The 57,057-nt window shown below is 67.7% G+C and carries 50 protein-coding genes (1 of these 50 only partly in view); 27 read left to right on the forward strand and 23 right to left on the reverse strand.

Features of this window, described 5'->3' with window-relative positions:
- The first annotated feature begins 90 nt into the window (after positions 1-90).
- Positions 91-717: a trimeric intracellular cation channel family protein gene (locus AC1DK4_RS28535; protein ID WP_441621095.1), complete on the forward strand. Its 627-nt coding sequence runs from the start codon at positions 91-93 to the stop codon at positions 715-717.
- 36 nt (positions 718-753) lie between these two features.
- On the opposite strand, the gene AC1DK4_RS28540 is transcribed toward AC1DK4_RS28535, so the two are convergent.
- Entirely contained in the window at positions 754-1,842 is a 1,089-nt protein-coding gene (locus AC1DK4_RS28540; RefSeq protein ID WP_441621096.1) for an MBL fold metallo-hydrolase, read from the reverse strand.
- Between the two features lie 371 nt (positions 1,843-2,213).
- Between AC1DK4_RS28540 and AC1DK4_RS28545 the strand changes: the two genes are divergently transcribed.
- The 3 genes from AC1DK4_RS28545 to AC1DK4_RS28555 all read left to right on the forward strand — a co-directional run bounded on the left by AC1DK4_RS28545 (position 2,214) and on the right by AC1DK4_RS28555 (position 4,811).
- On the forward strand, positions 2,214-2,504 hold the full coding sequence (locus tag AC1DK4_RS28545) for a cupin domain-containing protein (RefSeq protein WP_441621098.1): 291 nt from the start codon (positions 2,214-2,216) through the stop codon (positions 2,502-2,504).
- A 103-nt stretch (positions 2,505-2,607) separates the two neighbouring features.
- A complete protein-coding gene (locus AC1DK4_RS28550; RefSeq protein ID WP_441621100.1) occupies positions 2,608-4,329 on the forward strand; it encodes a dipeptidase in 1,722 nt (573 codons plus the stop codon).
- 59 nt (positions 4,330-4,388) lie between these two features.
- Entirely contained in the window at positions 4,389-4,811 is a 423-nt protein-coding gene (locus tag AC1DK4_RS28555; RefSeq protein ID WP_477131920.1) for a hypothetical protein, read from the forward strand.
- Between the two features lie 13 nt (positions 4,812-4,824).
- Here AC1DK4_RS28555 and AC1DK4_RS28560 read toward each other — a convergent pair whose 3' ends face one another.
- On the reverse strand, positions 4,825-5,166 hold the full coding sequence (locus AC1DK4_RS28560; RefSeq protein WP_441621104.1) for a helix-turn-helix domain-containing protein: 342 nt from the start codon (positions 5,164-5,166) through the stop codon (positions 4,825-4,827).
- 84 nt (positions 5,167-5,250) lie between these two features.
- Here AC1DK4_RS28560 and AC1DK4_RS28565 point away from each other — a divergent pair, with 84 nt between their 5' ends.
- Complete coding sequence (locus AC1DK4_RS28565) at positions 5,251-6,198, forward strand: DMT family transporter (RefSeq protein ID WP_441621106.1); 948 nt, start codon at positions 5,251-5,253, stop codon at positions 6,196-6,198.
- A gap of 25 nt (positions 6,199-6,223) precedes the next feature.
- Here AC1DK4_RS28565 and AC1DK4_RS28570 read toward each other — a convergent pair whose 3' ends face one another.
- The gene (locus tag AC1DK4_RS28570) at positions 6,224-7,093 is read right to left on the reverse strand and encodes a class I SAM-dependent methyltransferase (RefSeq protein ID WP_441621108.1); all 870 of its coding nucleotides are present in this window, start codon (positions 7,091-7,093) and stop codon (positions 6,224-6,226) included.
- A 417-nt stretch (positions 7,094-7,510) separates the two neighbouring features.
- Between AC1DK4_RS28570 and AC1DK4_RS28575 the strand changes: the two genes are divergently transcribed.
- Both AC1DK4_RS28575 and AC1DK4_RS28580 read left to right on the forward strand, forming a co-directional pair.
- Positions 7,511-8,554: an AraC family transcriptional regulator gene (locus AC1DK4_RS28575; protein ID WP_441621110.1), complete on the forward strand. Its 1,044-nt coding sequence runs from the start codon at positions 7,511-7,513 to the stop codon at positions 8,552-8,554.
- A gap of 394 nt (positions 8,555-8,948) precedes the next feature.
- Positions 8,949-9,341, forward strand: coding sequence for a hypothetical protein (locus AC1DK4_RS28580; protein WP_441621112.1), 393 nt, complete (start codon positions 8,949-8,951; stop codon positions 9,339-9,341).
- A gap of 282 nt (positions 9,342-9,623) precedes the next feature.
- Here the strand turns inward: AC1DK4_RS28580 and AC1DK4_RS28585 are convergent, their stop codons facing one another.
- From AC1DK4_RS28585 to AC1DK4_RS28605, 5 genes are all read right to left on the reverse strand, one after another.
- A complete protein-coding gene (locus tag AC1DK4_RS28585; protein WP_441621113.1) occupies positions 9,624-12,740 on the reverse strand; it encodes an efflux RND transporter permease subunit in 3,117 nt (1,038 codons plus the stop codon).
- A gap of 6 nt (positions 12,741-12,746) precedes the next feature.
- On the reverse strand, positions 12,747-13,907 hold the full coding sequence (locus AC1DK4_RS28590; protein WP_477131921.1) for an efflux RND transporter periplasmic adaptor subunit: 1,161 nt from the start codon (positions 13,905-13,907) through the stop codon (positions 12,747-12,749).
- A gap of 2 nt (positions 13,908-13,909) precedes the next feature.
- The gene (locus tag AC1DK4_RS28595) at positions 13,910-15,199 is read right to left on the reverse strand and encodes a TolC family protein (protein ID WP_441621195.1); all 1,290 of its coding nucleotides are present in this window, start codon (positions 15,197-15,199) and stop codon (positions 13,910-13,912) included.
- Positions 15,200-15,390: 191 nt separating this feature from the next.
- Positions 15,391-15,831 (reverse strand): cobalt-zinc-cadmium resistance protein, encoded by a 441-nt coding sequence (locus AC1DK4_RS28600; protein WP_441621117.1) that lies wholly within the window; start codon positions 15,829-15,831, stop codon positions 15,391-15,393.
- Between the two features lie 317 nt (positions 15,832-16,148).
- Positions 16,149-16,667 carry a hypothetical protein gene (locus AC1DK4_RS28605; RefSeq protein ID WP_441621119.1) on the reverse strand — a complete coding sequence of 173 codons (519 nt, stop codon included), beginning with the start codon at positions 16,665-16,667 and terminating at the stop codon, positions 16,149-16,151.
- A 551-nt stretch (positions 16,668-17,218) separates the two neighbouring features.
- On the opposite strand from AC1DK4_RS28605, the gene AC1DK4_RS28610 reads away from it, so the two are divergent.
- The gene (locus AC1DK4_RS28610) at positions 17,219-18,295 is read left to right on the forward strand and encodes a porin (protein ID WP_441621121.1); all 1,077 of its coding nucleotides are present in this window, start codon (positions 17,219-17,221) and stop codon (positions 18,293-18,295) included.
- 354 nt (positions 18,296-18,649) lie between these two features.
- On the opposite strand, the gene AC1DK4_RS28615 is transcribed toward AC1DK4_RS28610, so the two are convergent.
- Together AC1DK4_RS28615 and AC1DK4_RS28620 are read right to left on the reverse strand one after the other, a co-directional pair.
- The gene (locus AC1DK4_RS28615) at positions 18,650-19,375 is read right to left on the reverse strand and encodes a cysteine hydrolase family protein (protein WP_441621123.1); all 726 of its coding nucleotides are present in this window, start codon (positions 19,373-19,375) and stop codon (positions 18,650-18,652) included.
- Positions 19,376-19,458: 83 nt separating this feature from the next.
- Positions 19,459-20,049 carry a TetR/AcrR family transcriptional regulator gene (locus AC1DK4_RS28620; protein ID WP_441621125.1) on the reverse strand — a complete coding sequence of 197 codons (591 nt, stop codon included), beginning with the start codon at positions 20,047-20,049 and terminating at the stop codon, positions 19,459-19,461.
- 214 nt (positions 20,050-20,263) lie between these two features.
- On the opposite strand from AC1DK4_RS28620, the gene AC1DK4_RS28625 reads away from it, so the two are divergent.
- On the forward strand, positions 20,264-21,019 hold the full coding sequence (locus AC1DK4_RS28625) for an SDR family oxidoreductase (RefSeq protein WP_441621127.1): 756 nt from the start codon (positions 20,264-20,266) through the stop codon (positions 21,017-21,019).
- A gap of 169 nt (positions 21,020-21,188) precedes the next feature.
- On the opposite strand, the gene AC1DK4_RS28630 is transcribed toward AC1DK4_RS28625, so the two are convergent.
- Complete coding sequence (locus tag AC1DK4_RS28630; protein WP_441621129.1) at positions 21,189-22,124, reverse strand: LysR substrate-binding domain-containing protein; 936 nt, start codon at positions 22,122-22,124, stop codon at positions 21,189-21,191.
- A gap of 163 nt (positions 22,125-22,287) precedes the next feature.
- Between AC1DK4_RS28630 and AC1DK4_RS28635 the strand changes: the two genes are divergently transcribed.
- From AC1DK4_RS28635 to AC1DK4_RS28650, 4 genes are all read left to right on the forward strand, one after another.
- On the forward strand, positions 22,288-23,520 hold the full coding sequence (locus AC1DK4_RS28635; RefSeq protein ID WP_441621131.1) for a CaiB/BaiF CoA transferase family protein: 1,233 nt from the start codon (positions 22,288-22,290) through the stop codon (positions 23,518-23,520).
- Between the two features lie 19 nt (positions 23,521-23,539).
- Entirely contained in the window at positions 23,540-24,679 is a 1,140-nt protein-coding gene (locus tag AC1DK4_RS28640; RefSeq protein WP_477131922.1) for an acyl-CoA dehydrogenase family protein, read from the forward strand.
- An 83-nt stretch (positions 24,680-24,762) separates the two neighbouring features.
- Positions 24,763-26,220: a purine-cytosine permease family protein gene (locus AC1DK4_RS28645; RefSeq protein WP_441621134.1), complete on the forward strand. Its 1,458-nt coding sequence runs from the start codon at positions 24,763-24,765 to the stop codon at positions 26,218-26,220.
- Between the two features lie 110 nt (positions 26,221-26,330).
- A complete protein-coding gene (locus AC1DK4_RS28650) occupies positions 26,331-26,531 on the forward strand; it encodes a DUF3606 domain-containing protein (RefSeq protein ID WP_441621136.1) in 201 nt (66 codons plus the stop codon).
- A gap of 60 nt (positions 26,532-26,591) precedes the next feature.
- Here the strand turns inward: AC1DK4_RS28650 and AC1DK4_RS28655 are convergent, their stop codons facing one another.
- On the reverse strand, positions 26,592-28,577 hold the full coding sequence (locus AC1DK4_RS28655; RefSeq protein WP_441621197.1) for an alkyl/aryl-sulfatase: 1,986 nt from the start codon (positions 28,575-28,577) through the stop codon (positions 26,592-26,594).
- 107 nt (positions 28,578-28,684) lie between these two features.
- On the opposite strand from AC1DK4_RS28655, the gene AC1DK4_RS28660 reads away from it, so the two are divergent.
- Positions 28,685-29,575: a LysR family transcriptional regulator gene (locus tag AC1DK4_RS28660; protein ID WP_441621138.1), complete on the forward strand. Its 891-nt coding sequence runs from the start codon at positions 28,685-28,687 to the stop codon at positions 29,573-29,575.
- Positions 29,576-29,630: 55 nt separating this feature from the next.
- On the opposite strand, the gene AC1DK4_RS28665 is transcribed toward AC1DK4_RS28660, so the two are convergent.
- Positions 29,631-30,800: a catalase family peroxidase gene (locus tag AC1DK4_RS28665; RefSeq protein ID WP_441621140.1), complete on the reverse strand. Its 1,170-nt coding sequence runs from the start codon at positions 30,798-30,800 to the stop codon at positions 29,631-29,633.
- 261 nt (positions 30,801-31,061) lie between these two features.
- On the opposite strand from AC1DK4_RS28665, the gene AC1DK4_RS28670 reads away from it, so the two are divergent.
- Complete coding sequence (locus AC1DK4_RS28670) at positions 31,062-32,198, forward strand: GGDEF domain-containing protein (protein WP_441621142.1); 1,137 nt, start codon at positions 31,062-31,064, stop codon at positions 32,196-32,198.
- Positions 32,199-32,263: 65 nt separating this feature from the next.
- On the opposite strand, the gene AC1DK4_RS28675 is transcribed toward AC1DK4_RS28670, so the two are convergent.
- The 4 genes from AC1DK4_RS28675 to AC1DK4_RS28690 all read right to left on the reverse strand — a co-directional run bounded on the left by AC1DK4_RS28675 (position 32,264) and on the right by AC1DK4_RS28690 (position 37,923).
- Entirely contained in the window at positions 32,264-35,050 is a 2,787-nt protein-coding gene (locus AC1DK4_RS28675) for an EAL domain-containing protein (RefSeq protein WP_441649967.1), read from the reverse strand.
- 1,044 nt (positions 35,051-36,094) lie between these two features.
- Complete coding sequence (locus AC1DK4_RS28680) at positions 36,095-36,457, reverse strand: hypothetical protein (RefSeq protein ID WP_477131923.1); 363 nt, start codon at positions 36,455-36,457, stop codon at positions 36,095-36,097.
- A 356-nt stretch (positions 36,458-36,813) separates the two neighbouring features.
- Positions 36,814-37,107, reverse strand: coding sequence for a hypothetical protein (locus AC1DK4_RS28685; RefSeq protein WP_441621148.1), 294 nt, complete (start codon positions 37,105-37,107; stop codon positions 36,814-36,816).
- An 87-nt stretch (positions 37,108-37,194) separates the two neighbouring features.
- Positions 37,195-37,923 carry an oxygen-binding di-iron domain-containing protein gene (locus AC1DK4_RS28690; protein ID WP_441621150.1) on the reverse strand — a complete coding sequence of 243 codons (729 nt, stop codon included), beginning with the start codon at positions 37,921-37,923 and terminating at the stop codon, positions 37,195-37,197.
- 241 nt (positions 37,924-38,164) lie between these two features.
- On the opposite strand from AC1DK4_RS28690, the gene AC1DK4_RS28695 reads away from it, so the two are divergent.
- Positions 38,165-39,316, forward strand: coding sequence for a zinc-binding dehydrogenase (locus AC1DK4_RS28695; RefSeq protein ID WP_441621152.1), 1,152 nt, complete (start codon positions 38,165-38,167; stop codon positions 39,314-39,316).
- A gap of 129 nt (positions 39,317-39,445) precedes the next feature.
- On the opposite strand, the gene AC1DK4_RS28700 is transcribed toward AC1DK4_RS28695, so the two are convergent.
- Entirely contained in the window at positions 39,446-40,276 is an 831-nt protein-coding gene (locus AC1DK4_RS28700) for an oxidoreductase (RefSeq protein WP_477131924.1), read from the reverse strand.
- 144 nt (positions 40,277-40,420) lie between these two features.
- Here AC1DK4_RS28700 and AC1DK4_RS28705 point away from each other — a divergent pair, with 144 nt between their 5' ends.
- From AC1DK4_RS28705 to AC1DK4_RS28715, 3 genes are all read left to right on the forward strand, one after another.
- Positions 40,421-41,326 carry a LysR family transcriptional regulator gene (locus AC1DK4_RS28705; RefSeq protein ID WP_441621155.1) on the forward strand — a complete coding sequence of 302 codons (906 nt, stop codon included), beginning with the start codon at positions 40,421-40,423 and terminating at the stop codon, positions 41,324-41,326.
- 151 nt (positions 41,327-41,477) lie between these two features.
- Positions 41,478-41,864 carry a VOC family protein gene (locus AC1DK4_RS28710; protein ID WP_441621157.1) on the forward strand — a complete coding sequence of 129 codons (387 nt, stop codon included), beginning with the start codon at positions 41,478-41,480 and terminating at the stop codon, positions 41,862-41,864.
- Positions 41,865-41,948: 84 nt separating this feature from the next.
- Entirely contained in the window at positions 41,949-42,710 is a 762-nt protein-coding gene (locus AC1DK4_RS28715; RefSeq protein WP_441621158.1) for a 3-oxoacyl-ACP reductase, read from the forward strand.
- A 73-nt stretch (positions 42,711-42,783) separates the two neighbouring features.
- On the opposite strand, the gene AC1DK4_RS28720 is transcribed toward AC1DK4_RS28715, so the two are convergent.
- Both AC1DK4_RS28720 and AC1DK4_RS28725 read right to left on the reverse strand, forming a co-directional pair.
- Positions 42,784-43,602, reverse strand: coding sequence for an isocitrate lyase/PEP mutase family protein (locus AC1DK4_RS28720; RefSeq protein ID WP_441621160.1), 819 nt, complete (start codon positions 43,600-43,602; stop codon positions 42,784-42,786).
- Between the two features lie 123 nt (positions 43,603-43,725).
- Positions 43,726-44,604: a LysR family transcriptional regulator gene (locus AC1DK4_RS28725; RefSeq protein ID WP_477131925.1), complete on the reverse strand. Its 879-nt coding sequence runs from the start codon at positions 44,602-44,604 to the stop codon at positions 43,726-43,728.
- Between the two features lie 136 nt (positions 44,605-44,740).
- Between AC1DK4_RS28725 and AC1DK4_RS28730 the strand changes: the two genes are divergently transcribed.
- From AC1DK4_RS28730 to AC1DK4_RS28755, 6 genes are all read left to right on the forward strand, one after another.
- The gene (locus AC1DK4_RS28730; protein ID WP_441621164.1) at positions 44,741-45,724 is read left to right on the forward strand and encodes an NAD(P)H-quinone oxidoreductase; all 984 of its coding nucleotides are present in this window, start codon (positions 44,741-44,743) and stop codon (positions 45,722-45,724) included.
- A gap of 95 nt (positions 45,725-45,819) precedes the next feature.
- Positions 45,820-46,719 carry a LysR family transcriptional regulator gene (locus AC1DK4_RS28735; protein WP_441621166.1) on the forward strand — a complete coding sequence of 300 codons (900 nt, stop codon included), beginning with the start codon at positions 45,820-45,822 and terminating at the stop codon, positions 46,717-46,719.
- 250 nt (positions 46,720-46,969) lie between these two features.
- Complete coding sequence (locus AC1DK4_RS28740; RefSeq protein WP_441621168.1) at positions 46,970-47,581, forward strand: glutathione S-transferase family protein; 612 nt, start codon at positions 46,970-46,972, stop codon at positions 47,579-47,581.
- A 49-nt stretch (positions 47,582-47,630) separates the two neighbouring features.
- Positions 47,631-49,751, forward strand: a complete 2,121-nt coding sequence (locus AC1DK4_RS28745; protein WP_441621170.1) for a 2Fe-2S iron-sulfur cluster-binding protein — start codon at positions 47,631-47,633, stop codon at positions 49,749-49,751.
- A 273-nt stretch (positions 49,752-50,024) separates the two neighbouring features.
- Positions 50,025-50,897, forward strand: a complete 873-nt coding sequence (locus AC1DK4_RS28750; RefSeq protein ID WP_441621172.1) for a fumarylacetoacetate hydrolase family protein — start codon at positions 50,025-50,027, stop codon at positions 50,895-50,897.
- 21 nt (positions 50,898-50,918) lie between these two features.
- The gene (locus tag AC1DK4_RS28755) at positions 50,919-51,854 is read left to right on the forward strand and encodes a VOC family protein (RefSeq protein WP_477131926.1); all 936 of its coding nucleotides are present in this window, start codon (positions 50,919-50,921) and stop codon (positions 51,852-51,854) included.
- A gap of 60 nt (positions 51,855-51,914) precedes the next feature.
- On the opposite strand, the gene AC1DK4_RS28760 is transcribed toward AC1DK4_RS28755, so the two are convergent.
- The 3 genes from AC1DK4_RS28760 to AC1DK4_RS28770 form a co-directional block, all read right to left on the reverse strand.
- Positions 51,915-52,691: a GntR family transcriptional regulator gene (locus AC1DK4_RS28760; protein WP_477131930.1), complete on the reverse strand. Its 777-nt coding sequence runs from the start codon at positions 52,689-52,691 to the stop codon at positions 51,915-51,917.
- Positions 52,692-52,824: 133 nt separating this feature from the next.
- The gene (gene gdhA, locus AC1DK4_RS28765) at positions 52,825-54,168 is read right to left on the reverse strand and encodes an NADP-specific glutamate dehydrogenase (RefSeq protein ID WP_477131927.1); all 1,344 of its coding nucleotides are present in this window, start codon (positions 54,166-54,168) and stop codon (positions 52,825-52,827) included.
- A gap of 296 nt (positions 54,169-54,464) precedes the next feature.
- Complete coding sequence (locus AC1DK4_RS28770; protein ID WP_441621177.1) at positions 54,465-55,112, reverse strand: IclR family transcriptional regulator; 648 nt, start codon at positions 55,110-55,112, stop codon at positions 54,465-54,467.
- A 104-nt stretch (positions 55,113-55,216) separates the two neighbouring features.
- Between AC1DK4_RS28770 and AC1DK4_RS28775 the strand changes: the two genes are divergently transcribed.
- Positions 55,217-56,218 carry a Bug family tripartite tricarboxylate transporter substrate binding protein gene (locus AC1DK4_RS28775; RefSeq protein WP_441621179.1) on the forward strand — a complete coding sequence of 334 codons (1,002 nt, stop codon included), beginning with the start codon at positions 55,217-55,219 and terminating at the stop codon, positions 56,216-56,218.
- Positions 56,219-56,282: 64 nt separating this feature from the next.
- Positions 56,283-57,057, forward strand: partial view of a TauD/TfdA dioxygenase family protein gene (locus tag AC1DK4_RS28780; RefSeq protein WP_441621181.1) — the 5' portion only. Its footprint extends 101 nt past the window's final position; the window shows 775 of its 876 coding nt (coding positions 1-775); its start codon is at positions 56,283-56,285; the stop codon falls past the right edge of the window.

Below are 57,057 nucleotides of genomic sequence, written 5' to 3' on the forward strand. Positions count from 1 at the left end.
CCGCCGCCCGCCGCGCCGCCGCGCTCATACGCTGGCGCGCCGGCGCGGCGGCCAGTATGCTGCCTACGCTACCCACGTCATCCGCACACAATGAGAACAAAAGCCGAAGTCGTCGTGCTGGCAGCCGATCTTGCCGGCACCACCGTGTTTGCGCTGGAAGGCGCCATCAGCGGCATGCGGCACGGGCTGGACCTGCTCGGCGTGGTGGTGGTCTCGCTGGTGACGGCAGTGGGCGGCGGCATCCTCCGCGACCTGCTGATCGGCGCGGCCCCGCCCAACGCGATCCGGGACTGGCGCTATCCCGCGCTCGCCATGCTGACCGGCGCCGCGGCCTTCGTCTTCCACTCGGCCGCGCAGGATTTTGCCGGCCTGCTGCCTGTCCTGCTCGACGCGGCAGGCCTGTCGCTGTTTGCCGTGGCGGGCGCCGAGAAGGCCCGGCTCTATGGCGTGCGCCCCTTCGCCGCGACACTGATTGGCGCGGTCACCGGCGTGGGCGGCGGCGTGGTGCGCGACATGCTGCTGGCACAGGTACCCACCGTGCTGCACGCGGACATCTACGCCACCGCGGCCTGGCTTGGCGCGGCGGTGGCGATCGGCGCGCGCGCGCTGCGGCTGCCGCCCGTGGCGGCCGCCGTGGCCGGCGGCGGGGCCTGCTTCACGCTGCGCCTGCTGGCGGTGTGGAACGACTGGCACCTGCCCACGGTGGCGGCCTGGTAGCGCAGCCCGGGGCGGCCCGGGGCGCTCAGTCGCGGCTCACGCCGCGCGATACCACGCGACGCCGTCCTCGCCCGCCTGCATGACCGCCTCGCCCCGGTGCAGCAGGTAGTTCAGGTGCGCGATGCTCTCCCCGGTCGCCATGCCCAGCAGCCCCGGCTCCGCGCCGATCGGCCGCGAGAATAGCTGGCCGAATACGTCCACCGCCCGCTTGGGCTCTCCCAGCGCCTGRCGCAGCCGGTCCAGCGCCGCGTGCTGGCTGCGCTCCAGATGGTCGATGCGGGCGTGCAGGCCGCGGAACGGCTCGTTGTGGGCCGGCAGCACCAGCACATCGTCCGGCACCTCGCGCCGCAGCTTGGCGAGCGAGGCCAGCCAGTCGCCCATCGGGTCGGCATCCGGCTCGGTGGGAAAGACCGAGACGTTGGACGAGATGCGCGGCAGGATCTGGTCACCGCTGATCAGGACCTTCAAGGCCTCGCTGTAGAAGCAGGCATGCTCGGGCGAATGGCCGTTGCCCACCACCACCCGCCACGCGTGCTCGCCGATCTGCAGCGTCTCGCCATCGCGCAGGCGGCGGTAGCTGTCCGGCAGCGCATGGACGAACTTGCCGAAGCCGCCGAAGCGCGCACGGTAGCCCTCGATGGCGTTGTCGTCCCAGCCGGCGCGGCGGTAGAAGCGCACGCCGTCCTCCGGCGCCTCGCGCCCGGTGTCCGCCGCCAGCACGCGGCAGTTCAGGTATTCCAGGCGCGTCATCCACAGCCGGCAGGCGAACTTGCGGGTGAGCCAGCCGGCCATGCCGATATGGTCGGGGTGCATATGGGTGACGAACAGCCGGGTCAGCCCTTCGGCCAGCGCGCCGTCCTTCGCGAACAGATCGCGCCAGCCGGCGGCGGTCTCGCTGGTCTGCAGCCCGGCGTCGAACGCCGCCCAGCCGCTGCCGTCGCGCGCCGCCCACAGGTTGATATGGCTCAGCGCGAACGGCATCGGCATGCGGATCCACAGCAGGCCGGGCACGATCTCCTTCACGCTGCCGGGCGCCGGGGCGTCGCCACAGGGATATTCAAGGACCGGCTTGCCGTCCGCCGGGGCGGCGGCGGATGCGGAAGGGGAGGAATTCTCGTTGCTCATCTTGTCTCGTTCCTTTAGTGCCGCGGGCGTGCCTGCGGCGCACTGCCGCGCGGGTGGGTTGACCGATTCTACCGAGGTCTGGCGGTTCGCATTACCCCGATGCGGCCCGCGAGGCTGGCGTTGTGTGCGGTAGCCGCCTGGATCGAGGACCATGGCGCCGCGGCGGCAGGTGATGCATCTGCCGCACCGCGCGGCATGCCCATGACAGCAAGCGCGCCATGCCGGCCGGCGCGCCGGTCCCGGGCGCCGGGCAAATGCAGCAAAGGCGCGCGTTTGCGCCGGGATCGATAGCGCCTATATTCAAGGGCACCAGCCCCATTCCCCATTGCCTTGCCCCGATCGCAGCGCCGGTCCGCCAGGCCGGAGACATCATGGAACACGATGCATTCACCAGCGCCCTCGCCCGCGACGGCTTCCAGGAGGTCACGACGGTCACGCGCGAGCCCAACGGCTCCATGCCGGTCCACACGCATCCGTTCGAAGCCAGGGCACTGATCCTGGAGGGCGTGCTCTACCTGGCCATCGGGGGCGAGGAACGGGCCTACCGGGCAGGAGACACCTTCCAACTGCAGGCCAACGAGGCGCACGCCGAGCGCTACGGCCCGGATGGCGTGCGTTTCCTGATCGGCAGGAAGCCTGCACCCGGGCACCAGGCGGGCTGAGGGCGCGGAGGAACATCACTGCAGGGAAAACCGCATTTGCGCCGGCGCGCCGGCTCGTGCGAATATCGCGCGTTTTCCGCCACGCCCCAGACAGGCCCTGCCCATGAAACGCTCCTCCGTCCTCGCGCCCCTTCTCCTGCTATCGCTGGCGGCGGCCCCGCACGCCTTCGCCGACACGCTGAAGAAGCCCGCGCTCGATGCCCTGGTCGCGGCGCAGACCGGCAAGGCGCAGGCCAGCCTCGACGCCTTCCTCGACCAGGCGGTCAAGGCCGACCCGATGCTGGCGCGCAGCGTGGCGGCCTATCGCAAGCACCAGCCGCTGCGCGGCGACGACCTGACCAATATCGGCCGCCTGCTCGGCGTGTACAACCGCCTGCACAACCACGATGCCGTGCTCGGCGCCATCGAACGCATGGTGGCACTGCGTACCGTGCGCGACGACAAGATCCCCCAGCACGAGAACCCCGACATCATCGCCTTCGGCAAGCTGGTCGAAGACATGGCGAAGGACTTCGGCCTGCAGTTCCGCAACGTGGACAACCGCGTGTTCGAGGTGACGCTGCCGGGCCGCGGCAAGGAGACGTTCGGGCTGCTGACGCATGCCGACGTGGTGCCGGCGGTGGCAAGCGAATGGGTGCTCGACGACGGCACCAGGCTCGATCCGTTCAAGGTCACGCGCGTGGGCGACTACCTCTATGGCCGCGGCACCATCGACGACAAGGGCTCGATCGCCACCGTGCTGTACGCCATGAAGACCGTGAAGGACAGCGGCCTGAAGCTCGACCGCACCATCCGCCTGATGATCGAGACCACCGAGGAAACCGGCGGCGACGGCATGAAGTACTACCAGCAGCGCACCACGCTGCCCGCCTACAATATCGTGCTCGACAGCAAATACCCCGCCGTGGTGGCGGAGAAGGGTTCGGGCGCGCTGAAGGTGTTCTTTCCCGTGCAGCCCGCCGACGGCAAGACCACCGCCATCGTCGCCATGAGCGGCGCGGCGGCCGCCAATGCCGTGCCGCAGACCGCCAGCGCGCAGCTCAAGGGCGGCGACCTGACCGCCGCGCGGACCCGCCTCGAAGCGGCGCGCGCCCCCTTTATCGCAAAGTACGCGGCGCAAGGCAGGTTCAGCATCGACATCAGCCAGTCCGGCGACAGCCTCGAAGTCAAGGTCACCGGCAGCTCCGCGCATGGCTCGCGCCCCGAGGAAGGCGTCAACCCGCTGCCGCGCCTGGCGCTGTTCCTGCGCGAATCCGGCGTGCCGCTGGCCGACAACCACTACGCCCGCGCCGCCTGGTACCTGGAAGACCTGTATGGCCTGGACTACCTCGGCGAGAAGATGGGCGTGGCCTACAAGGACGATTTCATGGGCCCGCTGACCATCTCGCCCAACCTGGCGCGCGAAAAGGACGGGCAGCTCGAAGTCACCGCCAACGTACGCATGCCGCGCGGCAGCACGCCCGAGGCGCTGAGCGCGGCCGTGGCCGCGAAGATCAACGCCTGGGCCGCCGCCAGCCACACCACGCTGAGCATCAGCCATGACCAGGGCAACTGGATGGCGCGCGACCCCAAGGGCGCGTGGCTGTCCACGCTGCTCAACATCTTCGGCGACACCACCGGGCTGGAAGCGCGCCCCGTGCCCACGGCCGGCAGCACCACGGCCAAGCTGATGCCCAACGCGATCAACTTCGGCCCCGCCATGCCGGGCAAGAAATACACCGCCCACAACGCCAAGGAGTACAAGGAGGTGACCGACCTCGACCTGGACATGCAGATGTTCACCGAGATGCTGGTGCGCATCGGCGACCTGAAGGCCATGCAGTGAGCAGGGTCGTGAGCATGGCCCGGCGGCGCGCGGCGAGGCAGGTTAAAGTAGCGCCCATCATGAGATATCCGCYACTCGCCGCGCTGCTGGCAGCCGTGCCAGCACTCGGCAGCGCCGCCCCGCTCGACACCATGCTGGCGTGCGGCGACACCCCCCACAAGTTCGTCGCCACGCTGCAGCAGCAGCGCCTGATCGACGCCAGCCCCATGCGCGTGGAGGACAATTCGGTCAATGCCTTCTGGCCGACCAGCGACGCCGGCATGACGGTGCTTGGCCGCAGCGTGTTCGCGGTATTCGGCTACCAGCCGCGCGATTCGCTGTTCAAGGCCGGCAAGGGCACGCCGCTGGACAAGCCGCTCTACGGCGTGGCGGTGGTGGGCAATACGGACGCCATCGCCAAGGCATTGAGCGCGGCGGGCAGCAAGGCGCGCGCCGAGCATGCCGCACCGCTGATCACCGCCATCATCTGCGAAGGCGCCTGAGGGCCGTGCGGCCTCACTGCGCCCCGCGCGCCCTGGCGGCTGCGCCGCGGCGGAATTCGTCGGGCGTCACGCCCATCATCCGGCGGAACATCGAGATAAAGGCCGACGCGCTGCCGTAGCCCAGGTCCAGCGCGATGGCCTCGACCGTGCGGCCCGCCTCCAGCAACGACATTGCCTTGAGCACGCGCATGCGCTGGCGCCACTCGGCGAACGACATGCCCAGGTCGCGCCGGCAGCGCCGCGCCAGCGTGCGCTCCGTGGTATTGGCCGCGTGCGCCAGTTCGGGCAGCGCGCGGTTGTCGCCGGGGTCGGCCTCCAGCGCGCGCAGGCAGCGAACATGGCCGGATGGCGGCATGGATTGACTGGTTTTCACTATATCAAGAAAAACCGCCAGGCCCATAATCCAGCCTCACCTCACCAGAACACGGACGCGCGCATCTTGGACTCACGAAAACCGGTCGACGCACAGGCCATTGGCCTGATGCTGGTGCTGTGCCTGGTATGGGGCCTGCAGCAAGTGGCACTGAAGGCAGTGGCGCGTGATATCTCGCCCCTGCTCCAGATCGCCCTGCGCTCCGGCATTGCCGCGGTGCTGGTGGCGCTGCTGATGGCGCGGCGCGGCGAACGCCTGTTCCCGCGCGACGGCACCTGGGGCCCGGGCGCCGTGGTCGGCGGCCTGTTCGCGCTGGAATACCTGCTGGTCGGCGAAGGGCTGCGCCTGACCACTGCCTCGCACATGGTGGTCTTTCTCTACACGGCGCCCATCTTCGCCGCGCTCGGCCTGCACTGGAAGCTGCCGGCCGAGCGCCTGCGCGTGCCGCAGTGGGCCGGCATCGCGCTGGCCTTTGCCGGCATCGCCCTCGCCTTCATGGGCGGCAACGCGGGCGGTGATGCGAGCGGCGATGCGGCGAACATGCTGCTCGGCGACCTGCTCGGCCTGCTGGCCGGACTGGCCTGGGGCGCCACCACGGTGATGATCCGCTGCTCCAGCCTGGCCCGCGCGCCGGCCACGCAGACCCTGCTCTACCAGCTGGCCGGCGCCTTCCTGCTGTTGCTGCCGGCAGCCGCCGTCCTCGGCCAGGCCAGCTTCAATCCGACTGCGCTGGCCTGGGGCAGCCTGGCCTTCCAGGCGCTGGTGGTGTCCTTCGCCAGCTTCCTGACCTGGTTCTGGCTGCTGCGCAAGTATCTCGCCTCCAGGCTGGGCGTGTTCTCCTTCATGACGCCGCTGTTCGGCGTGGGCTTCGGCGCATGGCTGCTCGGCGAGACGCTCGAGCCGGACTTCCTGGCGGGCGCGCTGCTCGTGCTGGCGGGAATCGTGCTGGTGAGCGGCTACGAGCTGCTCGCGCAGGCGCTGGCCACGCGCGCGCGGCAGCGCGGCCGGGCCTGAAGCCGCCCGCGGCCCGGCGCCAGGCTCAGGCCCGCTCGATCACCACTTCCAGGTACTCGGATGGCAGTACCAGCGTGTGATCGCCCGAGCGGTTGCGATCGCGCATCAGCACGCGCAGGTCTTCGGCGAATGCCGCCTGCTGTGCTGCATCCAGCGCGCCGAATGCCTTGTGCATCGGACCGTAGTAGGTGCGGAACACCTCGATCCAGTGCGCGGGCGAGCGATAGCGGAAGACGAACTCGCGCTGCGTCACGCGGATCGCGCGCGCGCTCGCGCCGAACAGTTCCTGCAGCCGCGCCTCGGTCCCCCACAGCGCCGGCGACTTCACACCCGCCGCGGGCGCAATGTACTTGCCGATGGTCTTGAACACCTGCCCGATAAAGCTGCCGGGCGTCCAGTTGGCCAGGCCGATCTTGCCGCCGGGCTTGCACACGCGCGCCAGCTCGGCGGCGGCGCGCTCCTGATCCGGCGTGAACATCACGCCGAAGGTGGAAAGCACCGCGTCGAAGCTCGCCGCGGCGAAGGGCAGGTTCTCCGCATCGGCCTCCTGGAAGCGGACCTGGTGGCCTTCGGCCTGCGCGCGCGCACGCGCCGCGTCGAGCAGCGATACCACGTAGTCGGTGGAAGTCACCTCGCACCAGCGGCGCGCGGCCGCCAGCGTGGCATTGCCGTTGCCGGCGGCCACGTCGAGCACGGATGCGCCGGCGCGCAGGTCCAGCGCCTCGCACAGGTTCTCGCCGACGATCTGCAGCGTGGTGCCGACGACGGCGTAGTTGCCGGCGGACCAGGCAAGCTGCTGGCGGCCCTTGACGGCGGCGAGGTCGACCGGCGGCGCGGACACGACCGCGGGTGAGGACGATGAGGACGAGGGCGTGATGGGAAGAACGGCTGACATACCTGGTCTCCTGCAGAGTTTTCCGCGGGCAAAGTCAGCCCGGCGGCTGGTGATGACGCCGTTTGCCCGGCGCCGGGGCTGATCTTGCAATTCGGATACGCGGCTCGCGCTGATTCGAGCGACTCGCGCTACTCGCGCAACTCGATCGGCTCGCGCAGCTTGGGCAGGCCGTCCGCCGTGGGCAGCCGGCTCAACTGCCCCGCTGCGCAAAAACAGCGGCCCTGGTACGCGTTACCGTTACGCATGCTGCACCTCCTGGAAAGGTTTGCGCCGCGCGCCGCCGCGATGGTGTCATTTGCCGGGGCGCGGGGTGTAGTATCTTCACGATGCCGGACCGGATGAATGATCGAGCGTCCAGCTTTCTTGCGCGGGACGCCGGAACTTGCCGGCTCCCGGCCACTGACGGGAACGCAGCCTATGGATGCGGTATCCGACGTCCTCCGTGTGGTACGCCTCGGAGGCGCCGTCTTTCTCAACGCAGAGTTCACCGCGCCGTGGAGCGTGATCGGCCAGACCGATGCCTCCATCTGCGCAGAGTTCCTGCCCCAGTGCGAACGCGTGGTGTCGTACCACCTGGTCACCGAAGGCAACTGCTGGGCGCGGCTGGTCGACGACCCCTGCTCCGCGATGCACGTGCAGGCCGGCGAGTTGCTGGTGGTGCCGCAGGGCGAGGCCCACACCATGGGCAGCGCGCTGGACCTGCCGCCCGTGGCGTCCGCGTCATTGCTGTCCGGCCAGCTCGAAACCGTGCCCGGCGAAGTCCTGAAGCTCAGCCACGGCGGCGGCGGCGCCCGCACCCGCGTGGTGTGCGGCTTCCTTGCCTGCGACGACGCGCTGAGCAATCCCGTGCTGGCGGCGTTGCCGCGCATCTTCAAGATCGACATGCGCAACGACCCGCGCAGCGCGTGGCTCGAGTCCTCGGTGCAGTTCGCCGTCGCCGAAGCCGCGCAGTGGCGCGCGGGCAGCAGCATCGTGCTGGCGCGCCTGTCCGAGCTGCTGTTCGTGGAAGCGGTGCGCCGCTGCATCGACACCCTGCCCGCCGACCGCAAAGGCTGGCTGTCCGGCGTGCGCGACCGCTTCGTCGGCCGCGCGCTCGCGCTGTTGCATGCGCAGCCCGGCTATCCCTGGACCGTGGACGAACTCGCGCGTAAGGTTGGCCTGTCGCGCTCGGCGCTGGCGCAGCGCTTCACCGACCTGCTCGACCAGCCGCCCATGCAATACCTCGCGCACTGGCGCCTGCAGATCGCCGCCAAGGAACTGCTCGGCGGCGGCAGGCCGCTGGCCGCGGTGGCCGAGCAGGTTGGCTACGATTCGGAAGCGGCGTTCAACCGCGCGTTCAAGCGGGAGTTCGGCATGCCGCCGGCCAGCTGGAAGCGCAGCCGGGGCGGTGGCCTGCCGGATGGCGCCGTCATCAAGCGCCAGGCGGCGGCGCTGCCCGCCGGCGCCGGGAACCGGCCATAGGCAGCCGCAGGAAGCACCCAGGCTTTCGCCCAGGCCCGTCGCCAGCCAGTTGCCCATGCCCCGTCGCCCGCAGAGGTACGGGGCGGGCACGCACGTTGCGCTTGCTTCCCATGCGGCGGCGTGACCTTGCTCGCCGTGTATCCCACAGCCCACTCCACGCGCCCGCGATCGCCGGCTTTGTATGCCTGTGTATCTCCAGTCCAGCGCGATACGCACGCTCACCGTCGCGCCCCCAAGTCGCTACGGGCCGGATACATCGGTCGCCTTAAATGCTTCCTGTAGCGCGGCGGCGGCAGCAGCACCAGCAGCAGACCAGATGAACCTGCCACCGTTGCATCGCCGGCCGCGCCCGACCTCGGAACAGCAGCCCTGCCAACAGCCCTGGAGATTCATCATGAACGCCATCAACTTCGCCACCTTCGCAAAGCGCCTCGTCTCTATCGTCGCCCTTGCCGCCGCCGCCGGCGGTGTGCAGGCGGCGTCCGCCGCCGGTCTTTCCACGGACCACGGCTATGGCGTGCGGGTATCCGCCGCACGCACCGCAGAGCGCGACCCGTTTATCGACGGCGCCCGCAACGACGCGCGCGACCCCTTCACCGACGGCGCGCGCAACGGGGAACGCAACGCCTTCTACGACGGCGCGCGCAGCGATGACGCGCCGCAGGTGGTGGCCAGCATCTCGGTCTCCCGCGCTCGTGACCCGTACACCGACGGTGCCCGCATCAGCAACCGCGATGGCTATACCGAGGGCGAGCATGCCGCGGACGGCACCCTGATGGCCGCCTGAATCGTTAGCCGTTGTTCCTGGCACGAGGGGATACCTTCGATCGCCCCGAACATCTGAGCGAAAGCGTCGGCGGTCATCAGGTCGGAAGGGGTCGTTGCCGGATACGATGGTCGGCGGCATTGTGCAGCCAGAAGGCGCAACTCTTCTGCCAGGGTACGGCAGGTTCGATAAGCAGGACCAAAGGCGTCACACGACCCCGACAAGATTAGGCAGATGCCAAAAAAAACGCCCCGTGCAAGGCGATGCACGGGGCGTTTCTCAACTGCTTCGATCTGCCAAGCCTCAGACCGGGACGTCCTTGCCAGGGTCGGGCTTGCGGTTGTCGAACCACCGGTACAGCGTAGGCACCATCACCAGCGTCAGCAAGGTCGAGGTGATCAGCCCGCCGATCACCACCACCGCCAGCGGGCGCTGCACTTCCGACCCCGGCCCCGTGGAGAACAGGAACGGCACCAGCCCGAGCATGGCGATGGTGGCCGTCATCATGACCGGGCGGAAGCGCTGGGTCGCGCCCTGCACCACCGCCTCGGTCAGCGACAGGCCAGAATCGCGCAGCGTGCGGATGTACGACACCAGCACCACGCCGTTGAGCACCGCCATGCCCCATAGCGCGATAAAGCCCACCGAGGCCGGCACCGACAGGTACTCGCCGGTGACGAACAGGCCGATGATGCCGCCGATGGAGGCGAACGGCAGCACGGTGATGATCAGCGTGGCGAAGCGCAGTGAGTTGAACAACAGGAACAGCAGGAAGAAGATCGCGGCGATGGTGACCGGCACGATGATCTTCAGGTGGCCCATGGCGCGTTCCATGTTCTGGAACTGGCCGCCCCACTCGAGATAGTAGCCTTCCGGCAGCTTGACCTTGCTGTCCGCCGCCTGCTGCAACTCGGCGACAAAGCCGCCCAGGTCACGGTCCTTCACGTTGATCATCACCACCACGCGGCGCTTGGCCATCTCGCGGCTGATCTGCGCGGGGCCGTCGGTGACTTCGATCTTCGCCACGCTCTGCAGCGGCACCTGCACGCCGTTGGGCGTGGCCACCAGCAACTGTCGGATGGCCTGCACGTTGTCGCGGAAGTCCTCGGGCAGGCGCACCGCCGCGGCAAAGCGACGCTCGCCTTCGAAGATGTCCGTGGCGCGCTTGCCGCCGATGGCGATCTCGATGATGTCGTGAATGTCGGATACGTTCAGGCCATAGCGCGCAATCGCCTGACGGTCGATCTCGATCGACAGGTACTGCTGCCCCGAAATGCGCTCGATGCGGACGTCCTGCGAGCCCGGGATGCCGCCGGCCACGCGCGCGATCTCGCCTGCCAGGTCGCGCAGCTTGTCGAGGTCATCGCCGAACACCTTCACCGCCACGTCCGAGCGCACGCCGCTGACCATTTCGTCGACGCGGTCGGAGATCGGCTGCGCCATCACGATCTGCACGCCGGGAATGGCCTTGAGCTTCTCGCGGATGCCGTTGGCGATATCGTCCTGGGTCCAGCCGTCGGGCCACTCGTCGCGATCCTTCAGGCTGGCGATGGGCGTGGATTCGTTCTGGCCCTGCGGGTCGGCCGGGCTTTCGCCGCGGCCCACGCCGGACACCACCGACTTCACGCCCGGCACCGACAGCACCAGCTTGTTGGCCGCCATTTCCAGCTTGATCGACTCTTCCAGCGAGATGTTCGGCACGCGGTCCAGCGCCGGCACGATCGAGCCTTCCTTCATCTCCGGGATGAAGGAGGTGCCCAGCAGCGGCACGATGCCGATGGTCGCCACGAATGCCAGCACCGCGCCGATCACCGTCTTGCGGCTATTGGCCAGCGTCCAGTGCAGCATGCGCAGGTAGTGGCGCTTCATGAACGCGATCAGGCGCGTGTCATGCTCGGCGCCGCCCTTGAGCAGGTAGGACGACAGCACCGGCGACAGCGTCAACGACAGGAACAGCGAGATCGCCAGCGCAATCGAGATGGTGAACGCCAGCGGCGCGAACATCTTGCCTTCCATGCCGGTGAGCGTCATCAGCGGCAGGAACACCAGGATGATGATGCCCACGCCCACGATCACCGGCGTGGCCACTTCCTGCACCGCCTTGACCAGGATCTCGGTCTTGGTCAGGCCGGACTCCTTGTGGCCGAGCCGCTCGAAGGCGTTCTCCACCACCACCACCGAGCCGTCCACCATCAGGCCGATGGCGATGGCCAGCCCCCCGAGCGACATCAGGTTGGCCGACAGACCCACCTGGTTCATCACGATGAAGGTCAGCAGCGGCGTGAGCACCAGCGTGGCCAGCACGATCACCGACGAGCGCACATCCCCCAGGAACAGGAACAGCACGATCACCACCAGCACCACGCCTTCGAGCAGCACCTTGGTCACGGTCCACAGCGCGGAGTCCACCAGTTCGCTGCGGTCGTAGTACGGCACGATCTGCAGCTTGCCGGGCAGCATGCCGCGCTCGTTGATCTCGGCCACGCGCGCCTTGACGCGGCTCACCACTTCCTTGGCGTTGCCGCCGCGCATCATCATCACGATGCCGCCCACGGATTCGGTCTCGCCGTTCTTGACCAGCGCGCCCTGCCGCACTTCGTGGCCGATGGTCACGTCGGCCACGTCGCGCACGTAGACCGGCGTGCCCGCCACCTCCTTGAGCACGATGCTGCCGATATCGTCCACGCCGCGGGCCAGCCCCACGCCGCGGATCAGGTATTGCTCGGCATAGTGCGGCAGCACGCCGCCGCCGGAGTTGGCGTTGTTGCGTGCGAGAGACTGGTAGACCTGCTGCAGCGTGATCTGTTGATGCCGCATGCGGTCCGGGTTGACCAGCACCTGGTACTGCTTGACGAAGCCGCCCTGCGAGTTGATCTCGGCCACGCCGGGGATGGAGCGCAGCAGCGGACGCACCACCCAGTCCTGGGCGATGCGGCGCTCGGAGAGTTCCTCCGTGGTGAGCGCGCGGGCGCCGTCGTCGGCGCGGTCCAGCGTGTACTGGTAGACCTCGCCCAGGCCGGTGGAGACCGGCCCCAGCACCGGCGTCACCCCTTCGGGCATACGGCCGGCCACTTCGATCAGGCGTTCCATCACCAGCTGGCGCGCGAAGTACACATCCGTCGCATCCGTGAAGACCAGCGTGATCAGGGACAGGCCCGCCTTGTTGAGCGAGCGCATTTCCTCCAGTCCGGGCAGGCCGGTCATGGCCATTTCGATCGGCACGGTGACGAAGCGCTCCACTTCCTCCGGCGAACGGCCGGTGGCCTCGGTGGCGATCTGCACCTGCACGTTGGTCACGTCGGGGAAGGCATCAACCGACAATTTGGTCGCCGCGCGCAGGCCGAAGAAGAACAGCACCACCGCCAGCACGCACACCACCAGCCGCTGCTTGATGGCGGCTTCCACAAGGGATTTCATCATGGCTGCTTACCCCTGTTCCAGGCGCTTGCGCTCGTTGTCGAGATGGAAGGCGCCGTCGACCACGATGCGCTCGCCCGCCTTCACGCCGCTGAGCACCACACGCATGCCGTCGCTCTCCGCGCCCAGCTTGACCTTGGCCACGCGATACAGGCCGGCGGCCTGTTCCACGTAGACCTGCTCGTCGTTGCCATCGCGCACGATGGCCGATTCGGGGATTACCAGTTGCTCGCTGGGCGCGCTGTTGATCAGCATGCTGGCCAGCATGGCGGGCTTGAGGCGCCCTTCGCGGTTCTCCAGCTCGGTGCGCACCAGCACCGTGCGCGTCTGCGGGTTCACCGTGCGGCCCACGTAGATCAGCTTGCCGGTGATCTGCTTCTGGCCGGCGCCGTTGCCAAGCGACGGCACCTCGATGTTCACGCTCTGGCCTTCGGCCACCAGCGCGGCCTGCTGCTCGGGCACCTCCGCCACCACCCACACGCGCGACAGGTCTGCCACGGTATAGAGCGCATCGGCCGGCTGCACCACCTGGCCCTGCGCCACGTTGCGCTCCACCACCGTGCCGCTGATGCTGGAGAACACCGGCGAATAGGAGTCGATGCTGCCGCTCCTGGCCAGTTGCGCCACGGCCGCGGCCGACATGCCGAGCACGCGCAGCTGGTCGCGGTAGGCGCGCATCTCGGCCGAGGAAATCGCCAGCTCGCTCTCGCGCCGCTGCAGCTCGCCGCGCCCGATCACGTCGGCGRCGAACAGCTGGCGCGCGCGTTCGGCATTGCGGGCCTGCAGTTCGGTCTGCGCCTCGGCCTTGAGGAAGGCCATCTGCGCCGCACCCAGCTCGCTGCTGTGCAGGCGCGCCAGCACCTGGCCCGCCTTGACCTCCTGGCCAAGGATGCCGTAGAGGTCGGTCACGCGCCCGGTCACGCTGGCGCCGATGCGCGCCACGCGCTGTTCGTCGAAATCGATGCGGCCAGCCACGCGCAGCACCTCGCTGAAGGCACTGGTGGCAACCGGCGCCACCTTCAGGGTCTGTTGCAGGCTGGCTTCGGGCTTGACCACGCCCGGCGGCTGCCTGGGCGCCTCGGCGGCGGGTGCGGGATCGTCGGAGCAGCCGGCCAGGGAAAACAGCAGGGCTGCGGTTGCCGTCAGGGAAAGAAGGAAATGGGGACGCATGCTTAGTTGTTTTCCGTAGGTGCCGTGGGAGCAGGAGAAACCGCAGGAGCCGCGGGAGCCGCGGGAGCCATCGGCGCCGCGGGCTCGCCGGGCACGCTCGACAGCAGCTTCTCGATCTGGATGGTGGCGGTCTGCAGTTCGTACTGGGCCGCGATCAGGTCGCTGCGCGCGCCGCGCAGCACGCGCTGGGCATCGAGGTAATCGAGGATGCCGCGCTCGCCGAAGCGGTAGGCCGACTCGGCCACCGCCAGGGCGGACTCCGCCTGGCGCACGATGCCGCCTTCCAGCGCGCCGACCTGCGACTGCGTGATCTCGTACTGGCGGTAGGCGGTTTCCAGCTCTTGCATCAGCTCGAACTCGCGCAGCTCCAGCGCGGTGCGCGCCTGGATGGCGTGCGCCGTGGCCTCGCCCACGGGGCCCTTGCGGCGGTCCCACAGCGGGATGGTCAGGGTCAGGCCGACCTGGGTGACGGTGTTGTCGGGCTGCCGCTCGGCGCTGGCGCGCAGCGCCAGCTCGGGCAGGCGCAGCGACCGCTGGTAGTCCACCGCCAGGTTGGCGCGGTCCGCCTCGATACGGCGCTGGCCGAGCTCGGCGTTGGTGCCGTTGAGCGTGTCGCGCAACACCGGCAGGGCCGGCAGCGGCGCTTGCTGGCCCAGACTGCCGGCGAGCGAATAGTCCGCCGGCATGGCGCCGCCGACCTGCTGGCGCAGCGTTGCCTTGGCCTGGTTGACGCGCAGCTGGGCGCTCTGCAGCGTCTTCTGCGTGCTCAGCAGCTCGGTCTCGGCCTTGATCAGTTCGTAGCGCGGGGCCTCGCCCACCTCCACGCGCACGCGTGCGCGGTCATGGATCTGCCGCATCAGCGTCAGGTCGTCCCGTGCCGCGGCCTGCTCGGTCTCCCGGCGCAGCACCTCGAAATAGGCGGTCTTGACCCGTGCCGCCAGCTCGGCCTTGAACGCCTGGCGGCCTGCTTCGGTGGCCTCGAGGCTGCGCCCGGCAATGTCCGCGCGCAGTTTGCGCTGCTGCGGGTAGTCCAGCTTCTGGGTGACGGACACCGTCGGCGCGGCGCCGCCGGCGACGCCGGACGTGCGCGGCGACAGGCGTCCGTACAGCACTTCCACCTGTGGATTGGGGTAGGCGCGCGCGCTGGTCACCGCGGCGCTGGCGGCATCGACGCCGGCCTGGGCCGCCTCGACGCCCTTGTTGGTGGACTGCGACAAGGACAGCAGTTGCGGCAAGGTGAACGTCTGCGCCGCCAGGGCCGGCAAGGCTCCGAGCGACAGCAGCGCCACCATGGAATACATAGTGATCTGTTTGATCTGCATGACAAAGGGGGGCAGGCAAAACGGCTGCGCGCCCGCCACCCGCGCGCAGGCAGCACGCGCCGGTGGTCAGCCCGCGATCGCGAACGCGAGCGGGCCCGGGCGCCCAGGCAATGGGAATGCATACCGGGCGCGCCAGCAGCGCGCCAGGATTGCCAGGGCTGTCAGATCAGGGAAATCGGAGGCTTGAAGAACGCCGCCGGCAGCGGGGCCGTGGGCGCGGGGAACCGATGCGCGATCTCGCTGGGTGGCAGCGAAACGCGTACGTTGGGCAGCGCGAACAGCGCGCTGGATTCCTCGATCTCGTCGAGCAGGTCGAGCGGATCGAGCAGGTCGGCGGACCAGATCTCGCAGTAGCCCGGAGGATCCTCCTGCGCCACCGCATCAGGCTCCGACTCGGCTGTGAGGCCATCGTCGCCCGGCGCGATCACGCGGCCCAGGTCGGCGCTGTCTTCCAGTTCGTCGAGCGTCCGGGAAAGCGCTGCATCCTGAAGTTCCATCCGTACCGCCTCGGGCTGCGCGCCAACCGCGCGCACGTTCGCCGTTGCCCCGAAGGACAACAGAGACAGGCACAGGACGGTGAGCAGGAGCAGCAGGGATCGCATGGATTGGGGGCGGTACGAAAGCGGTCCGGGTGGCGCGGCAGCTCGCCTTGGGCGAGCCGCGCACCAATGGTGCAAGGCAACATTGTAACGCGGATGCTCAACATAGACAGGGAAAGGCGCCCGGCGTTCCCTCTGGATGCGGACAGGGGCCGGGTTGCCGGGGACGTTCCCCGAATAAAGCGAGCGGGCCAGGTTTCCACTTTGTCCCCGCAACGCCGGCACGCGTCGGCACGCGGAGGACGTGCAGCGCGGCGCGCCAGGCAGCCGGGGCATCGCGCCCCGTGCCGAATGCCGGAATCGCGGTCAGCCGGCCTGGATCACTTGCTGCGGCTGCGGTCGCCGCCAAGCGGGTCGACGATGATCATGGTGCGGTCCAGCACGCCGCTGTCGTCAAAATAAGCGCTGAAATGGGCCGGCAGGTAGCCACTGGCGTAGAGCCGGTAGGACCATGCCTCGCGCTTCATGAGGGGGTAGTACTGGACGGGCTCACGTGGCAGGCCGAAGCGCTCGGCCACGTCACGCTTGGTCCAGACGCCTGGCCGCGCCTCGTAGATCTCTTTTTCGGTCAGCATCTGGCGGAAACTGGCGAGATTGCCGCCGGCATCGAAATCCGCCGCATAGACCTCATGCCCGAGAGGCTGTTTCGAATAGATCCAGCGGCTGGTGCCGCCGGCGAGCTGATAAGTCTCGGTGGGCGCGCCAAAGGTCTCGCGCACGGAAGTCTGCGGGTTGCCGATCATTTTCTGCGCAGTCTGGACGGGGTCCAGAAACGCGCAGGCACTTAGCGCGATCGCGACCGCTGACGCGGCCATCCATCTTGGCAGGCGGTATTGCATGGCGATTCTCCAGCGTCGGCGCGGACCCTGTTTCCACGGGCAGAAACCTATTCAGCATAGTCCACCCGAATGCGGCCGGCACGCGCCCGGCACGCACCCTGCCCCTACGGTAAACGGGCGGGACGGGGAAAATATTCCATCGATGGCGAAGGGTCCCTGACATCGCGGTTGCCGCCTGCGGACGCGCCTTCACCAGCAACCCCATATCCGGCGCTGCGCCCGGTACCAACAGCTTGCGAACCATGCACGCTCCGATGGTGGCGATCGAATTACTCGGATTTTCTCGGATTATTCTCATCAATATTTTCCACCATTTTCTCCACCAACAATTCCGCCGCCAATCCATGCGATCCGTAAAACAAAGGGAATGGCGTCAATTCCGCCCGGAGTCTCATAACACGGGGCTCCAGCCACCAATCCAAGCCATTTAGGAATTTGACTAAAAAACAGAAATAGTTGTCATCACAGCGCAATCCAATCGTAATGACTTCCTGAATAGACTCCAGCTCTTGTTCTTTCTATTTCTAATAATTACCAGCTGGAGAATAACAATGAGGAAGACGAGATATTCCGCAACCAAACTGGCCGCCCTTCTTGCCGTGACGGCAGGTACCGCAGCTACGGCCTCGGCGCAATCGAGCGTCACGCTCTACGGCGTGGCGGACGTGGGCGTCGAGTACCTCTCCAACGCGCCCGCCGCGAGCGGCAGCGGCAACGTGTACCGGCTGTCGTCCGGCAATATGTCCACTTCGCGCTGGGGCATGCGCGGGACGGAAGACCTGGGCCGCGGCCTGAAGGCGGTCTTCGACCTGGAAAGCGGCTTCAACCTCGACGAGGGCGCCCAGAGCGGCAACCGGCTGTTCGATCGCGGCGCATTCGTCGGCCTTGCCGGCGACTTCGGGCAAATCACCCTCGGGCGGCAAACCACGCCCTTGTACGACACCACCATCCGGCTCGACCCGATGGGCTTCGCGCCGCGCTATTCACTGTTCCGCAGCGACGCCGTGCTGGCGGGACGGGCGGACAACGCCATCAAGTACCGCCACAGCTTCGCCGGCCTCACGGTAGCCGCGCTGTATAGCTTCGGCCGGACCGGCACCGGCGAGATCCCCGGCGACAGCAAGGTGGACCGCAGCTTCGGCGCCAGTCTTTACTACGAAAACGAAGCATTTGCCGGCGGCCTGGTCTACGACGAATACCAGGGCACCTCCGTCGCCGCCCGCAACCGCAAGGACCGCCGCGTGGCGGCCGGCGCCAGCTATGCATTCGGCCCGGTGACGCCTTACATCGGCTATCGCTGGCTGAACGGGGACGTCAGTGGCGACGTCCGCTCCAACCTCTACTGGGTCGGCTTGCGCTACAAGGCAACGCCCGCGCTCTCGCTCTCGGGCGCGGCCTATTACACGGACTTCAGGAACAGCAACGCAGACCCCATGATGTTTGCCGCCTCCGCCGACTATGCCTTCTCCAGGCGCACCGACGTGTACATCAACGCGGGCTACGCACGCAACAGGAATGGCTCGGGACTCGGCCTGAACGGCCTCAACCCGGCGACCGGCGCGCCCACCAGCGTGATCCCCGGCAAGAACCAGACCGGCGTCGTCGCCGGCATCCGCCACCGCTTCTGAGCCGCACGCGCATATCGACGCTCCACCTGAAACGGGAGCTTTCAGCCATCGCAGTGCCTTGCGGTGGCTTTTTTTCGTGCTTTGCCGCTTTGAATCTTCCGCTCACACATTGCCAACAAATATCGATTTGTTGGCAAAAATCAAAACACGACCCCCGCTAAAACGGATCTTTAATTCCCACACCCCCATCTTTATCCGCATCAACACAAAGCAATGATGCGGATACCGATGCGAAGGCGCCGAACCCTGCGCCAACGGCGCGCATCACGGAGGGAGCGACTCACCGCAATAGCGGATCTGCGTCGCTCGTTGCCGGCGCTTTCGGGATGCAGACTTGCGCGGGCATCGCCGGGACTACGCCGCGATGTCCACGCTTCCCGCCAGCCGTCGCACGGTTTCTTCGGTATCCCAGAGCGCGTTCGCGAGATAGCGGAAATTGACCAGGGCCGCGTGATAGCCGTCGCCCTCCGGCACCTTCGGACCGGCCACCGCATCGCGCACCACCGCAACTTCGAAGCCCTGCTCCAGCAGATCCCGCAAATGGGATTCGACGCAGAGATTGGCGGCCATGCCAGCGAGGATCACCTGGTCGACCCGCTGCTTGCGCAACTGCAGAACGAGGTCGTTTGTCTGCGGGCCGTAGAGCTTGTGCGTTGAGCAGATAATCGTCTTGCCGTCCTCGATGTAGGGCTTGAGCTCCGGCATGAAATCCGCACCCGAGTCGCGGAATCCGTCCACCGTCAGCGCGCCAGGGCGGTCAAACATGCCGACGGCATGCTGGAACCGCTCCGCGGGACCCTGCACTTTCCACGTGTGATCGTGCGGATAGTAATAGTGGGGAGAAATGGCAACGGTGATGCCGGCCTGCTTCGCGCCCTGGAACAGACGGATAAGGTTGGGGACCAGGTTTTGCTCCGTCACGCTTTCTCCGACAACGCCCCAGCTACGGCCTTCCGGACTCATGAAGTCGATCTGCGGGTCGATGACCACGAGCGCAGTGCGCGATAGATCGAGGGTGAGGCCGGCCTTCGGCAGAGCCGGGTCAACGGGATCCGCATACCGGGTGTGGTGATTGCACATGGGAAAGTACCTCTCATGGTAAGCCGGTTCGAATCCGGCAAAATTAATACACGACCAGTCGTCTATTTAAAAAGGTAAAAAAATCAGCCCAGCAGCCGCTTGAGGGTGACCTGCTGAAAACGTCGGCAGGCCTCGCCATTGCGCTCGACCTTGCTGCGCAGCACCGCGCCCTCCCAGGCCTCGACGATGATGGCCGCGAGCTGCGCGGAATCATGATCCGCAGCAAGCTCCCGGCGCGTCTTCGCCTCATCGAGGCAGGCAACAACCATACCTTCCCAGCGCGCCAGGATCCGCTCCAGGGCACCCCGGACTTCGACACTGGAATTGGAAAGCTCAAGGGAAAGATTACCTACCATGCACCCAAGCCTGAATTCTTGCGCGGCATGATCGTCCACCAGCAATGCGAACAGCGTCTCGATGCGCTCCAGCGGCTTGATGCGAGCGTCGTACATCACTTTGCCATGGCGTTGTTCGATTGACTCCCAATAGGCCTCGAGCACTTCGGCGGCAAAGGTTTCCTTGCTGTCGAAGTAGCTGTAGAAGGACCCCTTGGGGACATCCGCGGCAGCCACGATGTCCTGCACCCCGGCCCCGTTGAAGCCCAGCTCGTGGACAACACGGCCGCCGTCGGTCAGCAGGCGGTTGCGGATCTCGGGGTTGGCGGGCCTGGGCATGTCGAATTCGGTGATAAAGGTGGATGGGCGAAAGATAGACGACTGGTTGACTATTGTCAAACGCCCCGTACGCGCGCCGGGTTACCCAGGCCGTGGCTGGTCGCCGTCACCCTGACGTCCCTGTCGTTGACTTTCTTGTTGGCGCGTGCTAACCCACTTGAGCATCCGATTTTTTCCTCGCCTCCATTCGAACCCAGTTATGGGAGAGTGAACCATGAAGATCATCGTCATCGGCGGTACCGGCCTGATCGGCTCGAAGACCGTCGCCATCCTGCGCCAGGGCGGCCACGAGGTCGTCGCCGCATCTCCCAAAAGCGGTGTCAACACCATCACCGGCGAGGGGCTCAAGGAGGCCCTCGCCGGAATGCAGGTCGTGATCGACCTCGCCAATTCGCCCTCTTTTGAAGACAAGGCGGTGCTGGAATTCTTCGAGACCTCCGGCCGCAACCTTGCCGCGGCGGAGGCCGCGGCGGGCGTCGGGCACCATGTCGCGCTATCCATCGTCGGGATCGAACGGACGCCCGACAATGGCTATTTCCGCGCCAAGGTCGCCCAGGAGAAACTGGTGGAAGCCTCCGGCATCCCCTACACCGTCATCCGCTCGACCCAGTTCCTGGAATTCCTCGGCGGCATCGCCGCTTCGGGCGCGGATGGAAACGTCGTCAGGATTTCGCCCGGCCTGTTCCAGCCCATCGCGGCGGACGACGTTGCCGCCATCGTTGCCGATGTGGCGCTCGCGGCGCCGAAGGGCGGCACCGTCGAGATCGCGGGTCCGGAACGCGCGCCGTTCAACGAAATCGTCGCTCGTTACCTGAAGGCCGTCGGCGACCCGCGTGAGGTGGCGCGTGACCCCGAGGCCCGATATTTCGGCGGCCTGGTCGAGGAGTTTTCGCTCGTGCCGCTAGGCGAGGCGCGCCTCGGCCATATCGGTCTCGACGAATGGCTGCGCCGCTCGCAGGCAGGAGCCTGATCCCGCATCCACCAAGCGAATGGCAGGGGCGCCATGAAGCGTATCTTCATGGTGGACACGAACGGGACGGAACTGACGATCCCGTTCGGGAACTGAGGTTCAAGACCTTTCGCGCCTGACCGCGAAAGCCGCACCAGACCGCCCGCGGCTCTCCGCGTGGCGATCTGCGTCATGCCGTTGCACGCGTGCGCCCCCGGCGCGCGGCCTGCGCCGCCATCGCCTCGCCCACCGCCTCGCGCGCGCAGCCGGCCAGCAGCTCCGAAGCCGGGCTGCGCGATGCGCGCGCCGAGCGCGCGATCACCAGCGGCTGGCGCACGGTTTCCTCGCGGATGGGCCGCTCCACCACGCCGACGGTCTGCGCCGCGGCCGGCGCCTGCGTGATCAGCAACGCCACGCCCAGCCCGTTGGCCACCATGCTGCGCGCCAGCTCCAGCGACGTCGCGCGGTAGCGGACCTCGGGCTGCAGCCCGAATTGCCAGAACGGCGCCATCAGGAATTCGCGGCTGTGCGGCAGGTCGATCAGGATCAGCGCCTCCTGCGCCAGCGCGTGCAGCGATACGCCGCCGCGCCCCCGGGCGAGCCTGGATCCGGCCGGCACCAGCCCGTACGGCCGCAGTTCGGCCAGGCATTCACGCTCGATCTCGATGGGCAGCCCCACATCGTAGGTCAGCGCGAACTCGATATGGCCGCTGTGCAGCCAGTCTTCGAGCTGCGCCAGGTCGCCCTCGACAAAGCGCACCGTCAGGTTCGGATAACGCTCCCGTGCGATGCGCAGCAGCAAGGGCAGGTACACCGGCGCCAGCGTGCTGAACACGCCGATCTGCACCTCGCCCGCGGCGCCGTCGCCGCTCTTGCCGGCCTCGAACGCGGAAGCCGCGCGCAGGATCTCCCTGGCTTCGGCCAGCTTCTGCACCCCGAAGCGGGTCAGCGTCATCTTCGATCCCGCATCGCGCGCGAACAGCGCTGCCTCGAACAGCGTTTCCAGCTCCCGGATGGCGACCGAGATCGAAGGCTGCGACACATTGAGCTGCCGCGCCGCGGCCGTCGTGCTGCCGGTATCGGCGGCCGCGGCGAAGTAGCGCAACAGGCGCAGGGAGATACGCATCAGGAAATCGTATAGGTACTAGTTGATTTCCATATTTTACTTGATAGCCATCGATGCACAGAATCCAGGTCACAGGAACGCGGTCCGCGCGGCGACGCCGGCGCACAAGCGTCGCGACAAGCGTTCGAGACAGCGTTCGAGACAAGACCTGGAGGCGCAAGCAATGACCCATCCCGACCCGAATCCCGCCGGCATGCTGGCCGGCATCCGCGTGATCGACTTCTCCCGTGTGCTGGCCGGGCCTTACTGCACGGCGCTGCTCGCCGATCTCGGCGCCGAAGTGATCAAGATCGAACCACCCGGCGGCGACGACTATCGCGCCGTCGGCCCCTTCGCTGGCGGCGAGAGCGGCCTGTTCTCCGCCATGAACCGCAACAAGCAGAGCATCGTCATCGACCTCAAGGCCGAGGCCGGACTCGCGCTGGCACGCTCGCTGTGCGCGCAGGCCGACGTGGTGGTGGAGAATTTCCGCCCGGGCGTGGCGGACAAGCTGGGCATCGGCTACGCGGCGCTGCAGGCGCTCAATCCGGCGCTGGTGTATGCCAGCGTCTCGGGCTTCGGCCAGACCGGCCCCGAATCGCACCGCCCCGCCTACGACATCATCCTGCAGGCCCTGTGCGGCCTGATGGACGCCACCGGGTCGCCGGACGGCCCGCCCACCGTGCTGGGCGAGGCGGTCTCCGACGTGGTGAGCGGGCTGTTCGCCTCCTGGGGCATCCTGGCCGCCCTGCTGGCGCGCCACAAGACCGGCCAGGGCACGCACGTGGATGTCTCGATGTTCGACGCCACGCTCAGCCTGAGCGCCACGCTGGTCGCCCGCTATGCCGCCACCGGCCTGGCGCCGCGCCGCGTGGGCAACCGCCATCCGTCGTCCGCGCCGTTCGGCGCCTACCGTGCCGCGGACGGCTTCTACGTGGTGGCGGTGCTGAACAACAAGCTGTTCCACGCGCTGGCCGGCGCCATCGGCCAGCCCGCGCTGGCGAGCGACCCGCGCTTCGCCGACGACCACACGCGCTGCAGCCATGAAGCCGATCTGCGCGCGTGCATCGAGCACTGGTCCGCCACCCGCACGGTGGCGCAGGTCAATGACACCCTTGGCGCCGCGGGCATCCCCGTCGCGCCGATCCGCAACGTCAAGCAGGCGCTCGAAAGCGAGCATGCCGGACATCGCGGCCTGCTCAGCGAGGTGCGGGACGCGCAAGGCGGCGCGGCCCGCGTGCCTACCCAGCCGGTGAAGTTCTCTGGCCAGGCCGCCAACCGCGCATGCCGCGCGCCCGCGCTCGGCCAGCACACCGACGCCATCCTGCGCACGCTCGGCATCACCGCCGGGGATGCCCGCGCCCTGCGTGCCAGCGGCGCATTCGGACCGGATGCAGTCACCCCCGCGCACGCCTGAACCAAACTGGAGAATCAACATGCATGAACGACTGGGCGTACAGCCGGCCGACATCRAAATGGCCGACGCCATCGGGCGTTTCGCCCGCATTGAACTCGCACCCAGGGCCGCGGAGGTGGACCGCGACGAAATCCCGTCCACGCGCTACGTGCCCCAGCTCGCCGAACTCGGCGTGATGGGCATGAACCTGCCGCAGCGCTGGGGCGGCATCGATGCCTCGCCCGTGGCGCTGATCCTCTCGCTGGTGGAAATCGCCAAGGCCTGCGCCTCCACCTCGTCGATGATCGGCGCGCACTACCTGTCCACCGACTCGATCCTGATCGGCGGCGACGACGACCTGCGCGCGCGCTACCTGCCGGACGCCGCCGCCGGCACCAGGCTCGGCGCCTTCGCGCTGACCGAGCCGCGCGCCGGCTCCAACCCTGCCGACATGGCCACGCGCGCCACGCCCGAAGGCAACGGCTACCGGCTGCGCGGCGTGAAGCACTTCATCTCCAACGCCAACGCGGCGGACTTTATCGTGGTCTACGCCAAGACCGATCCCGATGCCGGCACGCGCGGCATCAGTGCCTTCGTGGTCGACCGGCACACAGAGGGCGTGGACGTGGCCCCGGCGGAAAAGCTGATGGGCATCCGCGGCGCCCCCGCGCACGAGGTGGCGCTCGACTGCTTCGTGCCCGCCGCCAACCGCCTCGGCGCCGAAGGCAGCGGCTTTCGCACCGCCATGAAGGTGCTCGACAACAGTCGCCTGGACGTGGCCGCCACCAGCCTCGGCATCGCCGAAGCCGCGCTCGAGGCCGCCACCGGCTGGGCCAGGCAGCGCCACGTGGGCGGCGAGCCGCTCTCGCGCAAGCAAGGCCTGCAATGGATGTTCGCCGACATGCGCACGCGCCTCGAGGCCGCCTGGCTGCTGACACTGCAGGCGGCCGTGCGGCGCGGCGCGGGCCAGCCCTTCACGGACCATGCCTCCATGGCCAAGCTCTATGCGTCCGAGACGGTGGGCTTCGTCACCGACACCGCGCTGCAGATCCACGGCGGCTACGGCTTCACGCGCGAGATGCCGCTGGAGCGCCTGGTGCGCGACGCACGCATCCTGCGCATCTATGAAGGCTCTTCCGAAATCCAGCGCACCGTGATCGCGCGCGCGGCCTTTGCCTGAGCAACGCCGCCAGGCTGCCAATCCATGATTCGACCGCCGGCGGCACTGCCGCACGGCGGCGCACCCCGATGCAGGAGACAGACATGACAACCGATGACAAGGCGCATCGCCCCGGCGCCGCACCCGCGCCCACGCTGGTCGAACGCCGCTCGATCGACTTCATCCCCGACGCCGAGCGGCACGGCAGCCTGTCGAGCCAGTTCACGCTGTGGCTCGGCGCCAACCTGCAGGTCACGGCGGTGGTCACCGGCGCGCTGGCGGTAGTGCTCGGGGGCGACGTGTTCTGGTCGCTGATCGGGCTGTTCGCCGGCCAGCTCCTCGGTGGTGCGGTGATGGCGCTGCATGGCGCGCAGGGCCCGCAGCTCGGCCTGCCGCAGATGATCTCCAGCCGCGTGCAGTTCGGCGTGTACGGCGCCGTCATCCCGCTGGTGCTGGTGTGCGTGATGTACATAGGCTTCTCCGCCAGCGGCATGGTGCTGGCCGGCCAGGCCCTGGGCCAGTTGCTGCATATCGGCAACGGCAGCGCCATCCTGGTGTTCGCGGCCATGGTCGTGCTGCTGGCCACGCTGGGCTATCGCACCATCCATGCCATGGGCCGCATCGCCAGCGTGGTCGGCGTACTGGCCTTCCTGTACCTGTTCGCCAGCTTGCTGCACGGACACGACATCGGCGCGCTGCTGCAGCGGCGGCACTTCACGGTAGCGTCGTTCCTGCTGGCCGTGTCCCTGTCGGCCTCGTGGCAGATCGCCTACGGCCCCTACGTGGCGGACTATTCACGCTACCTGCCGCGCTCCACCTCCGCGCTCAAGACGTTCCTGGCGGTGGGCATCGGCTCCGTGGCAGGCGCGCAGATCGCCATGGTGTTCGGGGTCTTCGCCGCCGCGCTGGCCGGCGACCGCTTCGCCGGCCATGAAGTGGCCTTTATCGTCGGCCTCGGCGCCACCGGCGCGGTGGCCGCCCTGCTCTATCTCACCATTGCGCTGGGCAAACTCACCATCACCACCCTCAATGCCTACGGCAGCGTCATGTCCGTCGCCGCCATCCTCACCGGCTTCACCGGAAGGCGCACCATCGCGGGCCGCACGCGGCTGTTCTTCATCTTGCTGATGGCCGGCCTGTCCGCGGTGCTGGCGCTGGCCGGCGAGCGCGCCTTTCTCAAGGAGTTCTCGGCCTTCCTGCTGTTCCTGCTGGCTTTCTTCACGCCGTGGAGCGCCATCAACCTGGTCGACTACTATTTCGTCACCCGCGAGCGCTACGACATACCCGCCCTGTTCGATCCCGACGGGCGCTACGGCCGCTGGAACCTGACCGGCATCGCGGTCTACGCGCTCGGCGTGCTGGTGCAACTGCCGTTCATCGCCACGGGCTTCTATACCGGCGCGCTGGTGGACACGCTCGGCGGCGTCGATATCTCATGGATCATCGGCCTCATCGTGCCCGCGGCGCTCTACTATTTCGCGTGCCGCGCCACCGTGCGCGAACTGCCGCAATCGCTGGCCCTGCCTGACCAAGCCGGGCGCACCGAACCCTCGGGCGGCTAAAGGACCACGCGAGCCGCCTGCGAATTTCGGTGCGGCGGACCGTATCGGGCCGACTACAATGCAATGCGCGACAGTCCTCCGACGAGGCCTGCAACCGCCCGGAGATGCGCATGAGCCACGATCTGAAGGACTTCAGGCCCCTGGACCCGGGCCGCGTGAACACCATGGACGGCGTCGAAGTGCAGTACTGGTGCATGGCGCTCAACTGCACGTCGGCCGAACTGCAGGAAGCCGTGGCCAATGCGGGCGACCACATCTCCGCGGTGCGCGCGCGGCTCGAAGCGTTGTATCCGGAGAGGCGGCACGGATAGGCTGCCGGCGGCCTCCCTGCCGCGTGGCTGACAGGAGGGCCGGTACAGGCCGCTGCCGCCTCAGCGCAGCGGCTGCGGCGTGACGATATTGAAGCGCGGATCGAAGCTGTCCAGCATGCCGAACAGCGACGTGACGGCGCGCGGGTCCCCGCTGATGCGGATCGCGCCGCCCTGCACCGCATCGGCCACGCTCAGTTGCTTGAGGCTGATCTTGTCGAGCGTGGATTTTTCCAGTGTGATGGTCGCGGTGGGCTGCGCCGCCTGCGTGTCGGCAAGGTAAGTCAGGGCGCTGTTGCGCAAGGTCATTGCATAGCGCTGCTGCAGATCGGTGAAATTCCAGTTCAGCGTCATCTGCCTGCCGGCGGCCTTGTCGGCATTCAGGCGCGCGGCGAGAAAGTCGAAGAAATTCGGCACCGTCAGCGCACGGATCAGGTCGGGCGACCCCAGCCCGCCGGAGAATTTCTTGTCGACGCCATCGCGCAGTTCCTGCGCGCCCGTCAGATAGACGTTGCGCCAGGTGGCGTTCTCGCTCTGATAACCGAGTTGCTCGAGCGCATCGGCCTGCAGCGCGCGGGCGGCGGCGTTGTCGGGATCGGCGAACACCAGCTCGTTGCCGATCTGCGCCACCCAGCGGTATTCGCCGCGGGCATAGGCCTCGCGGGCCCTGGCGAGCACCGCTTCGGCGCCCCCCATCCATTCGATGGTCTTCCTGGCGGCCTGCACCGGCGGCAGGGGGTTCAGGTGCGCCGGGTTGCCGTCGTAGAAGCCGAGATAACGTTGGTAGACGGCGCGCACGTTGTGACTGACCGAGCCATAGTAATCGCGCGCGTACCATTTGCTGCCCAGCGGCTCGGGGAGCTTCTTCAGGGTCTCGGCAATGTCCAGCGGCGTCAGGCCCTGGTTCATCAGGCGCAGCGTCTGGTCATTCAGGTAGGCGTACATGTCGCGCTGGTCCGACAGCATCTCGACGATCTGCCCGCGCCCCCAGGTCGGCCAGTGATGCTGGCCGATCAGGATGTCGGTGCGCTCGCCGTAGCGCTGCAGGGACTGCCCGATGTAATACGACCAGGCCTTGGCATCGCGCACCTGGGCACCGCGCAGCGTCAGCAGGTTGTGCTGTGTGCGCACGGCATTCTCGGCGATGCACAGCGTGCGCAGCTGCGGGAAGTACAGGTTCATCTCCGCCGGCGCTTCGGTGCCGGGCGTGAGCTGGAATTCGATGTCGATGCCGTCGATACGCCGCGTATCGATGCTCTTGCCGATGAGGTCGGTGGGCGCGAGCAGCGTAATGGTGCCGCGCGCGGTCGCCTTGCCCAGGCCGACATCGACCAGGCCGGTGGCGCTCTGCGGCAACTGGGTACCGTACATGTACTGTGCGCGCCGGCCCATGGCATTGCCCGCCAGCACGTTTTCGCTGACGGCCTCTTCCATGAAACCGGCCGGCGCCAGGACAGCGACCTTGCCGCGTTTCACGTCGTCTTCGCTGACAATGCCCTTGGCCCCGCCGAAGTGATCGGCGTGGCTGTGCGTGTAGATGACCGCGACTACCGGCTTGCGCGGCCGGTTGGCGTAGTACAGGTCCAGGGCGGCCCGCGCCGTCTCGGCGCTCAGCAAGGGATCGATCACGATCAGGCCGGTGTCGCCCTCGACGATGTCCATATTGGAGATATCGGCGCCGCGCACCTGGTACAGGCGGTCGGTGACCTTGAACAGGCCGGCTTCGTTGTTGACCTGCGCCAGCCGCCACAGGCTCGGGTTCACCGTGGGCGGCGCCGCGCCCTGCTCGAAGGCGTAGGCATCGAAGTCCCATACCACGCGGCCATCCGCGGCGCGGATGACGCGTTCGGGAAAGCGCGCCACCAGGCCGCGGCGGGCATCTTCGAAATCCTGGCGGTCATTGAACGGCAGCGCCTGCTGCCACGCCGCATTGGCGCTGGCCGTCAGGGGGGTGGCAGGTCCGGCGGCACGCGCGGCGCCCGGGTGGGTGGCAAACCACGCGGCAGACGCGGCGGCAAGGGCGAGCGCAAGGGGGCGGGCAACGAGCATCATGGATGGAAAGCCTCGGAGGGTACAGCGAGACGCTTATTTGAGCCTTCCCACACATATAATTCAATTGCAAAATACGTATCCCATCGATGCATTGAGCGCATACCTTGAACCTCAAGCGGCTTGAACACCTGATCGCAGTGGCCGAGGAAGGATCGCTGGCCGGCGCCGCCCGCCGCGTCCACCTGAGCCAGCCGGCGCTCACGCGCAGCATCCAGGCCCTGGAAGACGAGGCAGGCGTGGCCCTGTTCGACCGGGGCGCGCGCGGCGCGACACTGACCACGACCGGCAGGATGGTGACGGAAAGAGCGCGGCGCATCCTGTTCGAGACGCACTGCCTGGAGCGCGACCTGGCCCTGGTGCAACAGCATGAGATGGGCAGCGTGCGGCTCGGACTGGGCCCGTTCCCGGCGGCGATCCTGCTGCCCGACATGCTGTGCGCCCTGCATCGCGACTGGCCGAAGCTGCGCATCGCGACCGAGGTCAATCATGCCGCGGCGCTGCTGGCGGGCCTGAATGCGGAAAAGCTGGATTTCCTGGTGGTGGAGCAAAGTACCATCCCCGTGGTGGCGGAGCTGGAGATGAAGCCCCTGCGGCCGGAGCCGGCGGGCTATTTCGTGCGTGCCGGCCACCCGCTCTGCGGCACGCCGGTCACGCCCGCGCAATTGCGCCAGGTGGCCCTGGTATCCGTGCTGTTCCCGGCGGAAACGCATGAGCGCCTGCGCCGGCTGCTGCGCTGCAAACCCGGCGAGGACCTGCCACTGCAGGTCGAAAGCAACGATTTCCGTGCGCTGACACACCTGACCAGCCATTCCGACGTGGTGCTGCTGGCGCCGACGCGCGCCCTGCGCGCCGAACTGGAAGCCGGCACGCTGGCCCAGCTCGATACGCAGGAGATTCCGGCGAACGGCCTGCGCTTCGCCATCGTGCGGCTGGCGCAGCGTACGCTGTCGCCGGCGGCCGAGCGGGCGGTGGCGGCCATCGAAGCGGTGGCCTGACGGCCGTAGCCGCCTGAGGCGGTGGCTGAGGCTGTGGCGGCCGGATCCGGTGCGCTCACTGCTGCGCCTGCGCCCGTCTGCGTGCCAGCGAGATGGCATAGGCAGCCTGGCGGGCCGCGAAGATTTCATCGGGCGGGCGCCCGATGCCGTCGGCAAGATTGCTCGGGTTGAAGATGGTTTCGTCGCACGGTGCGTTGTTCTCGATCGCATTGATCGTGATCGTGCCCAGCCGTACCGATTCGCGGCTATCCTCGTCCGGCCATCGCATGGTCGCATCCATGGTCGGATCCCCGGGACGGCCCAGCAAGGCCAGCACGTCGAACCTGAAGCCACCCGCGGCGATCCGCGCCTCGAGATCCCGGTAGAGGAAATCCGCCGGCTTGTCCTTGGCCTGCTCGTCCGACAGCGTCACGTCCCCGCCGGGCGGAACGACCTTGAACTTGATGAAGCGCACTTCCGCCCTGGCATTGGTGGCGGGAAACGCATGGACGCCCCAGTAGGTCGTTCCCGCGAAGCTGGCGGGAAGCGGTCTGGCGGCGACGAAGCTGGCCTGGTTCAGCGTTTCCGGATTGGCGGCGGAGAATGCCTTGACCTTCTCCGGATCCGGCTTGCCGTCCGGCCCCGGAACGCGCGCCCTGAGGAAGGCGAGCATCTGGTCGAGCGTTTTCGCRAAGTGCACCGGCGCGTTCTCCACCAGGATGTCCGATGTATGGCCGGCCTCACCCAGCTTGAACGCGAAGCCACGCAGCACCAGCTTGTTGGTGTCCGCCACGTTCGGGTTGCCGCCGCCAAGCGAGAACCGGCCAATGACGGGCGACGCCCGCGTGAAGCTCAGTGACCGGGTGACCTGGGCGGCCTGCGGCGACGGGGCATAGGTGCCGCGCACGCACTGGCCTTTGGCAAAGCTGGCGCGTGCCTTTGGGGGATCGCCTGCAACGGCTTTCAGTGTTTCCACGATCACCGCCGGATCGGCATGCACGACCGGGCCGGCGGGTTGCGCTTGTTGCGCGTTCGATGCCGGCATGCACAGGCCGCCCCCGCAGATGGCCAAAACTATCTGGCCCAAGGCTTTCGCCCGTCTGGTTTGCGCGTTCATCCCCTGGCCTCCTTCCGGTCCCGCACGAGCATCCGTATCGGGGCGCGACAAACTGAGATGAGCTAAAGCATAGACGGCAATGGCGCAATGGCCGGCCCCGAAGCACCGCTTTCTCGTATCGGCATGCAAGCGCGGTTCACGACAATCCGTGGGGGAAGATTCGCTTTGCGGCCCGTTCGAGTCCGATCCCGCCGCCTCCACGTGCCGGGCGCCCCCGTGCGGACCGGCCGTGCCGCCACCCGACACCCCTCCTTAGGGGGAATCGGATGCGCAACCTGCCAAGTCGCCTTCTGTGCCCTTGCCGCGATGAATCCGATAGAATCCAGCCTTTCCGATTCGTGCAACGCGAACCGGCGAATCCAAGCGCGGCATTCACGGGAATGGAGGGACATGAAAACAGCGGCTTTCAGCCTGCCACGCTGGCGTTCTACAACGTGGTTGTGCGACCCCGGCCCGAACGTTCCCGAAGACATTCGCGTAAAGCTGATCGGAAGCCTGTTCGGCACCCTGCCCATCTTCGCCGGCGGCGTGCTCAACACCATCGCCGTCGCCATGGCGATCGCCTGGCGGGACCCCAGCACGGCCTTCCTTGCGTGGGTCGTCATCGAGATCCTGCTCTGCGGCACGCGCCTGTGCCTCCTGGTCGCGGCGCACCGCGCTTCGGCGGCGGGCCGCCATACCTTCACCGATGTCTACGTGATCCTCGCCGTGCTGTGGGGCGCGAGCGTGGGCTACGGTGCGTTCATCAGCATCCTCAGCTCGGACTGGGTGGCGGCAACGCTTTCCTGCCTGTCCGCGGCCGCCATGGTGGGCGGCATCTGCTTCCGCAATTTTGGCGCGCCGCGGCTGGTCGCGATCATGATCCTGCTGTCCCTCGGGCCCTGCTGCATCGCCGCCCTGCTTTCGGACGAGACCGTGCTGCGCCTGACGCTCGTGCAGATCCCGTTCTATCTCGTTGCCATGAGCATCGCAGCCTTCCACCTGAACCGGCTGCTGGTATCGACGATGAAGGCGGAGCGGGAAAACGACCATCGCGCGCGCCATGACGCCCTGACCGGCCTGCCGAACCGAGCGGGACTGGTTCACGCGTCCGCGCATTTGTACAAGGCGGACCAGATCGACGAAGGAAAGACGGCGGTCCTGTACATGGACCTGGACGGCTTCAAGCCCGTCAACGACCGGCACGGACATGAGGCCGGCGACCAGCTGCTGGTGACGCTAGGCAAGTGGCTCGATGCGCTGAAAGGTCCGGACGACATGGTCTTTCGCATCGGCGGGGACGAATTCGTCGTCATCGTGCGCGCCCGCGACGAAGCCGGCGTCGCCTTGTTCGCCGACCGGCTGATCAGCGAAGTGCCCGCCCCCTTCACGCTGGCGCCCAATGTTTCGGTGAGGATCGGCGTCAGCGTCGGGGTCGCACTCATTCCGGAGCATGGCACCGACGTCATGGGCGCGCTCACGGCCGCCGACAAGGCCCTCAACCTGGCCAAGCTCAACGGCAAGGCCAAGTGGACGCTCGCATCCTAGCAGCGACACCCTTGCGCCGGCGCGCTGCCGTGCGGATGCGACCGGAAGCGACCGGAGGCGACTGACTAGCCAGCCTGCGCGGCCTCGCGCGGGCCAGCGAAATGCCCGGGCCTGGCCACGCCGAAGCCCTGTGCATAGTCCACGCCAAGGGCGCGCAGCTTTGCGAGCTTCGCATCGCTGTCCACCCATTCGGCGATGGTCTTCTTGCCCATGGCATTGGCGATGCGCTGAATTGCCTCGATCACCACCAGATTGACCGGATCGCCGAACATCTCGTTGACAAAGCCGCCATCGATCTTGATGTACTCCGTCGGCAGGTGCTTGAGATAGGCGAAGGACGACATGCCGGCGCCGAAATCGTCGAGGGCAAAGCTGCACCCCTTGTCCTGCAGTTGCTCGATGAAGGTGGCGGCCTGCGCCAGGTTGCCGATGGCCGCCGTCTCCGTGATCTCGAAACAGACGTGCCGCAGGGGAATGCCGTGGCGCGCCGCGCGCTCGGCGATATAGGCAGGCAGGAGCTGGTCGCCCAGGGACGCTCCGGACAGGTTGATCCCGCATACCGCGATATCGCCCGGCCGGTCACCAAGGCAGCCCGCCAGCGCGGCAAACCCGGCTTCGATCACCCAGCGATCCAGCGCGGGCATGAGGTTGTAGCGTTCGCAGGCAGGAATGAATGCCATGGGCGGAACCAGTTGCCCGGCGTCATCGAGCATGCGCAAGAGCAGTTCGACATGCCGGCCCTGTGCGCCGCCGGCCTGCAAGGGCGCGATCTCCTGAGCGTGCAGGCAGAAGCGGCCGGCTTCCAGGCCGGTGTGGATCCGGCTCACCCATTCCATCTCGCCGTGCAGCGCGCGCACGGCCTCGTCACGCTGGCGATATACCTGGACGCGGTTGCGCCCCCGCTCCTTGGCCAGGTAACAGGCGGCATCGGCGGCGCTGAGCGCCTCGGCCACCTGGGACATGTCGCGATCCAGGCTGATCATGCCGATGCTCGCGCTCACGGCGAAAGTGCGCTGGCGATGCACGAAGCGAAAACGTGCAATCGCCTCGCGCATGGCTTCGGCCACGCGCTCGCCATTGTCGACATGGCAGCCATCGAGCAGCACGCCGAACTCGTCGCCGCCCAGCCGCGCCAGGGTATCCGATTCCCGCAACGTGGCGCGCATGACGACCGCGAGCTGCCGGATCAGTTCGTCTCCGGCGGCATGGCCGCAAGTGTCGTTGACTACCTTGAACTGGTCCAGGTCGAGGTACATCAGGGTATGCGTGCAGTCTTCGCTGCGAACGCGCCGCATTGCTTCGGCCAGGCGGCGTTCGAACTCGATGCGGTTGACCAGCCCGGTCAATGCATCGTGACTGGCCTCGTGGGACAGGCGCGCGGCGTCGGCCCGCTCGCTGCTGACATCGTGCAGCACCAGCACGGCGCCAGTGCAGGTCCGGTCGGCATGATGGATCAGCGCCACCGACAGCTTGACCGCGATCGGGGCGCGCTCGGGCCGCTCCAGCAGCAACGTGGAGAACCGCGGCCACGTCTTCTGCAGCACGGCGGCCCCCAATCCTGTCAACGGACTCCGGCTGGCCTCATCGCTCAGCGGACAGACCACATGCAGCGGCCTGCCTTTCGCGTCCGCGCTGTGCCACCCGGTCAGCAGTTCCGCCGCCGGATTCAATGCGTCGACATGGCCGTGCACGTCGACCGTGATGACGGCATCCCCGATCGCCTGGAGGGTAACCTGTGCCCGTTCCTTCTCGGCGAGCAGTTGTGCTTCGGCTCGTTTCTGATCGCTGATATCGGTAAGCGAGCCCGCCATCCGCCGGGCGTGACCGGCGGCGTCGCGCACCATGCGCCCGCGCGAGCGCACCCACAGGTAGCCACCGGCCCTGTTGCGCAGCCTGAACGAGCAGTCATAGGGAATGCCTTCGCGCAGATGCCGGCGCATCTGCGACTCGACGCAGGCAAGATCGTCGGGATGGCAATGCGCGCGTACCGTGCCGAGCAATCTTGGCAGCTCATGCTCCTCATAGCCGAGCATCTGCGCGCAGCGCGCCGAGAAATAAAGCGCATCGCTGCGCAGGTCCCAGTCCCACAGCCCGTCGTTGCTGCCGCTGATCGCCAGTGCCAGGCGCTCTTCGCTACGCGCCAGTGCTTCGCGCAGCAGCAGTTCCTTGCGCACGGAGCGGTTCGCCATCAGGATGCCGGGAAGCATGAGGAGGATCGCCGCGATGCCGATGCCCGGCATCAGCAGATTGCGCACCTGCCGCGAGATCTCGCCAAGCGAATAGGAGAAGGCCGCCTCCAGCGGCGTGAGCCGGTCGTCCGTTTCCCCTATGCGTTGCAGGAGCAGCCTGATCTCACCCTTATCTGCCGCCTCGGCCGCCTCGGCCCGCACGCTGGCATGCAACTGATCCGCGAGATCGCGCAGGGCCAGCACTTCATTGTCGGCGCGGCCCCAGATCGCAAGCGCGCGATCGATCGCCGGCAATCGCCCGAAATGGCGCATGAGCCGGATCATGCCGGAAATATCGTCGACGTGATTGCCCCCGGCAAGCAGCCCGGCCGCGGCCTTGTCGTAGTCAAGCCGATCGCTGGCAAATTCGAGCCTGGCCTGCCGGTCGCCAAGCGGTACCGCGATCGCGCGTTCGTAGGCGCGGAATTCCGCCTCGTCATGGCTGTCGGCGTACCGCATCAGGTGCATCACGGCTGCTTTCTGCCCCTTGCTCCACAAGCTCTCTCCGCCGACATAGGCGCGCGCGGCGGACAGCATGTCCACGCTGAAACCGGAGAGCAGCACCAGGATCAGCATGATCGGCAGGAACGGCCATATCACACGCAGGTCATGTCTTCCGCCCAAGGGGTATCGGCGCACTTGCCGCGCCGCGGCCCGGAGCGCCGATACCCTCGTGCGCAGGCAGGCTTGCGCCGCGCCCAAGGAAGCGCCAAGCGACCGGCCCAGTTCGTGACGTATCGAACTGGTGTTGAGTGCGCTTCCAAGTCCGAGTACCGGAACCATTCTCATGCCTCTCAAATATCGGAAAGGATCAATCGCTCTGACCCTTGCCCGCCTGAACCAGACTGGTCGGAAACGGTCCGCGGGAGCGCCCGTCTCCGGTTCGGGATACTTCGGCGGCCGGCCGCCGTTGCCCGCGGCCGCCGGCCTTTTGCAACGCGTGTTGCGGGTCAATACGGGCCCAGGCACAGCTCCGATAATCGCCTTGTGGAGGCTGCGATTACCCATCATGCCCAGGCTTGTCTCAACTTGTCGGCATGGACCTTGAATTCTTTAGCTTCTTTAGCATTTGAATTTCAGACAATGGAAAAAACAGTACGACGACCGACCCACTCACATTGGATTGGATTGATAAATACCGAATTTGAGTTATTCCCGCGCGCGGCTGCCGGCCACGGAGATTGGCTGTCGCACCGGCCTGCCATGCGGGAGTCGTCCGGGCGTACCGCCGGAAATGCCGGAAATGGCGGGTCCGGGCGAGGAATGGCATCCGCATTGCCCTGCGGGCGCGATGCGGGCAATTGAACCAGGAATGCAGCCGGAAAATGATTGGCCGCTGTTCGGAAAGGATATTAGCCAGAGCTGCAGGATGAACGTGGATTCCGCATGAATTTCCCGGATCGCGTTTTACCTGGCATCACTCTTTATTATCCTGACGTCACATGCATGATGGAAACGCCTGGCTGGTCGCCTCCCCCGGCCGCCGCGGCATTTCCCGGTCTGTGCAGCGAATTCGCCCGACAGCGGAAAGGCTCTCGGCTGCAAGACCGGCGACCGGCTGGTGATCCGGCGGCGAAAGCAAGAGAGCTCCGGTCATGCGGAGCTCTCTTGCTTGCCCGATTCCGGAACGCACAGCCTCGTCAGGGCAGGACTGGCGTGGCAACGGCACTATTTGTCCATGCTGGCGCCGGGTGATTTCTTCTCGACGGGTGYCTTTGCAGGTGCCTTCTTGGCCGGCGCCCCCGAGTCCGTGAGCGCGGAGGCCGTGTTCTGCTTGGCACCCTGGGTGTACGGGTCGAACTTGTCATTGGCCCGCGCGGTGTCCGGCACGTAGCCGTCCTTGTTGGTGGTGCGCTGGGCATCAGGAACGTAGCCGTCCTTGTTGGTAGCCCGCTGGGGGTCTGGAACGTAGCCGTCCTTATTGGTACTGCGCATATTGTAGTCATACCGGTCGGCAGGATTCGCAGGGCCGGCGGCGTGGACGACACCAGGGACGAGAACAGCAATTGCCAATGCGATAGCGATCTTCATAGATAACTCCTTCCATTCAACGTCCATGGCCCCTGGCGCCAGCCTGGCGCGACGGTCCCCGATAGCGTAGCCGCCGGCCCTGCCAAGTTCCAGTGAGCGTTTCTGACCTTCAACCGTGGCTGGGCACCTGTGAAAATCCGGCTTGCGATGGAGTCGGTGCGATTCGCCGCGCAGACTATCAGTATAGGCCGGCCAGGCAGCACCACGCCGGGAAGACCTCCGGCAGCCGGAGCGAAAGCCCGGCACGTTCCCCTTGCATCACACCGCAACCTTTGCCATCCAAGGTATGGCATACGCCATATTGAAAAGCGCGCGGCGCGCAGAGCCAATCGTCAGCACCGCGCCACGGCCGGGCGCTAGCCCGCAACGGCAACGAACCCCGCGATCTCCGCCAGCACCGCCGAATGCAATGCCTCGCGGCTCGCCGGCATCGCCAGGAACACGCTGTTATTGTTGTCCGACGACACGCATAGCCGGATGCGGCTGACGCGATCGCCGGGGCCGTACTGGGCGCGCAGGATCCGCGTGACCGAGGCCGGATGCCAGATCACCTCCCGCAGGAAATACGAGCGCCCGTCGCCGCGCTCGGCCGGGTCCGTGACGAGATCGAATTCCGTGGTCAGGATCGCGTGCAGTTCGTCTTTGTTCATCGTCGTGGTGCTGGCACGAAAGGCCAGACGGCGCAGCTTTCCTGCRCCGCCGGCAGTCCTCCGGGGAAACAATGCGCCGCGGCAGCGCTACGCGCGCAGGGACACCGCCAGTTCCCGCAACAGGCCGGCGCAATCGCCGCGCCACGCGCTGCCGTGCATGCAGGCGAGCGTGCGCGGTGCCAGCGATGCCAGCCGCTCGAGCATGGCGCCGGTGTCCGGCGCATGGGCATAGTAATCCATGGCGTGCCGGAAGGCTTCGCTCGGGCCCAGGATGTCGCCCTCGGTGAGGGCGGGATGCCGGGCACCGGGCTGGGTGAAGAGGTCGCTGCACAGCAGTGTCCCGGTCTGCTCTTCCATCAGCACGCCGCAGTCCCAGCCATGCGGGAGATGCGGCGTGGCCAGCCAGCGCACGGTATGCTTGCCGATGCAGCGTGCCTGCCCGTCCTCCAGCGCGGCCGCCTTGCGGTCTGCGAGATCATCGATGGAGACCATGGCGGCAACGGTGCCGCACAAGGGATGCGCCTGCGGCGCGATCGCCAGCCATTGGTTCAGCGATCCGCACTCGTCCGCCTCGAAGTGCGAGAACGAGACATGGCGCAGGCGTTCGGGCGGCATGACGCTGGCAACGGCCTCGCGCACCAGTTCGAACAGCTTGCGCGGACCAGTGTGGAACAGCAGCGGCTCGTCATCCAGCACCAGGTACTGGTTGAAGGAGAAGCCGCCCGGACCGCCTTCGATGATGACCGGCGTATTGATGCGGTAGATCCCGTCCGACACTTCGTGGACATTGGTGCCCGACAAGGCATTGGTGATCATTGGCAGTCTCCTTGATATCGGCGGCCGGTCGGCGCGGGCCGGTTTCTGCGGCGCCCCTCCCCGAGGGCCACTGCTCAGTCTAGGCGAGCGCGGTGGCCGGCGCCACGCCGGCGCCCGGCATCCGCCGTTGCCCCCGCCAACCCGATTTCCCATCTTGCAGTAGGATTGCGCCAGCGCGGAAACCGGCCACTGCCCGAGCCGCCCGCGACCTGCAAAACCTACCGGATCCAGGAGATACCGCATGCCTACCGATACCCCACGCACCGCCCTTCAACTGCGCTCGCTGATCAAAGGCAGCGGCGAGCTGGAATTGTCCCTGGCCAGCGTCGACGTGCCCGCGCCGGGCCCCGACGAGGTACTGGTCCGCATCGAAGCATCGCCCCTCAATCCGTCTGACCTGGGGCTGCTGTTCGGCGCGGCCGACATGAGCGCGGCAAAGGCCGGCGGAACAAAAAGCCAGCCGGTCGTGACCGCACGGGTGCCCGAGGGCGCGATGAAGGGCATGGCCGGCCGGCTCGACGAATCGATGCCGGTGGGCAACGAGGGTGCGGGCGTGGTGGTTGGCGCCGGCTCGTCCGCCGCGGCGCAGACGCTGCTCGGCAAGACCGTGGCGGTGCTTGGCGGCGCGATGTATTCGCAATACCGCTGCGTGCCGGTGGCGCAGTGCCTGGTGCTGCCGGAAGGGGCCACGCCCGCGCAAGGCGCTTCGTCGTTCGTCAATCCGCTGACGGCGCTGGGCATGGTCGAGAGCATGCGGCGCGAGGGGCACAAGGCGCTGGTGCATACTGCCGCGGCGTCCAACCTCGGCCAGATGCTCAACAAGATCTGCCAGAAGGACGGCATCGGCCTGGTGAATATCGTGCGCAAGCAGGAGCAGGCGGATCTGCTCAAGTCGCTCGGCGCGACCTATGTCTGCAACATGGCTTCGCCCACCTTCACGCAGGATCTGACGGACGCGATTGCCGCCACCGGCGCGACGATCGCCTTCGACGCCACCGGCGGCGGCAAGCTGGCCGGGCAGATCCTGGGCGCCATGGAAGCGGCCTTGAGCAAGACCGCCGGCGTCTACAGCCGCTATGGCTCCACGACGCACAAGCAGGTCTACCTCTACGGCGGCCTGGACACCAGCCCGACCGAGTTCGTGCGCAATTTCGGCATGGCGTGGAGCATGGGCGGCTGGCTGGTCTTCCCGTTCCTGCAAAAGATCGGGACCGAAGCGGCCAACGCACTCAAGGCGCGCGTGGTGGCGGAGCTGCATACGACCTTTGCCAGCCACTACGCCGGCGAGATCTCGCTGGCCGAGGCGCTGGACCTGGACCAGATCGCGGTCTATAACAAGCGCGCTACCGGCGAGAAGTTCCTGCTCAATCCGAACAAGGGCCTGGCGGACTGAGTCCCGGCAATCAGGAGCGGGGCCGTGCGGCCTCGCGGCCTTGTCGCCTTGAGGCTTTGCCCCCCTCTCCCATGAAATGGGCGAGGGGAGACAACACGCAGCATTGCCTGGCCCCGCTTCGGCCTGCCGTCACTCCGTGAAATCGGTACTCACGGTGACGTGCTCCCACTTGTCGATTTCCGCCGTCAACGCCTTGAGCTTCTCGCGCACGAAGCCGAGCGCGTCGGTGCCGAGCAGCAGGTGCACGGGCGGATCCTGCGCGGCCACCACGGCCAGGATCGCCTGCGCCGCCTTGCGCGGATCGCCGGGCTGCTTGCCCGAGCGGGCGGCGCGCGCGGCCCGCAGCGGCGCCAGCATGGTGGCGTAGTCCTCGATCTCCGAGGCCGTGCGCTGCATGGAGCGGCCGGCCCAGTCGGTGCGGAATGCGCCCGGCTCGATGGCCGTCACCTTGATGCCGAACTCGCGCACTTCCTTGGACAGCGCCTCGTTGATCCCCTCCAGCGCGAACTTGCTGGCGTTGTAGATGCCCACGCCGGGGAAGGTCATCRGCCCGCCCATGGAAGTCACGTTCAGGATATGGCCGCGGCGGCGCTGGCGCATATGGGGCAGGACCGCCTGCGCCACGCTGATGGCGCCGAACACATTGACGTCGAACTGCGCGCGGATATCCGCCGGCGTGGCTTCCTCGATGCTGCCTTCGTAGCCGTAGCCGGCATTGTTGACCAGCACGTCGATCTCGCCCACCTCGCGCTCGATCTGCGCCACCACGCCGGGGATGGCCGCGTCGTCGCGCACGTCGAGTATGTAGCCGAAGGACTGGCCCCTGGCCAGCGCGGCAAACTCGGCGCGCTGCGCTTCGTTGCGCAGCGTGCCCGCGACCTTGTCGCCCTGCGCGATGACGGCTTGCGCCAGCGCGCGCCCGAAACCGGTGCTCACGCCGGTAATGAACCAGGTTTTCATCACTTCTCTCCAGATGGTTTGCTTCAAAGGCCTTGCCCGATGGGTGCCACCGTGCCCGGCGGCACCCGCACAACGCAGTATGGATGTTGCGGACCGTATCAAGAAGACAGATAATCCAAAAGGACTTTGCAAGTAATTTGCATAATGAACCAAGCAGATTTCCAGGCCTTGTCGGTCTTTGCCCGGGTGGCGCAGGAACAGAGCTTCAGCGCGGCCGCCCGCGCGCTCGGCATCCCGGTGACATCGGTGAGCTATACCGTGCGCAAGATCGAGGAGCGGCTCGGCGCCCGCCTGCTCAACCGCACCACCCGCAGCGTCAGCCTGACCGAGGCGGGCGCCAGGTTCCTCACGCGGATCGCCCCGCTGCTGCAGGAACTGGAACTGGCGATGCACGACGTGTCCGGCGCCTCCAGCCGGTCGATGGGCACGCTGCGCCTGAACGTGCCCCATTCCGCCATCCCGCTGGTGATCCAGCCTGTGCTCAAGGACTTCCTGGACGCCTACCCGGACATCAATGTCGACGTGATCGCGGATAACAGCCTGGTGGATATCGTCGGCCGGGGCTTTGACGCGGGCATCCGCTACGACAATGTGCTGGATGAAGACATGGTGGTGGTGCCGCTGGTCACGCAGATGCGCTTCTGCGTGGCCGCCTCCGCCCGGTACCTGCAATCCAGGCCGAAGCCGCGCCATCCGCGCGACCTGCTCGCGCACGAATGCGTGAACTACCGCAGCGCGGACAGCGGCGCGCTGTACCGCTGGGAGTTCGAGAAGGCCGGCGAAAAGCTGCGCATGGCCGTGACCGGGCGCATCGCCACCAACGACAACGGACTGCTGCTGCAATCCGCGCTCGACGGCTTCGGCTTCACCTATATCCAGCACCGCATTGCCGAGCCGCATCTCCAGGCCGGCCGGCTGGTGAGCGTGCTGGACGGCTGGATCCCGCGCACCGGGCTCTATCTTTATTACTACAATCGGACGGGAATGCCGAAGAAGCTGCGCGTGTTCATCGACTTCGCCAAAGCGGCACTGGGCGACAGCAGCAGCTAGCCGGGCGCCGCCCCCGCCGACCACGGCGAGATGCAGCGCCGCTCGCTGGTGAACCGGCGCGCGTCCGGCTGGCCCGACCGCGCCTGCGGCGAAGCCCAAAGCCGGAGCCCGGGGCATGACGCGCGCGACCCGAGGCCGCAAAGGAGAAGGCATGAGCATCCATCTCGACCATCTCATGGTCCCGTCGCGCGACAAGGAAGCCGCGGCGGAGCTGCTGGCCGGCCTGCTCGGCGTGCCCTGGGCCAGAACCGGCATCGGGCCGTTCGCGCCGGTGTTCGTCAGCGACAGCCTGACCCTGGACTTCGACCAGTGGAGCGGCGAAATCCCCACGATCCACTACTGTTTCCGCGTGAGCCAGGACGAATTCGATATCATCCTCGCTCGCATCGCGGCCGCCGGCATCCCGTACCGCAGCAGCGTCCACGGCCCGGTCGACCACCAGGCCGACACGCGGCACGGCGGCAGCATCGTCTACTGGAACGAGCCCGACGGCCATCAATGGGAGCTGCTGACGGTGAGCTACGCGCGCCGCCCCTAGCGCGCGGGCGCGGCGGCATGCCCCGGCTTGCCATGGCTGCCAGGCCCCATCGGCCTATCGAACAAAACGACAACAGGAATCAACGTGCTTCTGAACGAACAATGGGTACTGGTCACCGGCGGCGCGCGCGGGCTCGGCGTGGCCATCACGCGGGCGCTGGCGCGCGAAGGCGCGGGCGTGGTGATCAACTACCACCGCAGCGAGACGCAGGCACGCCAGTTGGCCGAAGCGCTCGGCCCGCGCGCGATCGCGCTGCAGGGCGACGTCACCGATCCGGCGGCGGTCGCGCGCCTCTTCAGCCAGGCAAGGGAACGGACCGGCCAGCCCATCGTTGCCGTGGTCAACAACGCGCTGGCCGATTTCCGCTTCGACGGCGACGCGCGCCCCAGGATCGGCGAGATCGGCTGGGCGCGTTTCCAGCAGCAGATCGACGGCGCCCTGCGGGGCGCGCTCAACACCGTGCAGGCCGCGCTGCCCGGCATGCGCGAAGCCGGCTTTGGCCGCATCGTCAATGTCGGCACCAACCTGTTCCAGAATCCGGTGGTGCCCTATCACGACTACACCGCCGCCAAGGCCGCGCTGCTGTCGTTCACCCGTACCGCGGCCAATGACCTCGGCCCCGACGGCATCACGGTGAACATGGTGTCGGGCGGCCTGCTGCGCACCACCGACGCCAGCGCCGCCACGCCGGAAGCCGTGTTCGATCTCATCGCCGGCCTGACGCCGCTGCGCCGCGTGACCACGCCGGAGGAGTTCGCCGATGCAGTGGTCTACTTCCTGTCGCCGTGGGCGCGCGCGGTCACGGGGCAGAACCTGATCGTGGACGGCGGGCTGGTCAAGGGCTGAAGACCAAACCGGCCTTGCCCGGCCCGGTCTTGCCCGCGCGGCGCCCCTTTCATGGCGCGTCCGCGGCCGCAGTTCAGGTGAAGCTGCCGAAGATATCGTTCAGTTGCCGGGACGGCGTCGCGCCGCCCAGCCCTTCGAACGAACCGGCCTTGAGCTGTTCGGCGGCAGCCAGCATGCCGGCCCATGCCGCGCGTGCCAGCCCGCCGCCGACGCTGATGCGCCGCACGCCCAGGTCGGCCAGTTCGGCCACGCTCATCCCGGGACGCATCATCAGCACGTTGAGCGGCCTGGGCGCGACGGCGCGGACCATGGCCACGATATCGGCCTTCGCCACCACGCCGGGCGCGTACAGGCAATCGGCGCCGGCCTCGGCGAAGGCGACCAGCTTGTCGATGGCGGGCGCGAGCGCGGTGGGGTCGGCGAGCATGCCTTCGGTGCGGGCGACCAGGAGCACGTCTTCGCCCGAATCGTCGATGGCGGCACGCGCGGCGCGGATGCGCTCGACGGCGAGCGCCTTGTCATACAGCCCGCCGCCGCGCGCATCGAGATCCTCGATGGACAGGCCGGCCACGCCTGCCTGGACGGCGAGGCGCACATTGCCGGCCACGCCTTGCGGATCGTCGGCGAAGCCGGATTCGAAATCCGCATTGACGGGCAGGTCGACGGCGGCGCACAGGGCGGTCAGGTGCTGCAGCACGTCGTCGCGCCCGACCGCGTTGTCGGCGCGCCCCAGCGACCACGCCAGGCCCGAGCTGGTCGAAGCCAGCGCGCAAAAGCCAAGGTGCTGCAGCATGCGCGCGCTACCCACGTCCCAGGGATTGGGCAGCACGAAACAGCCCTGCTCGTGCAGGGCGCGGAAGGCGGCTCGCTTGCCGGCGGTGGTGCGGGTCATCGATGTCTCCTGTCCTGCTTTGTGTGCGATTGGCGCGGCGAGGCAAAAGGCAAAAGGCAAAACGCAAAAGGCGCCGGGCCGGGAAACTCTACTGCGAACGGCGGCGCAAGGCCAGCGCGCCGGTCAGCCGTCCTCGCGGCTTTCGAACGCATGCACGATCTCGTCGATCATGGCCCGCACGCGCGCGGTGTGGCGCAGGTCCTGGTGGGTGACGAGCCAGACCTCGTATTGCATGGCGTGCGTGCGCTCAGGCCAGATCCGCACCAGCCCTTCGCGCTCGGCCAGGTAGACCGGCACTTCGCCGATGGCGATGCCGGCCTTGATGGCCGTGCGCAGCATCAGGCTGGAATAGACGCCAGCAACGATACGGCCCGCGTGCATGGGCTCGCCGACCATCGTCGGCGCGCGGTTGCCGGTCATCAGCGGCTGGAAGACGACCAGGTCGTGACCGGCGAACGCGGTGCCGGCCACCGGCTCGCCGTGCCGCTCCAGGTAGGCGGGCGAGGCATACAGCCCGACCGGCCAGCGGGCCAGCCGGCGCGCCACCAGATCGGGGTTCTCCGGCTTCCTGGTCCTGACCGCGATATCCGCCTCGCGCCGTGCCAGGTTGAGCATGTTGGTGGACGTATTGAGCAGGATCTTCACATCGGGATGGGCGCCGTGCAGGTGGCCGATCGCGGGGATCAGGAACTCCAGCGCCAGCGAGTCCGTGGTAGTCACGCGCACCTCGCCTTCGAGCCGCGTATCCACGCCCTGCGCGTGCCTGACGAGGTCGTGCGCCGATTGCTCCATCTTCTCCGCCGAGCGCAGCACGGCCTCGCCCGCCGGCGTCAGCGCATAGCCGTCGGAAGTGCGCAGGAACAAGGTGGCGCCCAGCGCGCGCTCCAGCGCCCCGATGCGCCGGCCGACCGTGGCCTGGTCGAGCTCGAGCGTCCTGGCGGCGCGCCGCAGCGTCCGCTCCCGCTGCACGGCAAGAAAGATCCGGGTGTCGTCCCAGTTCATGAAGAGCTGCTCCTGTGCGATGCAAATTTGCATCTCTGAGATGGAATAATGCAGCATAAATTCGTCGCATTGCAAACCTATACTTGCCACATGCGACGCACAGGGCGTCTCCGGGAAAAACTCACATGAAACGCGCATGAAAGCCATCACCTTCAAGGAATTCGGCGAAGCCGACGTATTGCAGCTCGAAGAGGTGCCCGCTCCGGCGCTGCGCCCGCACGACCTGCTCGTGCGCAACCATGCCGCCGGCGTGAACCGCGCCGACCTGATCCAGCGGCGCGGCGGCTACGGCCGCCAGTCCTTCGGCGACTCGGACATCATGGGGCTGGAGATTGCCGGCGAAGTGATCGCGGCAGGCGCGGATGTCACCGGCTTCGCGCCCGGCGACCGCGTGATGGGCATCGTCGGCGGCGGCGCCTATGCGCAGGCCGCGCGCATCGACCACCGCATGGCCATGCGCATTCCGGACAGCATCGACTACGTGCGCGCCGCGGCGATCCCGGAGGTGTACGTCACCGCGCACGAGGCGCTGATCCACCTTGGCCGCGTGCAGGCAGGCGATGCCGTGCTGATCCACGCCGCGGCGGGCGGGGTGGGCTCGGCGGCGGTGCAGCTCGCGCATGCCGCGGGCGCCAGGGTGTTCGCCACCGCCGGCGCGGGCAAGCTCGGCCGCGTGCGCGAGCTGGGCGCCGACGTGGCCATTGACTACAAGGCGCAGGACTTCGCCGAGGCGGTGGCCCATGCGACGGACGGGCGCGGCGTGGATGTCGTCATCGACTTCATCGGCGCGCCTTACCTTGAGCGCAATGTGCGCTCGCTGGCGAACGGCGGCAGGCTGGTCCAGGTCGGGCTCATGGGCGGCATCGAGGGGGCTACGCTGCCGCTGGACCGGCTGCTCTACGGCCACCTGCAGATCATCGGCACGGTGATGAAGTCGCGCACGCCGCAGGCGAAGCACGCGATGACGCAACGCTTTGCCGAGCGCTGGCTGCATCGCTTCGCGGCGGGCGAGCTGTCGCCCGTGGTGGACAGCGTGTTCCCGCTCGCCGATGCCGCCGGCGCGCACCGCCGCATGGAGTCGAACCTGAGCGTGGGCAATATCGTGCTCGCGATCGACTGAAGGTCCCCGCGGGGCGGGGTACGGCTTGCCCTGTCCACCAGCGCTATACTCGCCACAAAGCGCCGCCATGCGCACAGGGCAAACGGGGAGAGACGGTGGACCGACTGCAAGCCATGAAGACCTTCGTCACCGTGGTGGAAACCGGCGGTTTCACCTCCGCCGCGCGCAAGCTCGATGTGTCGCCATCGGTCGTCAGCCGGATCGTCAATGAGCTGGAAGAGCATCTCGCCGTGCGCCTGCTGACCCGCACCACGCGGCTGGTGCGGCTGACCGATACCGGCTCGGCCTACTTCGAGAACTGCCGGCGCATCCTGGGCGAGATAGACGATGCCGAGCTGCTGGCCACCGGCTCCCATGCGGAGCCGCGCGGGCAACTCACCATCACGGCGTCGGTGTTGTTCGGCGCGGCGTACGTGATGCCGATCGTCACCGAGTATCTGCAGCGCTATCCGGATGTCGACGCCACCTGCCTGCTGCTCGATCGCGTGGTCAACCTCGTCGAAGAAGGCATCGACGTAGGCATCCGCATCGGCGAGCTGCCCGACTCCTCGCTGCAGGCCGTGCCGGTGGGCAGCGTGCGGCGCGTGCTGTGCGCGGCGCCCGCCTATCTCGAGCGCCACGGCGCGCCGCGGTCTCCGGACGATCTCGGCCGGCACACCCTCATCATGGCCAGCGGGGTCTCGGCTTCGCCGGAGTGGCGCTTCAACCGCGCCGACAGCCTGGTCCCGACGCGCCTTGAACCGCGCCTTGTCACCACCACCAACGATTCGGCCATCGTCGCCGCGATGGCCGGCTTCGGCATCGTGCGCCTGCTGTCGTACCAGGTTGCCGCACAGCTTGGCGCCGGCACGCTGCAGGTCGTGCTGGGCGATTTCGAGCCGCCCGCGCTGCCCGTCAACGTCATCCACCGCGAAGGCCGGCATGCCACGCGCAAGGTGCGCGCCTTCCTCGACCTCGCCATCGACGCGCTGCGGGCCGACCCCTCCCTGCACTGAGGCGCGCCGGGCGCCGGCCCGCCTTCCCTTCCTCCGGCAGACCGCAGCCCCATCCACGCCGGCGCCTGGCGCCCGGCGCGCCTCATTGTTGGGCCAGCGAGAAGAATCCTTTCTCGCCGGGGCCGTTTTTCCCGGACGGCAGCGGACCTAAGATGACTTCACGCACTCAGGCAAGACGCAAACGGCCACCCCGGCACGGCGCAGACAGCTTGCGGCGGTTCCCTCTCAAACGCTCCCAAGGAATCCAGTCATGAAGGTCTACCACCACCCGCTCTCCGGCCATTCGCACCGCGTCCGCCTGTTTGTCTCGCTGATCGGCGCCGATGCCGAGCTCGTCCTGGTCGATCTCGCCAAAGGCGAGCACAAGGCGCCCGCCTTCCTCAAGCTCAATCCGTTCGGCCAGGTGCCCGTGCTGGTCGACGGCGACACCGTGATCACCGATTCGAACGCGATCCTGGTGTACCTGGCCACCAAGCTGGGCAAGACCGACTGGCTGCCGGCGTCGCCCGCCGGTGCCGCCGCGGTGCAGAAATGGCTGTCGGTCGCCGCCGGCGAGATCGCCTACGGCCCCGCCGCCGCGCGCCTGATCACGGTCTTCGGCGCGGGCTTCAATGCCGAGGAAGTCATCGCGCGCGCCCACGCCATCCTCAAGGGCGTCGACGCGGCGCTGGCCGCCTCGCCGTGGCTTGCGGCGGACCACCCCACCCTGGCCGACGTGGCGCTGTACGGCTACATCGCCCGCGCCCCCGAAGGATTCGTCGACCTGGCCGCGTACGCCAACGTCAATGCCTGGCTGGCACGCGTCGAGGCCCTGCGCGGCTTTGTCGAATTCCAGACCACGCCCGCCGGCCTGGCCGCCTGACAGCAAGAACACGCCGCGGCCCGCGTGCCGCGGCAAGGAGATCGCCATCATGTCGCAGTCCCCGCTATCCGCACCCGCGCAGCTCCCTCCCCTTCCCTGGCATGCGGGCGAGCGCGTGCTGCAGGAGCGCGCCGGCGTCGCCCGCAAGATGGACGAGCTCGGCCGGCGCTTCGTGCGCGACCATATGCCGGAGCAGCATCGCGAGTTCTTCGCGCAACTGCCGGTCGTGGTGCTGGGCGCGGTCGATCCCGACGGCAACGCCTGGGCCACGCTGCGCGCCGGCGCGCCGGGCTTCCTGCACTCCCCGCACGACAAGGCGCTCGATCTCGGCCTGGCGCGCGACGCGGCCGATCCGGCCGAGCGCGGCATGGAGCACGGCGACGCCATCGGCCTGCTGGGCATCGACCTGCTGACCCGGCGCCGCAACCGGCTCAACGGCACCATCCGCCGCGAGGCATCCGGGCCCGGCGCCACGGTATTCGCGATCGCCGTGGGGCAAAGCTTCGGCAACTGCCCGCAATACATCCAGCAGCGCAACTTCGCCTTCACGCGCGATCCCGGCACGCCCGGCATCATCGCGCCGCAGCGCGCGGGCGGGCTGGATGCGCGTGCCCGTGCGCTGATCGCCGGCGCCGATACCTTCTTCGTGGCTTCCTACGCGGACCTGCCGGACGGCAGCCGGCAGGTGGACGTGTCGCATCGCGGCGGCAAGCCTGGCTTCGTGCGGCTGGACGACGACGGCGGCATGACCATTCCGGATTTCTCCGGCAACCTGTTCTTCAACACGCTGGGCAATTTCCTCCTCAACGCGCGCGCCGGGCTGGTGTTCGCGGACTTCGCCACCGGCGAGTTGCTGCAGATGACCGGCACGGCGGAAGTCATCCTCGATTCGCCTGAGATCGCCGCCTTCCAGGGCGCGGAGCGCCTCTGGCGCTTCAGGCCCGCCAGCGTCGTGCGGCGCGCGGATGCCCTGCCGCTGCGCTGGGTGCCGCAAGCCGACGGCACGTCGCCCGCGGTCGAACTCACCGGCAACTGGGACGAGGCGGCCGAGCGCCTGCGCGCCCGCTCGCTCAGCACCGCCTGGCGGCCGTTCCGCGTGACGCGGCTGGTCGAGGAAAGCATGGGCATCCGCTCCTTTCACCTCGAACCTGCCGACGGCGCCGGACTGATCCCCCACCTTGCCGGGCAGTACCTGCCGATCCGCGTGACGACGGGTTCGCCGCCGGCGCCGGCGATCCGGACCTATACGCTCTCGTCGGCGCCGTCGGACAGCGTCTACCGCATCAGCGTCAAGCGCGAAGGCGCCGTATCGCAGCACCTGCACGACAATTTCAGGGTCGGCGACATCGTCGAGGTGCGCCCGCCGGCCGGTGCCTTCACCATCGATGCCGCCGAACACCGCCCCGCCGTGCTGCTGGCCGCGGGCATCGGCGTCACGCCCATGCTGGCCATGCTGCGGCACCTGGTCTACGAAGGGCTGCGCACCCGTCATGTCCGCCCGGCCTATTTCTTCCATGCCGCTCGCACGCTGGCCGAGCGCGCCTTCGCACGCGAACTGACGGCGCTGGCCGATGGCGCGCAAGGCGCGGTGCAGTACATCCGCGTGCTGAGCGACCCGCGCGACGCCGAGCCGCAGAAGGACTTCGACGAGGCCGGCCGCATCGACACCGACCTGTTGCGCCGGCACCTGCCGTTCGGCGACTACGACTTCTACCTGTGTGGCCCGGGGCCCTTCATGCAGTCCCTCTACGACGGCCTGCGCGCGCTCAACGTGGCCGATGACCGCATCCATGCGGAAGCCTTCGGGCCGGCCGCGCTGCACCGCCGCCGCGACACGCATGCGCAAGCCGTGGTCGCGCCCGAGCCCGGCCCCAGGCCCGCCACGGCGCCGGTGCCGGTGGTCTTCACGCGCTCCGGCAAGGAAGCCCGCTGGTCGCCGGACGCCGGCTCGCTGCTGGAGCTGGCCGAACAGCGCGGACTGGCGCCCGACTTCGGCTGCCGCAACGGCAGTTGCGGCACCTGCCGCACGCGCGTCGTGCAGGGCGCGGTGGCCTATCTCGAAGCGCCGGAATTCGACGTGCCTCCCGGCGAAGCGCTGATCTGCTGCGCGGTGCCGGCCGCGCCGGCGGACGATGCGGCGGCAACCGCGCCGTTGCAGCTCGCGCTCTGATCGCAGGCCGCCGCGAGGCGGCCTGGCATGAATGGCGCCGGTCCCGGCCGACGCCGCCGCGCCCTTGCGCCTCGCGCGCCCCATGCGTCACCAGGCTCCCCGCAAACCCTTTCCCAGCCTGGACCGAGACCTGCCTCACTGCCATCGGCGGGAGCTTGCATAGTCGCCAAAACAATCTACAAACATTGTTTTTGTATATTTTTTAGACTAGCATTCCTGCCAACGGCCGCCATCCGGCGGTCGCCCGATCCCACTTCAGAGACAGGAACCCCGATGCGTTACGTCCGCTTTATCCTCGATGGCAAGAAATTCCTGGGCGCCCGCGAGGGCGACAAGATCCGCATCCTCGGCGAGGATTCGCTCGAGTCGCTGCTGGCGGCCGGCGTGGACCTGGAAACCTACGCGGCCGGGCGCACCGGCGGCCGGCTCGTCGCGGAAGCGGACATCACCTTCCTGCCCGTGGTCGAGCATCCGTCCAAGATCTTCTGCATCGGCCTGAACTACGCGGACCACACCAAGGAAAGCAAGTACGAGCAGCCGGCCTACCCCACCATCTTCCCCCGCTACGACACCAGCCTGGTCGGCCACGGCCAGCCCATCATCCGTCCGCGCGTGTCGGACACGCTGGATTACGAAGGCGAGCTGGCCGTGGTGCTGAAGAAAGGCGGCCGCCATATCTCCAGGGAAGACGCGCTGGACTGCATTGCCGGCTATGCGCTGTTCAACGACGGCTCCGTGCGCGAATACCAGTTCCTGTCGCCGCAGTGGACGGTGGGCAAGAACTTCGATGCCACCGGCGCCTTCGGCCCGGAACTGGTCACGGCCAGCGAAGTGCCGGCCGGCGGCAAGGGCCTGCTGCTCGAAACCCGCCTGAACGGCAACGTGGTGCAGTCCGCCAGCACCGACACCATGATCTTCGACATCGCCACGCTGATCTCGGTGATCAGCGAAGCCATCACGCTGGAGGCGAGCGACGTCATCGTGACCGGCACCCCGAGCGGCATCGGCTGGGCGCGCGAGCCCAGGCTGATGATGAAGCCGGGCGACGTGTGCGAAATCTCGGTAACCGGCTTCGCCCCGCTGCGCAATACCATTGCCGACGAGGCCGCAGCCGCCGGCACCGTCAGGGCAGCCATCGCCGCCTGAGCCGGCTCGCGGAGGAGACACATGGATAAATACAATGACAATGGCCGGCCCAAGGCCGCCGTGCACTCGCTCGACCACTATGCCCTGACCGTGCCGGACCTGGCGCAGGCCGGGCATTTCCTGTGCGCGTTCGGCCTGGCGGTGACGCCGCGGCAGGACCGCCTCGACGTCATGGCGCAGGACGAGCACGTGTGGGCGAAGTTCTTCGCCGGGGAGCGYAAGGCGCTCGCCTACCTGAGCTTCAACTGCTTCGCGGGCGACTTCGATGCCATCCGCCGGCAAGTGCTCGACGCCGGTGCGACCTTCGCCGACGGCGGCGCGCATGTCACGCCGGAGGGACTGTGGTTCTTCGATGCCGACGGCAACCTCATCCAGGTCAAGGTTGGCCCCAAGACTTCACCCAGCGCCAAGAGTCCGCTCGACAGCGTGCATGGCCCRGCCGACGCGCGCGGCGCGCGCTTTCGCAGCGGCGTGAAGACGGTGYGCCCGCGGCGACTGTCGCATGTGCTGCTGTTCACGCCGGGCGTATCGCGCGCACTGGCCTTCTACGAGAACGCGCTGGGCCTGCGCCTGTCGGACCGCTCGGGCGAAGGCATCGCCTTCACGCATGCGCCGCACGGCAGCGACCATCACCTGCTGGCCTTTGCCGGCAGCCCGGCGCGCGGCTGGCACCATGCCGCGTGGGATGTCGCCAGCATCGACGAAGTGGGCCAGGGCGCCGCGCAGATGGCGGCGGCCGGCTACAAGGAGGGCTGGGGCACCGGCCGGCATGTGCTGGGCTCCAACTTCTTCCACTACGTGCGCGATCCGTGGGGTTCGTTCTGCGAGTATTCGGCGGATATCGACTACATCTCTGCCGGGCAGGACTGGCCGGCCGGGGATTTCCCGCCGGAAGACTCGATGTACCAGTGGGGTCCCGACGTGCCGCCCTGCTTTATCCACAACACCGAGGCCTGACGGCGGCACGGCGCCTTTCGGCACGGCAAGCGGCACTCTGCGGGGCGCCGTTTTCCTGCCTTATGCCGCAGCCGCCTTCCTGGTGCGCGCCTTGCCCGCGGCGGCGGCGTCCTTCTGCGCCGCCAGGTATGCCATGACGAGATCGGTGGTTTCCTGGAAATGCCGGGCCAGCAGCCGGCATGCCAGCTCGGCGTCGCCCTCGATCGCGGCCTTGACGATCGCCTCGTGCTCGGCGGCGACATCGCGCTTGCGTCCGGTCTTGCGCAACGCCATCGACAACAGGCGGTACCTGGCCGTCTGGTCGCGCAGCAGGGCGGAAAAACGCAGCAGCCACGGCGAGCCGCATCCGGCCACCAGCGCCGCGTGGAAATCGGAATGCGCTTCTTCCCACTCCGGGTTCATGTGTCGGCCCTCTCCGGGCAGCAGGATGGCGATGCGCTTGAGGCGGTGGTGCGCGGCGATGAGTTGCCCTTCCCACTCCACATTGCGCGACGCGATGGCATCGCGCAGCGCCTGCGTCTCGATCTGCTGGCGCACGCGCGTGATGTCCAGCAACTCGCTCTCGGACAGCTCCGCAACGCGGAAGCCCTTCTGGTCGATGGCCACGACGAAGCCGGTGGCGCACAGGCGCGACAATGCCTCGCGCAGCGGAATCACGCCGGCCTGGTAGCGCTCGGCCAGTTCCTTGAGCCGCAGCTTGCTGCCGGCAGCCAGCTTGCCCTGGATGATTTCCTCACGGACGGTCAGCTCCAGGATGGACGCCCAGGTCCGGCCGCCGGTGTCGAATGYGCCTTCCTCTGCGGATGCCGGCGATGCGGCGGAATGTGGCGTTGGCAAGGTAGCCAAGTCAGCCCCTGTTTCATAGATATTCTGCATTTTATCTATATTTCCGCGGTGGCCGACCGGCATTTGGAGGATGTGCGTGCCGGGGCGCCGCGCCTGCGACGTACCGGCCAGGCGCCTGCTTCGCCTACACCACCCCTTGCGCCAGCATGGCATCCGCCACCTTCACAAACCCGGCCACATTGGCGCCCTCCACGTAGTTGATGAAGCCGTCCGCCTTCTGCCCGTAGTGAATGCAGTTGCCGTGGATGTCTTTCATGATTGCGTGCAGCTTCTCGTCGACCTCGGCGTGGTGCCACGACAGGCGCATGGCGTTCTGCGACATCTCCAGGCCCGAGGTGGCCACGCCGCCGGCGTTGCTGGCCTTGCCCGGCGCATAGAGGATGCGCGCGGCCAGGAAGTGGTCGACGGCGTCCAGCGTGGACGGCATGTTGGCGCCTTCGGCCACGCAGAACACGCCGTTGGCGAGCAGGCGCTGCGCATCGCTGCCGTCGAGCTCGTTCTGCGTCGCGCAGGGCAGCGCCACGTCGGCAGGCACATGCCACGGCGTGCGGCCGGTCTCGAAATGCAGGTCCTGCGCGGCGGCGAAATCGGCCAGGCGGCCGCGGGTTTCGTTCTTGAAGGCCATCAGCGCGGCCAGCTGCTCGCGGTTCATGCCCTTGGGGAAGTGCAGCACGCCGCCGGAGTCGGACACGGTCAGCACCTTGGCGCCGAGTTCGATGGCTTTCTCGGCGGCGAACTGGGCCACGTTGCCGGAACCCGAGATCAGCACGCGCAGGCCGTCGAAGCCGCGCCCGCGCCGGTGCAGCATCTCCTGCGCGAAGTACACCGTGCCGTAGCCCGTGGCCTCGGGCCGCATCAGGCTGCCGCCGAAGGCCAGGCCCTTGCCGGTAAAGATGCAGGCGGACTGGTTGGAGAGCTTCTTCATCATGCYGGTCATGAAGCCGACCTCGCGCGCGCCCACGCCGATATCGCCGGCGGGCACGTCGGTGTCGGGGCCGAGGTGGCGGTACAGCTCGGTCATCAGCGCCTGGCAGAAGCGCATGACTTCGCCATCGGACTTGCCCTTGGGATCGAAGTCGGAGCCGCCCTTGCCGCCGCCCATGGGCAGCGTGGTCAGCGCGTTCTTGAAGGTCTGCTCGAAGCCGAGGAATTTCAGCACGGAGAGATTGACCGTGGGATGCAGGCGCATGCCGCCCTTGTAGGGGCCGATGGCGGAGCTGTGCTGGACGCGGAATGCGCGGTTGACCTGTACCTGGCCGCGGTCGTCGGTCCATGCCACGCGGAACTGGATCACGCGCTCGGGTTCCACCAGCCGCTCGAGCAGGGCCTGCTCGCCGTAGCGCGGATGCTGCTCGACGAACGGCCACAGCGTCATCATGACTTCCTTCACGGCCTGGAGGAACTCAGGCTGGTCAGGGTCGCGCCGGGCAACCCCGGCCAGGAAGGATTCGAGGGAGGCAGATCTCACGGGTGTCTCTTCGTAACGGTTGTGCTGCTTGGCAAGGAGACGGCCGCCGCGGATACATGTCCGCCGGCATGCCGAGGGATGCCGCGGCGCCGCCGGCAGGACTTCCCGGGCGACGCTGTTGCGGCCATGTCAATACATTCATGATTGGGTATGCATGTATCGACAAGGGCGAACTTTRGCATCCGCCGTGCCTTGGCAGGCATGTGAGGAAAGCGCTGCGACGGCAAAGCGCCGCCTGCGAGGTGCAGAGTCCGTTTTTTCCGTGCGATCAACGGCCAGGCGCGGCCCGCGGCAGCTCACACCGGCGCCAGCCCGATCAGGCGGCTGATATTGGCCGCCGCCCTTTGCAGCGCGGGCACGATCTCCGCCGGAATCCGCTCCGGCGTCGCCTCGCCCGCCGAGGTGGAGATGCCCAGCGACAACTGCCGCGACCCCGCGGCGGGCACCGGCACCGAAACCGATACCTGGTTGCTCTCCGGGTAGGCCAGCACGCTCCATTCGCCCGGCGGCAGCGGCAAGGCCATCGCCAGCGCGCTGCCGGGCGGCAGCACGCTGCCGACGCGCAGGTTCATCACCACCAGCCGGCGCCGCTCGGCGGGCGCCATGGCCCGCCCGATGATGATCACGCCCTCCGGATTGGCTTCGCCCAGGTTGGCCGTGCCGGAGTAGGCGTCGGCGAGCTGCTGCAGTCCTTCTTGCACGGCTTCGGTCACGCCGAGGCTTTCCAGCGCCGCGAAACCGATCTCGAAGATGCGGGTGGTCAGGCGCCAGCGATTGCCTTCGCGCGCCACATAGGCGTCCTCTTCCAGCGTCAGCAGAAAGCGCAGCACCGTGGGATGCGGCAGGTCCACCGCGCGCGAAAGCTCCGCCAGCGTGGGACGCCCGTTGTGGCGGAACGCCTGCAGGATGGCTAGACACCGCTGGATCGATCTATTATTCTTCATTCGCCAACCGTTCACCTAGAGGACTATACGTTCATCTAGTGAACATACTAAAGCAATGAGAAGGCCGCGGCAAGTACCGCGCCTCGTTCCTTACGGAGACAAACATGACACCCTTGGCCCCCGCGCGCGCCCGCGCCCTCCTTATCCTTGCCTCCCTGGCCGCACTGGCTGCGGCCACCGCCCCGCTTGCCGCGCGTGCCGCCGACGCCTGGCCCTCCCGGCCGATCAAGTGGGTGGTGCCCTACCCGCCGGGCGGCTCGACCGACATGCTGGCGCGCATCGTCGGCCAGAAGCTCAGCGAGCGGCTGCGCCAGCCCGTGGTGGTGGAAAACAAGGCCGGCGCCGGCGGCAACGTGGGCACCGACTACGTCGCCAAGCAGCCGGGCGACGGCTACACCATCGTGATGGGCAATATCGGCCCCATCGCCATCAACCCTTCGCTCTATCCCGACCTGCCCTATAGCCCGCTCAAGGACCTGGCGCCGGTGACCATGCTGATGGCGGTGCCGAACCTGCTGGTGGTCAACCCGGCGCTGCCGGTGCATTCGGTGCAGGAACTGGTCGACTACGGCAAGCGGCAGCCGGCGCCGCTCAGCTTTGCCACGCCGGGCGCCGGCACCTCGCTGCACCTGGCGGGCGAACTGTTCGCCACCACCGCCGGCCTGCGCCTGACCCACGTGCCGTACAAGGGCAGCGCGCCGGGCCTGAACGACACCATGGCCGGCCACGTGCCGCTGATGTTCGACAACATGCCGTCCGCGCTGCCGCTGGTGAAGGCCGGCAAGCTGCGCGCGCTGGCCATCACCAGCGCGCAGCGCTCGCCGCAGTTGCCGGACGTGCCCACCATGGCCGAGGCCGGCCTGCGCGGCTACGAGATCGCGGGATGGTTCGGCGTGCTGGTGCCGGCGGCCACCCCCAAACCCATCGTGGCCCGGCTCGACGCAGAGCTGCAGGCGGTGCTGAACCTGCCCGACGTGCGCCGCAAGCTCGAAGAGATGGGCGGCATCGTCTCGGGCGCCGGCCCCCAGCCGTTCGGCCGCTATATCGAGGCGGAGGCGCGCAAGTGGGGCACGCTGGTGCACAGCGCCAGCATCACCATCCAATGAACCGCGGCGCCACCGGCCATCGGCCATTGACCGCAGCCTGCCGCATCCACCACGGAGACCAACCATGACGCAATACCGTTTTATCGAAGTCCAGCCCATCGCCGGCGCGCTCGGTGCGGAGATCGGCGGAGTCGACCTGGCAAAGCCGCTGCCGGCGGAAACCTTCGCCGAGATCCGCGCCGCGCTGCATGCGCACCTGGTGATCTTCTTCCGCGGCCAGGAACTCACGCCCGGGCAGCACAAGGCCTTCAGCGCGCATTTCGGCGAACTGCTCGAAGTGCCGTTCATCCGCGCGCTGCAGGGCCACCCGGAAATCCTGCCGGTGATGAAAGGCAAGACGGAACAGACCCGGCGCAATTTCGGCGGCCTGTGGCATTCCGACATGAGCTACGCCGAGCAGCCGCCGATGGGCTCCGCGCTCTATGCGCGCGTGATCCCGCCCTATGGCGGCGACACGCTGTGGACCAATATGTACCGCGCCTACGATGCGCTGTCGGATGGCCTGAAGGCGGTGCTGGACAACCTGCGCGCCGTGCACAGCCCGGTGCGCTCGTACGGCGCCATGGGCGCGGTGGTCAACAACGGCGATCCGGCGCACAAGATGGACGTGCGCACCGATGCGCGCGCCAGCAGCGAGGTCACGCACCCGGTGGTGCGCGTGCATCCGGCCACCGGCAAGAAGGCGCTCTACGTCAACAGCACCTACACGCTGCGCTTCGAAGGCATGACCGAGGAAGAAAGCGCGCCCCTGCTGCAGTACCTCTACAGCCACGCGGTGCGGCCGGAGTTCACCTGCCGCTTCCGCTGGACGCGCGGCGCGCTGGCGGTCTGGGACAACC

Source organism: Cupriavidus sp. 05N38, from assembly GCF_056397345.1.

What these genes read in the sequence shown, in the direction of transcription:
- AC1DK4_RS28535 (WP_441621095.1), top strand. Translation starts at nt 91, where the DNA reads ATGAGAACAAAAGCCGAAGTCGTCGTGCTGGCAGCCGATCTTGCCGGC.
- AC1DK4_RS28545 (WP_441621098.1), top strand. Translation starts at nt 2,214, where the DNA reads ATGGAACACGATGCATTCACCAGCGCCCTCGCCCGCGACGGCTTCCAG.
- AC1DK4_RS28550 (WP_441621100.1), top strand. Translation starts at nt 2,608, where the DNA reads ATGAAACGCTCCTCCGTCCTCGCGCCCCTTCTCCTGCTATCGCTGGCG.
- AC1DK4_RS28560 (WP_441621104.1), bottom strand. Translation starts at nt 5,166, where the DNA reads ATGCCGCCATCCGGCCATGTTCGCTGCCTGCGCGCGCTGGAGGCCGAC.
- AC1DK4_RS28570 (WP_441621108.1), bottom strand. Translation starts at nt 7,093, where the DNA reads ATGTCAGCCGTTCTTCCCATCACGCCCTCGTCCTCATCGTCCTCACCC.
- AC1DK4_RS28575 (WP_441621110.1), top strand. Translation starts at nt 7,511, where the DNA reads ATGGATGCGGTATCCGACGTCCTCCGTGTGGTACGCCTCGGAGGCGCC.
- AC1DK4_RS28580 (WP_441621112.1), top strand. Translation starts at nt 8,949, where the DNA reads ATGAACGCCATCAACTTCGCCACCTTCGCAAAGCGCCTCGTCTCTATC.
- AC1DK4_RS28585 (WP_441621113.1), bottom strand. Translation starts at nt 12,740, where the DNA reads ATGATGAAATCCCTTGTGGAAGCCGCCATCAAGCAGCGGCTGGTGGTG.
- AC1DK4_RS28595 (WP_441621195.1), bottom strand. Translation starts at nt 15,199, where the DNA reads ATGGTGGCGCTGCTGTCGCTCGGAGCCTTGCCGGCCCTGGCGGCGCAG.
- AC1DK4_RS28600 (WP_441621117.1), bottom strand. Translation starts at nt 15,831, where the DNA reads ATGCGATCCCTGCTGCTCCTGCTCACCGTCCTGTGCCTGTCTCTGTTG.
- AC1DK4_RS28605 (WP_441621119.1), bottom strand. Translation starts at nt 16,667, where the DNA reads ATGCAATACCGCCTGCCAAGATGGATGGCCGCGTCAGCGGTCGCGATC.
- AC1DK4_RS28610 (WP_441621121.1), top strand. Translation starts at nt 17,219, where the DNA reads ATGAGGAAGACGAGATATTCCGCAACCAAACTGGCCGCCCTTCTTGCC.
- AC1DK4_RS28615 (WP_441621123.1), bottom strand. Translation starts at nt 19,375, where the DNA reads ATGTGCAATCACCACACCCGGTATGCGGATCCCGTTGACCCGGCTCTG.
- AC1DK4_RS28620 (WP_441621125.1), bottom strand. Translation starts at nt 20,049, where the DNA reads ATGCCCAGGCCCGCCAACCCCGAGATCCGCAACCGCCTGCTGACCGAC.
- AC1DK4_RS28625 (WP_441621127.1), top strand. Translation starts at nt 20,264, where the DNA reads ATGAAGATCATCGTCATCGGCGGTACCGGCCTGATCGGCTCGAAGACC.
- AC1DK4_RS28630 (WP_441621129.1), bottom strand. Translation starts at nt 22,124, where the DNA reads ATGCGTATCTCCCTGCGCCTGTTGCGCTACTTCGCCGCGGCCGCCGAT.
- AC1DK4_RS28635 (WP_441621131.1), top strand. Translation starts at nt 22,288, where the DNA reads ATGACCCATCCCGACCCGAATCCCGCCGGCATGCTGGCCGGCATCCGC.
- AC1DK4_RS28645 (WP_441621134.1), top strand. Translation starts at nt 24,763, where the DNA reads ATGACAACCGATGACAAGGCGCATCGCCCCGGCGCCGCACCCGCGCCC.
- AC1DK4_RS28650 (WP_441621136.1), top strand. Translation starts at nt 26,331, where the DNA reads ATGAGCCACGATCTGAAGGACTTCAGGCCCCTGGACCCGGGCCGCGTG.
- AC1DK4_RS28655 (WP_441621197.1), bottom strand. Translation starts at nt 28,577, where the DNA reads ATGCTCGTTGCCCGCCCCCTTGCGCTCGCCCTTGCCGCCGCGTCTGCC.
- AC1DK4_RS28670 (WP_441621142.1), top strand. Translation starts at nt 31,062, where the DNA reads ATGAAAACAGCGGCTTTCAGCCTGCCACGCTGGCGTTCTACAACGTGG.
- AC1DK4_RS28685 (WP_441621148.1), bottom strand. Translation starts at nt 37,107, where the DNA reads ATGAACAAAGACGAACTGCACGCGATCCTGACCACGGAATTCGATCTC.
- AC1DK4_RS28690 (WP_441621150.1), bottom strand. Translation starts at nt 37,923, where the DNA reads ATGATCACCAATGCCTTGTCGGGCACCAATGTCCACGAAGTGTCGGAC.
- AC1DK4_RS28695 (WP_441621152.1), top strand. Translation starts at nt 38,165, where the DNA reads ATGCCTACCGATACCCCACGCACCGCCCTTCAACTGCGCTCGCTGATC.
- AC1DK4_RS28705 (WP_441621155.1), top strand. Translation starts at nt 40,421, where the DNA reads ATGAACCAAGCAGATTTCCAGGCCTTGTCGGTCTTTGCCCGGGTGGCG.
- AC1DK4_RS28710 (WP_441621157.1), top strand. Translation starts at nt 41,478, where the DNA reads ATGAGCATCCATCTCGACCATCTCATGGTCCCGTCGCGCGACAAGGAA.
- AC1DK4_RS28720 (WP_441621160.1), bottom strand. Translation starts at nt 43,602, where the DNA reads ATGACCCGCACCACCGCCGGCAAGCGAGCCGCCTTCCGCGCCCTGCAC.
- AC1DK4_RS28725 (WP_477131925.1), bottom strand. Translation starts at nt 44,604, where the DNA reads ATGAACTGGGACGACACCCGGATCTTTCTTGCCGTGCAGCGGGAGCGG.
- AC1DK4_RS28730 (WP_441621164.1), top strand. Translation starts at nt 44,741, where the DNA reads ATGAAAGCCATCACCTTCAAGGAATTCGGCGAAGCCGACGTATTGCAG.
- AC1DK4_RS28740 (WP_441621168.1), top strand. Translation starts at nt 46,970, where the DNA reads ATGAAGGTCTACCACCACCCGCTCTCCGGCCATTCGCACCGCGTCCGC.
- AC1DK4_RS28745 (WP_441621170.1), top strand. Translation starts at nt 47,631, where the DNA reads ATGTCGCAGTCCCCGCTATCCGCACCCGCGCAGCTCCCTCCCCTTCCC.
- AC1DK4_RS28750 (WP_441621172.1), top strand. Translation starts at nt 50,025, where the DNA reads ATGCGTTACGTCCGCTTTATCCTCGATGGCAAGAAATTCCTGGGCGCC.
- AC1DK4_RS28770 (WP_441621177.1), bottom strand. Translation starts at nt 55,112, where the DNA reads ATGAAGAATAATAGATCGATCCAGCGGTGTCTAGCCATCCTGCAGGCG.
- AC1DK4_RS28775 (WP_441621179.1), top strand. Translation starts at nt 55,217, where the DNA reads ATGACACCCTTGGCCCCCGCGCGCGCCCGCGCCCTCCTTATCCTTGCC.